Origin of the sequence: Marinobacterium nitratireducens, assembly GCF_014645375.1 — a bacterium.
In the GTDB taxonomy this organism is placed as follows: domain Bacteria; phylum Pseudomonadota; class Gammaproteobacteria; order Pseudomonadales; family Balneatricaceae; genus Marinobacterium_A; species Marinobacterium_A nitratireducens.
In genome coordinates, this window is record NZ_BMLT01000009.1 from 57672 (window position 1) to 115342 (window position 57671).

General features: G+C 61.5%; 45 protein-coding genes (2 of these 45 cut by a window edge). 23 read left to right on the top strand and 22 right to left on the bottom strand.

The window, feature by feature from the left end:
• From IEX85_RS16900 to IEX85_RS16910, 3 genes are all read left to right on the top strand, one after another.
• Positions 1–21: the 3' end of an NAD-dependent succinate-semialdehyde dehydrogenase gene (locus IEX85_RS16900; protein WP_188861797.1), read on the top strand. The gene continues 1440 nt to the left of window position 1, outside the view; the window shows 21 of its 1461 coding nt (coding positions 1441–1461); its start codon lies off the left edge, out of view; the stop codon is at positions 19–21.
• The gene (locus IEX85_RS16905; RefSeq protein ID WP_188861798.1) at positions 18–794 is read left to right on the top strand and encodes a 2-keto-4-pentenoate hydratase; all 777 of its coding nucleotides are present in this window, start codon (positions 18–20) and stop codon (positions 792–794) included. Before IEX85_RS16900 ends, IEX85_RS16905 begins: the two co-directional genes overlap by 4 nt.
• Positions 795–1026: 232 nt before the next feature.
• The gene (locus IEX85_RS16910) at positions 1027–1779 is read left to right on the top strand and encodes an IclR family transcriptional regulator (protein ID WP_188861799.1); all 753 of its coding nucleotides are present in this window, start codon (positions 1027–1029) and stop codon (positions 1777–1779) included.
• A gap of 116 nt (positions 1780–1895) precedes the next feature.
• On the opposite strand, the gene IEX85_RS16915 is transcribed toward IEX85_RS16910, so the two are convergent.
• The 4 genes from IEX85_RS16915 to IEX85_RS16930 form a co-directional block, all read right to left on the bottom strand.
• Complete coding sequence (locus tag IEX85_RS16915) at positions 1896–3461, bottom strand: tripartite tricarboxylate transporter permease (protein ID WP_188861800.1); 1566 nt, start codon at positions 3459–3461, stop codon at positions 1896–1898.
• 62 nt (positions 3462–3523) lie between these two features.
• Positions 3524–4018 (bottom strand): tripartite tricarboxylate transporter TctB family protein, encoded by a 495-nt coding sequence (locus IEX85_RS16920; RefSeq protein WP_188861801.1) that lies wholly within the window; start codon positions 4016–4018, stop codon positions 3524–3526.
• A 64-nt stretch (positions 4019–4082) separates the two neighbouring features.
• Positions 4083–5030, bottom strand: coding sequence for a Bug family tripartite tricarboxylate transporter substrate binding protein (locus tag IEX85_RS16925; protein WP_188861802.1), 948 nt, complete (start codon positions 5028–5030; stop codon positions 4083–4085).
• Positions 5031–5116: 86 nt separating this feature from the next.
• On the bottom strand, positions 5117–6499 hold the full coding sequence (locus tag IEX85_RS16930) for an aminotransferase (protein WP_188861803.1): 1383 nt from the start codon (positions 6497–6499) through the stop codon (positions 5117–5119).
• Positions 6500–7305: 806 nt separating this feature from the next.
• On the opposite strand from IEX85_RS16930, the gene IEX85_RS16935 reads away from it, so the two are divergent.
• Together IEX85_RS16935 and murB are read left to right on the top strand one after the other, a co-directional pair.
• Positions 7306–7791, top strand: a complete 486-nt coding sequence (locus tag IEX85_RS16935) for a low molecular weight protein-tyrosine-phosphatase (RefSeq protein WP_188861804.1) — start codon at positions 7306–7308, stop codon at positions 7789–7791.
• The gene (gene murB / locus IEX85_RS16940; RefSeq protein WP_188861805.1) at positions 7788–8846 is read left to right on the top strand and encodes a UDP-N-acetylmuramate dehydrogenase; all 1059 of its coding nucleotides are present in this window, start codon (positions 7788–7790) and stop codon (positions 8844–8846) included. Before IEX85_RS16935 ends, murB begins: the two co-directional genes overlap by 4 nt.
• 433 nt (positions 8847–9279) lie before the next feature.
• On the opposite strand, the gene rne is transcribed toward murB, so the two are convergent.
• A complete protein-coding gene (gene rne / locus IEX85_RS16945) occupies positions 9280–12456 on the bottom strand; it encodes a ribonuclease E (protein WP_188861806.1) in 3177 nt (1058 codons plus the stop codon).
• Between the two features lie 515 nt (positions 12457–12971).
• Here rne and rluC point away from each other — a divergent pair.
• From rluC to thrH, 4 genes are all read left to right on the top strand, one after another.
• Positions 12972–13973 (top strand): 23S rRNA pseudouridine(955/2504/2580) synthase RluC, encoded by a 1002-nt coding sequence (gene rluC, locus IEX85_RS16950; RefSeq protein WP_188861807.1) that lies wholly within the window; start codon positions 12972–12974, stop codon positions 13971–13973.
• On the top strand, positions 13966–15075 hold the full coding sequence (locus IEX85_RS16955) for a DNA-binding protein (RefSeq protein WP_188861808.1): 1110 nt from the start codon (positions 13966–13968) through the stop codon (positions 15073–15075). The genes rluC and IEX85_RS16955 overlap by 8 nt, the downstream gene beginning before the upstream one ends.
• A 100-nt stretch (positions 15076–15175) precedes the next feature.
• The gene (cysB, locus tag IEX85_RS16960; RefSeq protein WP_188861809.1) at positions 15176–16150 is read left to right on the top strand and encodes an HTH-type transcriptional regulator CysB; all 975 of its coding nucleotides are present in this window, start codon (positions 15176–15178) and stop codon (positions 16148–16150) included.
• Positions 16151–16260: 110 nt separating this feature from the next.
• Positions 16261–16878: a bifunctional phosphoserine phosphatase/homoserine phosphotransferase ThrH gene (gene thrH / locus IEX85_RS16965; RefSeq protein WP_188861810.1), complete on the top strand. Its 618-nt coding sequence runs from the start codon at positions 16261–16263 to the stop codon at positions 16876–16878.
• Between the two features lie 75 nt (positions 16879–16953).
• Here thrH and IEX85_RS16970 read toward each other — a convergent pair whose 3' ends face one another.
• Both IEX85_RS16970 and pabB read right to left on the bottom strand, forming a co-directional pair.
• On the bottom strand, positions 16954–17655 hold the full coding sequence (locus IEX85_RS16970) for a hypothetical protein (RefSeq protein WP_188861811.1): 702 nt from the start codon (positions 17653–17655) through the stop codon (positions 16954–16956).
• 258 nt (positions 17656–17913) lie between these two features.
• Positions 17914–19281: an aminodeoxychorismate synthase component I gene (gene pabB / locus IEX85_RS16975; protein ID WP_188861812.1), complete on the bottom strand. Its 1368-nt coding sequence runs from the start codon at positions 19279–19281 to the stop codon at positions 17914–17916.
• A 276-nt stretch (positions 19282–19557) separates the two neighbouring features.
• Here pabB and IEX85_RS16980 point away from each other — a divergent pair, with 276 nt between their 5' ends.
• The 7 genes from IEX85_RS16980 (at position 19558) to IEX85_RS17010 (ending at position 29381) form a co-directional block, all read left to right on the top strand.
• Complete coding sequence (locus IEX85_RS16980; protein ID WP_188861813.1) at positions 19558–20430, top strand: alpha/beta fold hydrolase; 873 nt, start codon at positions 19558–19560, stop codon at positions 20428–20430.
• Between the two features lie 210 nt (positions 20431–20640).
• On the top strand, positions 20641–21321 hold the full coding sequence (locus IEX85_RS16985; RefSeq protein WP_188861814.1) for a GntR family transcriptional regulator: 681 nt from the start codon (positions 20641–20643) through the stop codon (positions 21319–21321).
• Positions 21314–22207: a methylisocitrate lyase gene (gene prpB / locus IEX85_RS16990; RefSeq protein WP_188861815.1), complete on the top strand. Its 894-nt coding sequence runs from the start codon at positions 21314–21316 to the stop codon at positions 22205–22207. Before IEX85_RS16985 ends, prpB begins: the two co-directional genes overlap by 8 nt.
• Before the next feature lie 187 nt (positions 22208–22394).
• Entirely contained in the window at positions 22395–23528 is a 1134-nt protein-coding gene (prpC, locus tag IEX85_RS16995; RefSeq protein WP_188861816.1) for a bifunctional 2-methylcitrate synthase/citrate synthase, read from the top strand.
• Between the two features lie 183 nt (positions 23529–23711).
• Complete coding sequence (gene acnD / locus IEX85_RS17000; RefSeq protein WP_188861817.1) at positions 23712–26342, top strand: Fe/S-dependent 2-methylisocitrate dehydratase AcnD; 2631 nt, start codon at positions 23712–23714, stop codon at positions 26340–26342.
• A gap of 234 nt (positions 26343–26576) precedes the next feature.
• Positions 26577–27755: a 2-methylaconitate cis-trans isomerase PrpF gene (prpF, locus tag IEX85_RS17005; RefSeq protein WP_188861818.1), complete on the top strand. Its 1179-nt coding sequence runs from the start codon at positions 26577–26579 to the stop codon at positions 27753–27755.
• Positions 27756–27896: 141 nt separating this feature from the next.
• Positions 27897–29381 (top strand): bifunctional 2-methylcitrate dehydratase/aconitate hydratase, encoded by a 1485-nt coding sequence (locus tag IEX85_RS17010; protein WP_188861819.1) that lies wholly within the window; start codon positions 27897–27899, stop codon positions 29379–29381.
• Positions 29382–29634: 253 nt separating this feature from the next.
• Here the strand turns inward: IEX85_RS17010 and ppsR are convergent, their stop codons facing one another.
• Positions 29635–30450, bottom strand: a complete 816-nt coding sequence (gene ppsR / locus IEX85_RS17015; protein WP_188861820.1) for a posphoenolpyruvate synthetase regulatory kinase/phosphorylase PpsR — start codon at positions 30448–30450, stop codon at positions 29635–29637.
• A 215-nt stretch (positions 30451–30665) separates the two neighbouring features.
• Between ppsR and ppsA the strand changes: the two genes are divergently transcribed.
• Entirely contained in the window at positions 30666–33041 is a 2376-nt protein-coding gene (gene ppsA / locus IEX85_RS17020; RefSeq protein ID WP_188861821.1) for a phosphoenolpyruvate synthase, read from the top strand.
• A gap of 143 nt (positions 33042–33184) precedes the next feature.
• Here ppsA and IEX85_RS17025 read toward each other — a convergent pair whose 3' ends face one another.
• Both IEX85_RS17025 and IEX85_RS17030 read right to left on the bottom strand, forming a co-directional pair.
• Positions 33185–33712, bottom strand: coding sequence for a mechanosensitive ion channel domain-containing protein (locus tag IEX85_RS17025; RefSeq protein WP_188861822.1), 528 nt, complete (start codon positions 33710–33712; stop codon positions 33185–33187).
• Between the two features lie 105 nt (positions 33713–33817).
• Positions 33818–35518 carry a BCCT family transporter gene (locus IEX85_RS17030; RefSeq protein WP_188861823.1) on the bottom strand — a complete coding sequence of 567 codons (1701 nt, stop codon included), beginning with the start codon at positions 35516–35518 and terminating at the stop codon, positions 33818–33820.
• A 432-nt stretch (positions 35519–35950) separates the two neighbouring features.
• On the opposite strand from IEX85_RS17030, the gene IEX85_RS17035 reads away from it, so the two are divergent.
• From IEX85_RS17035 to IEX85_RS17060, 6 genes are all read left to right on the top strand, one after another.
• Entirely contained in the window at positions 35951–36673 is a 723-nt protein-coding gene (locus IEX85_RS17035; protein WP_188861824.1) for an AraC family transcriptional regulator, read from the top strand.
• Between the two features lie 112 nt (positions 36674–36785).
• Positions 36786–37697 carry an aromatic amino acid exporter YddG gene (gene yddG, locus IEX85_RS17040; RefSeq protein ID WP_188861825.1) on the top strand — a complete coding sequence of 304 codons (912 nt, stop codon included), beginning with the start codon at positions 36786–36788 and terminating at the stop codon, positions 37695–37697.
• 130 nt (positions 37698–37827) lie between these two features.
• Positions 37828–39348, top strand: coding sequence for an acetaldehyde dehydrogenase ExaC (gene exaC / locus IEX85_RS17045; protein WP_188861826.1), 1521 nt, complete (start codon positions 37828–37830; stop codon positions 39346–39348).
• 500 nt (positions 39349–39848) lie between these two features.
• Positions 39849–40328: a type VI secretion system tube protein Hcp gene (locus IEX85_RS17050; RefSeq protein WP_188861827.1), complete on the top strand. Its 480-nt coding sequence runs from the start codon at positions 39849–39851 to the stop codon at positions 40326–40328.
• Between the two features lie 45 nt (positions 40329–40373).
• Positions 40374–41225 carry a GNAT family N-acetyltransferase gene (locus IEX85_RS17055; RefSeq protein ID WP_229721978.1) on the top strand — a complete coding sequence of 284 codons (852 nt, stop codon included), beginning with the start codon at positions 40374–40376 and terminating at the stop codon, positions 41223–41225.
• A gap of 367 nt (positions 41226–41592) precedes the next feature.
• Positions 41593–43116 (top strand): arylsulfatase, encoded by a 1524-nt coding sequence (locus IEX85_RS17060; protein WP_188861828.1) that lies wholly within the window; start codon positions 41593–41595, stop codon positions 43114–43116.
• A gap of 396 nt (positions 43117–43512) precedes the next feature.
• Here the strand turns inward: IEX85_RS17060 and IEX85_RS17065 are convergent, their stop codons facing one another.
• The 12 genes from IEX85_RS17065 to IEX85_RS17120 all read right to left on the bottom strand — a co-directional run.
• Positions 43513–44328: an SDR family oxidoreductase gene (locus IEX85_RS17065; protein WP_229721979.1), complete on the bottom strand. Its 816-nt coding sequence runs from the start codon at positions 44326–44328 to the stop codon at positions 43513–43515.
• 88 nt (positions 44329–44416) lie between these two features.
• Positions 44417–46057 carry a glycoside hydrolase family 13 protein gene (locus IEX85_RS17070; RefSeq protein ID WP_188861830.1) on the bottom strand — a complete coding sequence of 547 codons (1641 nt, stop codon included), beginning with the start codon at positions 46055–46057 and terminating at the stop codon, positions 44417–44419.
• Between the two features lie 113 nt (positions 46058–46170).
• Entirely contained in the window at positions 46171–47760 is a 1590-nt protein-coding gene (locus tag IEX85_RS17075; RefSeq protein WP_188861831.1) for an alpha-amylase family glycosyl hydrolase, read from the bottom strand.
• Positions 47761–47863: 103 nt separating this feature from the next.
• Entirely contained in the window at positions 47864–48988 is a 1125-nt protein-coding gene (locus IEX85_RS17080; RefSeq protein ID WP_188861832.1) for a Gfo/Idh/MocA family protein, read from the bottom strand.
• Between the two features lie 261 nt (positions 48989–49249).
• Positions 49250–50350, bottom strand: coding sequence for an ABC transporter ATP-binding protein (locus IEX85_RS17085; RefSeq protein ID WP_188861833.1), 1101 nt, complete (start codon positions 50348–50350; stop codon positions 49250–49252).
• A gap of 29 nt (positions 50351–50379) precedes the next feature.
• Positions 50380–51213, bottom strand: coding sequence for a carbohydrate ABC transporter permease (locus IEX85_RS17090; RefSeq protein WP_188861834.1), 834 nt, complete (start codon positions 51211–51213; stop codon positions 50380–50382).
• Positions 51213–52220: a carbohydrate ABC transporter permease gene (locus tag IEX85_RS17095; protein WP_229721980.1), complete on the bottom strand. Its 1008-nt coding sequence runs from the start codon at positions 52218–52220 to the stop codon at positions 51213–51215. Before IEX85_RS17095 ends, IEX85_RS17090 begins: the two co-directional genes overlap by 1 nt.
• Before the next feature lie 76 nt (positions 52221–52296).
• Positions 52297–53565 carry an ABC transporter substrate-binding protein gene (locus IEX85_RS17100; RefSeq protein WP_188861835.1) on the bottom strand — a complete coding sequence of 423 codons (1269 nt, stop codon included), beginning with the start codon at positions 53563–53565 and terminating at the stop codon, positions 52297–52299.
• Positions 53566–53618: 53 nt separating this feature from the next.
• Positions 53619–54701: a Gfo/Idh/MocA family protein gene (locus IEX85_RS17105; RefSeq protein WP_188861836.1), complete on the bottom strand. Its 1083-nt coding sequence runs from the start codon at positions 54699–54701 to the stop codon at positions 53619–53621.
• Positions 54701–55480: a ThuA domain-containing protein gene (locus IEX85_RS17110; RefSeq protein ID WP_188861837.1), complete on the bottom strand. Its 780-nt coding sequence runs from the start codon at positions 55478–55480 to the stop codon at positions 54701–54703. Before IEX85_RS17110 ends, IEX85_RS17105 begins: the two co-directional genes overlap by 1 nt.
• Before the next feature lie 107 nt (positions 55481–55587).
• Positions 55588–56778 (bottom strand): MFS transporter, encoded by a 1191-nt coding sequence (locus IEX85_RS17115; protein WP_188861838.1) that lies wholly within the window; start codon positions 56776–56778, stop codon positions 55588–55590.
• A gap of 210 nt (positions 56779–56988) precedes the next feature.
• Positions 56989–57671: the 3' portion of a LacI family DNA-binding transcriptional regulator gene (locus tag IEX85_RS17120; RefSeq protein ID WP_229721981.1), read on the bottom strand. The gene runs 334 nt beyond the window's last position; the window shows 683 of its 1017 coding nt (coding positions 335–1017); the start codon falls outside the window, past its right edge; the stop codon is at positions 56989–56991.

The following is a 57671-nucleotide window of genomic DNA, read 5'->3' on the forward strand; positions in this document are numbered from 1 at the left end:
TGTCTTGGAGGTCTGGCATGAGTCAGAGTCGGGCGAGCGTTGCCAAAATCGCGGCAGCGCTGGATAGCGCACGCATCCTGGGCCATCCTGTGCCGTCGCTTCCAGACTTAGAAGAGGCGGGTATCGAGGATGGATACCGTGTTCAGCAGGAACTGATTGCAATCAATGCGCGGCGGGGCAACGCCATCACCGGCTGGAAAGTCGCGATGTCGAACCGTCCGGCGATGGCGCGTTTTGGTCTGGATGAACCGATCTACGCACCACTGTTTGCTGATATGCGTCTGAGCACAGATCGCTTGCCGCCCGAACGGACGATAGCCCCCAAACTTGAGGCTGAGGTTGCGTTTATCCTGAACCGCGACCTTGTCGATGAGAGCTGCAGCGATGAGACGATTCTCGCAGCGATCGGTTCGGTCGCACCGGCCTTCGAGGTTGCCGATTCCCGTTCGCCTGGCTGGGCGTTCGATATTGCGACTTTCGTGGCGGATAACGCTGTCGCAAGTTATTACCTTATGGGCGAACTGCAACCATTCACGCCTGAGTTCGCGTTCGACGAGTTGCAATGCGTGCTGATCTCTGACGGTGTGCGCCGAGAGGGCTCAAGCGCCAACCTGATTCGATGTCCGCGCCATTCGATGGTCGAGATGGTGCGCGCCCTCATCGAACGCTACGGTGCGGTGCGCGCCGGGCAGCATTTCCTGACCGGCTCGCTGACCAAACCACTGGATATGGTGCCGGATACCACCTACCGACTGGAAATGTTCGACCAGGCACTCAAACTGGAATTCAGATGATCGATTGCGAACCGGGATCCAGTCGGGCGCTCTGACCCCAATCTTTCCCGTTGACGACTAACACAAGTCTGCCTGAGGTCCCTGGCCTCAGGTTTTTTTATTTTAGGCCTGTATGAAATCACGTCGCTGGCGCACAAGTATCATCCAAACTATTGGATGATAGGTGAAAATGGCATAGAATAAAAAGTTAATTTTTTGTGTCTTTTCAACGCCCGTTTATATAGGTAAGACTATGACAAGTCTAAGTAAAATGCTTAGTGTTTTAAAGTTGTTTTCACCAGACTTGCTCGTAATAGAAGTCGACGCCATTTCAAATGTTTTAGGCCTGTCAAGAGCAACGGCATATCGTTATGTAAAAGCGCTCTGCGATGCCGGTCTTTTGGTAAAGCAGGATGGTGGTTACAGTTTGGGGCCCAGGATAATTGAGCTGGATTGGATGATGCGGCAGTACGATCCGTTGATCATCAATGGTCGGGAAGTTTTGTCTGAACTGTCTCATAAAACCGGGTTGGCAGTTTTTATCAGTGTTTTCTTCGATGGGCATATCATCAATACTCACATAGAGTCACCGCTTCAAGACTTTAATTTTATTTTCGGTCGTGGGCGCCCAATGCCACTTTTTCGGGGCGCGCAGTCGAAAGTGTTGGTGTCTTATCAAAAAGGGCGCAGGCTGAAAAAACTGTATGATGATTATATTGCTGATAGTGAAGAGTATCAGTATAGCTGGAAAGAGTTCTCTCGAATTACGAGAGCCATCAGAAAAGATGGCTACTGTGTTACACAGGATGAACTCAACTCCGGGCTTACCGGCCTGGCCGCGCCCATCATCAAGTCAGAGGGTGAGGAACTGGTCGGTAGCATCGCGGCAGTGGGACCGACGGAAAGCTTCGAGCTGCTCAGGCGGGAAACGGTTGTCGAATATGTAATCGAAGCGGGCCAGAAAATTGCGGCAAAGATGTCTGCCGGCAGCAAGGTGACGGAATAGCTGGCCTGTAGTATTGCGAATCAAGGGGACTAAGCGGGCATAGCCCCCTGCTTGTTTTTAGTCTTACACGAAGGCCGTTCCTTCAGCCTTGACGCGCAATTTCACTTTTCCCGATCCTATAGAGGCTTCATGATGCCTGCCTCGTCCTTTTTCCGTGCGCATTTCCTGCGTATTGCGGAGGATGCAATGAAGATCAAAATAAGTGCCATTATCGAAACGACCGCAAGCGAAATCGGCCTTTCCACAAAGATCCAAAGGGAACCGTCACTGATGGTCAGGCTCTGACGCAGCCGGGTCTCGATGATGGGGCCCAGCACCATGGCGAGTATCAGCGGAAAGACGGGGAGTCCCAGGCGGCGAGCCAGGTAGCCGAAGACGCCAAACCCCAGCGCCAGCCAGACGTCGACCAGGGACAGATTGACGGAATAGGCTCCGACAAAGGCAAGCGCCAGTATGGTGACGCCCAGTACCTTGGGATTGATTCTGGTGACCAGACTGCACCAGCGCGTCAGGCTCAGCAGAAGCACGAAAATGAAAATGTTCATCAGAAGCATCGAAACATAAATGCCGTTGACCAATTCGGGGCTTTGTTCGAACAGTCTGGGGCCGGGGAATACATTATGGACCATGAACACGCTCATCATCATGGCGGTAAGAGCCTCGCCAGGGATGCCCAACGCCAGCAGCGGTACCAGAGCGGCCCCGGTAACGGCGTTGTTGGCCGTTTCGGAGGCGATAAGACCTTCGGGATTGCCCTTGCCGAAGGTTTCCGGTGAACGACTGGCACGTTTGGCCGTGACATAGGACATAAACTGGGCCAGAAATTCTCCGACCCCGGGCAGGACACCAATCCCGACACCGAATCCGGCCGAGCGCAGCAGTGTTCGGGGGTATTCGAACACCGCCTTGATGCTCTGCCAGTTCACCCCCGCATCCTGATTTCCGATGGAGGGATCGTCCTTCTTCCGGGCGGCAGTGTCTTGGGTGGCGGCGCCTGTCAGGCTGGATTCGATGAGTATCAGGGCCTGCGCGATGGCAAAAATGCCCAGCACCACGGGTACCAGCGGAATACCGTTGAGCAGGGCCGTCGTACCGAACGTATAGCGGGGCATCCCGGTCGCGCCACCGAGACCGACGGTGCTGAGAAAGAGTCCTATGCCCAGCATAAAGCTGGTAGCCAAGACTTTGCCACGGCTGGAAATGATGACGAGCATGATCCCGAAGAGCGTGAGCATCGTGAACTCAGCGGCTCCAAAATTCTTCGCGAATCCGGCGAGAACGCCCGCCAGCAGAATAAGCACCAGCACGCTCAGCATGCCGCCTATAAATGACGAGGTGAATGCGATACCGAGCGCGCGCTTCGCAAGGCCCTGACGCGCCATCGGGTACCCGTCGTAGGTGCTGAGCACGGCGACCGGCGTACCTGGCGTGTTGATGAGAATGGCCGGAATGGAGCCGGAGTACCAGGCGCCACAGTAGATCCCCAACAGCAGGGACAGGCCGGCAAGGGGCGTCATGCTGAACGTGGCGGGCAGCAGGACCGCAATGGCCACCGCCGGACCCAGGCCGGGGATCGCTCCGATGACGACTCCCAAAGTGCTGCCGGCCAGCAGGCATAGGATGACGTTCAGGTGTGCGATCTCACTGATGCCGCTCATCAGGTTATTGAGTAATATGTCCATAATAAAGCCCGTAACGAAAAGTCGTTAAACCGTTGGATAGTTATTTGGCTGCTGGCAGGCAATCAATTCGAATTCGCGAGCAGGGATGCCAGCCAAGGCTTCGGGAACCAGATATCCAAAAGCCATACAAAAATCGCGTAAAGTGACAAAGAAATAAGTGCAGACAAGACAATATTGACCTTGCTCCTGATGCCTGACAGGAAAAATGCAGTCATAAGGAATAACAGCGTCGAGAACAGATATCCAATCCAGTTGCTGGAAAGCGAGTAAAATAAGAATAGAAAAAGTAGGCTGGCTGAAATAAATAACTTAGGTGAGGAGTCTTCGCAATCCATATCAAGCATGAACGGGACTTTTTTAAATGCCTGTATAACGAGGGCTATTCCAGTGACTGCAATGATGGCAAGAGCTAGCGTCGGGAAAAAAACAGGAGACCTGTATAGATCAGTCTCGGTCGATTGAAGAGACACGACCTTGTCGCTGTTAAACATGAGAAGACAGGCGACTAGGCTAATGAAGCCGGTAAATACCGCCCTGAGCGAATGGATCTGAACCATGGCAGTCTCCATAAATATGAGAATCCCGACTTTTGACTATGCAACAAAAGCCGGGAGGATAGTGTCAGTTGGTCAGCTTATCGATCATTCCCTTGAAGCGTTCGGCTTCGTTGTGAATGCGCTTTGAAGATCCTTCGCTGTCCAGGAAGTATGCATAGGCCCCGGTGCTTTTCGCATATTCCTGGATTTCGTCCTGTTCTAGCGCTTTCTGGAACGCTTTGCTCACGACATCGAACACCTCCTGGGGTACGTCCCGGGGAGTGAATAGGCCGGTCCAGAGTGAAGCTTCCTCGCCGTATACCTCTTTAAAGGTCGGTATGTCAGGCAAGGTCGAAATTCGCTCGTTGGTCAGCGTCAGGAGGCCTCTCGCGCTTTCGTCCTGAAGCAGTGCGCGGGCATCCGGCAACGTAACGATATCGGCATCGCCGGTTCCCAGGGAAAGTGTGCTCACAGGGTCGAGGCCGATGATACGGGTGTAACCGAAGCCTGTCTTTTCGGCTGCGATATTGGCCAGCAGCGAAGGCACCGCCAGCTGTGCGTAGCTGCCGAGCGTCACTGTGTTTCCTGCGTTGACATAGTCACCGAGCTCCTTCATCGAGGAAAAAGGCTCATCGCTGCGTACGGCCAATACAAAAGGAGAGTCCCAGAAAATCCCCACCGGCTTGAGGTCGTCCAGGCCATAGGTGGTATTGCCCATCACCACCTGGGTGACCGCCGGGCCGGGCGTAAGCAGGCCGAGTGTATAGCCGTCGGGTCTGGCGGTTGCGATCGCTGTCGCGCCGATAATACCGCCTCCACCTGTACGGTTGATCACTTTAACCGGCACGCCAAGGTCCTCTGACATGTATTCCGCGGCCTTGCGCATTACGATATCGGCGGAGTCTCCGGGTGCCCAGGGGTTGATAATCTGAATGGGGCGTTCGGGAAATTCGGCCATTGCAGCGGCCGAAAACCCGAAGCAGGTTGCGACGGTCATAACGGCCGCCTTGACGCCAAATTTGGGTAGCTTCATCAGTATTCTCCTCGCCTTTTTATTTTAGTTCGAATACCATGCCGATCGGCTCGTTCGATTGGCATGGGGTAGAATAGCGGTCGCGTTTAGCCTTGCTCTGAAACCCACTTTTCAGTTTTATCCAGAGCGGCAGCCGTGGCCCCGATAATCAGATCGATTTCGCTTCGGCTGATAATCAACGGCGGCGCAAAGGCCAGGGTATCGCCGGTAACCGGACGAATGATCACGCCGTCATCCTGAGCTGATTTGGACACAAAGCCAGCGACTTGCTGATTTATGTTGAACTGCTCGCGCGTTTCTTTATTACGCACTAATTCAATGGCCTGCATGAGTCCAACCCCTCTGATATCGCCGACCAGCGAATGATTGGCAAACTCTTCCAAACGTTCGCGCAAATAGGCACCGCTTTCCTGCACCTGGCCTAAGATGTTGCGTTCTTCGTAGATCTTGATCGTTTCAAGCGCGACCGCTGCGCAGACCGGGTGCCCACCATAGGTATACCCATGAGCAAACCCGCCGATTTTCTTGGTTTGCTCCTTCATCGACTCATAGACGGTTTCGGATATCAGCACGGCAGAGATCGGCAGATACGCGGCGGACATCGCCTTGGCGCAGGTAATCAGATCCGGCTGAATGCCCTGGCTCTGGCATCCCCACATGGTGCCGGTGCGGCCAAAGCCGCAGATGACCTCGTCTGCGATCAACAGAATATCGTGACGCTTAAGGACGGCCTGAATTTTTTCGAAGTAAGTTGCCGGTGGAACAACCACGCCACCGACACCCATGACCGGCTCCGCGAAGAAGGCCGCGATGTTTTCAGGCCCTTCGCGCAGAATCATGTCTTCGAGATTGCTGGCAAGGCGTGTCGCGAAGGCTTCCTCGGATTCACCGGCCTGGGCGAAGCGATAGTGGTTGGGGCAGTCCGTATGCAGCACCCACTCGAACGGGATATTGAAGTCGACGTGATAGTAGGGCAGACCGGTCACGCTGGCGGTTGCGGCGCCGGTACCGTGGTATCCCCGGTCGCGGCCAATGATTTTGACTTTCCTGTCGTGGCCACGGGCCCGGTGATGGTACCAGGCCAGTTTGATGGCGGTATCGTTGGCTTCCGAGCCCGAACATTGAAACAGTACCTTGGACATCGGGACCGGAGCGATCTCGATCAGCTTCTCGGCAAGCTCTATGGCGGGGCGGTTCGATCGGTGGGCGAAAGTCTGGCAAAACGGCAGCGTGCTCATCTGTTTGGTGGCTGCATCGACCAAGCGTTGTTCGCTGAAGCCGAGGGATGTACACCAGAGTCCCGAAACCCCTTCGATGTAGCGGTTGCCTTTGTCATCTATGACATACACACCCTCTCCTCGCTCGAGAATATGCGGGCCTATCTTTTCGTGAGTGTCGAAGTTGGTGTGTGGGTGAACCACATACGCGATGTCCCGTTCTTGATTGCTGCTGTGGTATTCGGTTGTCATCTGGCGCTCCAAAACATCACATTCCTGACGGCTTCATTCACTAAAGCTCAACGAATTTAACGAGGGCAGGCAATGATGTTGCCTTGCGCTCTGATACGAGGATGCGGTCAGCCTCGTTGGTGGTGTCGCAGTAGATTTCAAATCACAATAAGCGATAAGAGATGACCATACAACAAAAAAATACCAAAAAAATAACTAATATTCGCATATAGTGATACTGTGCTATCTTTAGGTGCGGATCCTGGTGGCTTGCACCAGATAGGAGCGAGCGGGCGATGAGGTCGCGGGGTGCTCGATTTTTGTGATGCAAGGGTTGGTCTTGGCGGGCTGTTGAGAATCCGGCTCGCACTCATTAGTGCCGGCTGATTTTTACTCAATATTGCCTGTAGTGTGTCGAGCGGCTGGACATGTTTTAGCCATTTTTTGATGCGCGCAGGCCATTCAGGTGTCCAGACCTGCTACGTCTGGAGGTTCCTCATGCGGAGCAGGTTCCAGCCCGGCGTCGTGGGCTGGAAAGGGGCGGGGGCGTGGCGCTTATCCCGACCGCGCACCACGACTTGCCGGATAGGCCCGATTTTTACCCCAGACAAACAGTTTTCGACGCGTTTGCGCTGGTGCATGCAGACAGTGTAACCGGAATGTCGGCTGGTCCGGCCACTGATGACCGAGCCTCCTGATCGGTTCTTAAGCAGTGGGTTGGGTGCCGTGTCTTGGTTTCGCCAGCCGCTCCAGCTGGCCGATTGGTCACATTCCCCGGCGCTATTGCTTTATAATGCCCCGAACTCTTCAGTCAGCCGTATCTGCCCATGAAAGCTCAATCCTCCGCCAGCGTACTGCTGGTCTGTCTTGGCAATATCTGCCGCTCGCCCACCGCTCACGGTGTGCTCGAGCACCGTCTGCGCGAAGCCGGTCTCGAGGTTGTCGTCGATTCGGCGGGCACCGCCGCCTACCATGTCGGCAATCCGCCGGACCGGCGGGCGAGCGCGGCGGCCTCGAAGCGTGGTATACGCCTCGATCACCTTCGCGCGCGCCAGGTGCAGCTCGATGACTTCGGCCGCTTCGATCTGGTGCTGGCGATGGACCGCGACAATCTGGAGGACCTGCTGGCTCTGTGCCCGGCCGAGCATCGCGAAAAGGTTCGCCTGTTCCTCGATTTTGCCGGCGAGCAGGTGAGCGTCCGGGAGGTGCCGGATCCCTACTATGGTGGCGATGACGGCTTCGAGCAGGTGCTGGATCTGGTCGAAGCGGCGACCGCTGGCCTGATCGAGCAGCTGCGACGGGAGGGAGCATGAGGTTGTCGGTGCAGCAGGATGTCGATCTGCGTGCGCTCAACACCTTCGGTTTCGCGGCGCGCGCAGAGCGTTTCGTGCGCGCGCAATCCCTCGATATGCTGCAGCAGGCCGTGGTGCTGGCGCGCACTGAAGGCTGGCCGCTGCTGTTGCTCGGCGGTGGCAGCAATCTGGTGCTGCGCGAGCGGATACCGGGGCTGGTGGTTCAGGTGGCCCTCAAGGGGCGGGCGGTCCGGGTTGAGGGCGACTCGGTGTTGGCCACCGTCGCCGCCGGCGAGAGCTGGCACGATACCGTGGCCTGGAGTCTGCAGCAGGGCTACTTCGGGCTGGAAAACCTGGCACTGATACCGGGTACGGTCGGTGCGGCACCGATGCAGAACATCGGCGCCTATGGCGTCGAGCTGGAGGAGCGGTTCCACGAACTGCGGGCGCTGGATATCGAAACCGGCGAAATATGCCGTTTCTCGCGGGCGGACTGCGCCTTCGGTTATCGCGACAGTCTTTTCAAGTCCCGCCAGCCGGGCCGCTACGTTATTCTCGATGTGACCTTCGCGCTTTCCTGTCGCCCCGAGCCGGTTCTGCGCTACCGGGCATTGGCCGAAGAGCTGCAGCGGCGAGGGATCGAGCAGCCGACGCCGCAGGATGTGTTCGATGCCGTCTGCTCGGTCAGGCGCAGCAAGCTGCCCGATCCGGCGCTGATCGGCAACGCCGGCAGCTTCTTCAAGAATCCGGTGGTCACGGCCGCGCAGTATCGGTCTTTGCGAACGGCTTTTCCGGACCTGGTGGCTTTCGAGGCCGGACAGGACTACAAGCTGGCGGCGGGCTGGCTGATCGACCGTTGCGGCTGGAAAGGGCACAGGCAGGGGGCTGTCGGGGTCTACCCTCATCAGGCACTGGTGCTGGTGAACGAGGGGGAGGGTTGTGCCAGCGAGTTGCTGCGCCTGGCCGATGCGATAACCGATTCGGTTCGCGAGCGGTTCGGGGTCGAGCTGGAAATGGAGCCGCGCGTCTATCCTGCCCGGCAGGGCCGTATCATAAAAAGGTTATTCGCAGATTAGCCTGAATCCAGGGGCCAGCCGTAGCATGGGTGGAGCCGCATTGGCACACAGTTCAACCCTTTCAGCGAGGTTGACGCGGCGCAACTACCAGGGACTGTGGGAATCCTGATACTGCAGGAGCAAATATCAGGGAACCCATCAATAAGTCGGCTGCATGCAGAGTACCGAGCCGACGCCCAAGATGGGTTGCACGACGCCCTGGCCGCATCAGTGACGGGTAACGCCGTACCGGGACGTCGCTCCACCCATCCTGCGATTTACGTTTTTCCCGCTAAAGCGCGATGAACCAAAAAAAAACCGGCTTCGCAGCCGGTTTTTTGTACAGGGATGTACTTATCCTGCGTGTGCATGGATGCACGAAAGCAGGGTTTGCCTGTCGCGATTCGTCAGGCGCCGCTGCGGCCCGCTGGATGGGGCTGCAGCGGCGGGCGGGTCAGGAGTGCTGTTCCTCGGCCCGCGGTTCCTTGGCCTGCTGCTGTCCGCGGCGCTTCTCGCGCGGATCGTTCGGCGCGCGACGGGAGCGCCGGCGGCCACGGGGGCGCGGCGCCTGTTCGCTGGCCTGCGCAGGCTCTGCCTCGGCTGCGTCCTTATCCGACGCATCGGCAGCAGCGCTACTTGCGGTTTCGTCCGTTACTTCAGCTTCCGCTTTGCTGGACTCAGCTTCAGTATCGGCTTGAGCCGCGCTCTCGGCGGTCTCGGCGGTCGCTTCGTCTGCTTCGCCGGCTTTGGCTTTGGTCTGGTCCTCAGCTTCAGCCTCGACCTTTTCCGCTTCGGTCTTCTGCGTGGCGTCAGCTTCGGACGCCGGCTTCGCTGCGTCTGCCTCGCTGCCAGCCTGGGCTGTCGCCTTGTCCGACTCCGACGGCTTTTCCCCGGCGCCTGCCTGAGCGGTCTTGGTGACTGCGGTCGACGGCTGCGATTCGGTCTCAGCCTCAGCGCTGGCGGCAGGCTTGGACTTGTCCTCGTCGGTCGAAACCTGTGAGGACGCGGTTACGACCGTCTCGTCGATTGTCGAAGTGTCGTTCGCAGCTTCGCTCGCAACAGGCGCGGCTTCCGGTGCGGGCTTTGGCGCCTCGGCATCGGATGCGGCCTGCTCACCGCCCAGGCGTTCACCCGATTCCGCCACAGCGGGAGTCGTCTCGGCCGAAGCGGCCCCGGCCTGCGGTGCAGCTTCGGCGGTCTCGGCTTCGGACTTCTCCCTGCGCGCTGCACGATCTTTCTTCTTCGGTTTCTCGGACTGTTCAGCCGCTTCGGCCTGGTCCTTGTCCGAAGTCTCCGTGCCGGTGGCTGCGATCGCAGTGCGCTCGGCAACACGCTCGCTACCACGGCGACGGCGTCCGCGACGGCGGGCGCGGGTATCGCTGTCGTCGCCCGCGTCGCGCGTCTGACGCTCTTCCGCCGGGCGTTCGCTTGCCTGCTCGCTGTCCTGTTCGCTGTCCTTGCGAAGCTCTTCGGTGGCGGTGTCGGTGCTGCGTGCTTCGCTGCGGTTCTCGCTACCGTCTTCACGGCGATTGCGACGGCGACGACGGGACTTTTTCGGCGCGTTCTGCTGCGACTCGTCACCCGTGGATTCCGGAGCCGTTTCGACGTTGCTCTTGGGCTCGATGGTGATGATTTCGTCAGAGTCCTGGCCGCGGCGTCGGCGATCGCTGTCGCGGCGTCGGCGTGGCGGTTTGCGCTCGCCGCCGTTGCTGCTGCTGCTGCTGCTGCTGCTGCGACGCGGTCGTTCGCTTTTGCTTTCGCTTCGGCTCTTGCGGTCTTCGCTGCCGGCAGGCTGAGCCTTGGGCGGTGCTACCGGTTCCGGCGCAGGTGCCGGTTCCGTATTGGCGAAGAGGCCCTTGATCATGCCGATCAGCCGCTCGATAAAGGATGCCGGTGCCGCCTGCGTGGTCAGCGGAGCGGGCTGGGGAGCGGCATGGGCAGGTTGAGGGGCCGGTGCAGCCGCCGCTGGGGCAGGTTCCTCTTCGGCCTGGGGCTCGGCCGCAGCCGCAGGCGCAGCCGACGGAGCCGGTGCGGCCGGTGAAATACCCTGAACCGCTGCGGATTCACGTTTCACCTGGGCGTTACTGGCGCTGGTGTACTCTTCCTGTTTCGGCGGCGGCTGCAGCGTGTAGCTGGCGTCGTTGGTGGTTGCCACGGTGTGGTCGTCGCGCAGGCGAACCACTTCGTAGTGCGGCGTTTCCATGTTCGGGTTCGGCACTATGACCACCCGCACGCGGTGACGCAACTCGATGGCGTGGACTTCGTGTCGCTTCTCGTTCAGCAGGTAGGTCGCGGCGGTTACCGGCAGAATGGCGCGAATCTGGGCCGTGCGGTCCTTGGCGGATTCCTCCTCGATCAGGCGCAGGATCGACAGCGCCAGAGACTCGGTATCGCGGATGGTGCCCTGGCCGTTACAGCGGGGGCAGACGGTGCCGCGTGATTCCGCCAGTGACGGACGCAGTCGTTGACGCGACATCTCCAGCAGACCGAAGCGGGAAATACGCCCCATCTGAACGCGGGCGCGGTCCAGTTTCAGCGCGTCGGCCAGCTTGTCCTCGACGGCGCGCTGGTTCTTGATCGGGGTCATGTCGATGAAGTCGATCACCACCAGACCGCCAATATCGCGCAGACGCAGCTGGCGGGCGATTTCTTCCGCGGCTTCCAGGTTGGTGTGAAGCGCGGTTTCCTCGATGTCGCCACCGCGGGTTGCGCGGGCCGAGTTGATGTCGATCGACACCAGCGCCTCGGTCGGGTCGATGACGATGGAGCCGCCGGACGGCAGATTGACCTCGCGCTCGAACGCGGTCTCGATCTGGGTCTCTATCTGGTAGCGGTTGAACAGCGGCGTCTGGTCCTTGTAGAGCTTGACCTTGCTCTCGTACGACGGCATCACGTGCCGTACGAACTGCTTCGCTTCCTCGTAGACGCTCTCGGAATCGATCAGCACCTCGCCGATATCATTGCGCAGGTAATCACGCACGGCGCGGATCACGACGTTGCTTTCCTGGTAGATCAGGAAGGGCGCGCTGCGCTTGCCGCTGGCCTCGGTGATGGCTTCCCACATCGTTACCAGGTAGTTCAGGTCCCACTGCAGCTCTTCGCTGCTGCGGCCAACGCCGGCGGTGCGGATGATGATGCCCATCTTGTCCGGCACTTCGACACCGGCCAGGGCTTCTTTGAGCTGGCTGCGCTCGTCACCTTCGATGCGGCGGGAAATGCCGCCTGCACGCGGGTTGTTGGGCATCAGCACCAGGTAGCGGCCGGCCAGGCTGATAAAGGTGGTGAGCGCGGCACCCTTGTTGCCGCGTTCTTCCTTCTCGACCTGAACGATAACCTCGGTGCCTTCCTTCAGCACGTCCTTGATGTTGGGACGGCCGCCTTTTTCGGGCTGCTTGTAGAAGTATTCGCGGGCGATTTCCTTCATCGGCAGGAAACCGTGGCGTTCGGCGCCGTAGTCGACGAAAGCGGCTTCGAGGCTGGGTTCTACGCGGGTGATCTTGCCCTTGTAGATATTGGCTTTTTTCTGTTCGCGGCTGGCGGATTCGATATCCAGATCATAAAGGCGCTGCCCGTCTACGAGCGCGACCCGCAACTCTTCTGGCTGAGTTGCGTTGATTAGCATTCTCTTCATTTGATTCGCATTCTGCAAAGGGAATGCGCTTCTGGCCGCTGATCGAGCAGTGGAATCTCGCGGTACGCGTGTCCGGTCTTCCGATGTCGTCGGGGGGACCGTGCAGGGTACCCGGCAGCGCTGGTGTTTGGCGCGCATGCCTGGGTGAATGCTCGTATCGTCGGTGAAGGAAACGCCAGCCAATGTTGTTCTACTTCTGTGCTTGTGGCTGCCGACTGGGGCAGGTTCTGGGCTGGTGTGCGTCTTCACCTGCAACCGGACCGTCTGGACCAGTGGCTGGAAGGTATTCCCGAAAAAACGGTTGTCAATCACGTGTGATTGCTGATTGCCGGCATCGAGGGCTCTGGCCCCGCCACATCGCCTCGACCTATCGCAAGAGGTAGCTGAACGCGATACCTGGGGAGGGTGGGGGCGGTTCGATAATTTTGATTTCGCTAGAGCCAACCGCACACGGCAGCGGTAGAATATAGCAGCTAACCATATAGGCATCAATCAGAGCTCAGTATCCTATTAATATGTCGAACAAAACTGCTGCAGCGCCGGTCGGCGTCCAGATGGTGGAAGTCACCGTCGACCAGGACGGTCAGCGCATCGATAACTTCCTCCGCACGGCCCTCAAGGGGGTTCCAAAAAGTCTGATCTATCGGGTGGTGCGAAAGGGCGAGTTGCGGGTCAACAAAAAGCGGGTGAAGCCCGATTACCGGGTACAGGCAGGGGATCAGGTGCGAATCCCCCCGATTCGCGTCGCCGCGCCGCGGGAGCAGGTACCGGTGGGGCAGGGGCTGACCGACGCGCTCGAGGCGGCGGTTCTGTACGAAGACAAGGACCTGATCATCGTCAACAAGCCCTCCGGTCTTGCGGTACACGGCGGCAGCGGCGTCAGCCTCGGTCTGATCGAGGCGCTGCGGCAGATGCGCCCGGAGCAGCGTTTCATGGAACTTGTCCATCGCCTCGACCGGGACACCTCGGGCTGCATCATGGTGGCGAAGAAGCGCTCGATGCTGCGTTATCTGCACGAGGCATTGCGCCAGAAGGGGCGCATCAGCAAAATCTACCATGCACTGGTGGTCGGGCGCTGGCCGACACGCAAACACCAGGTCGATGCGCCGCTGAGCAAGAATGAGCTCAAATCCGGCGAGCGTATCGTCAGGGTGCACCCGATGGGCAAGCCTTCCCTGACCCAGTTTCGGGTATTGCGTCGCTTCGGTTCCGTTGCGACACTCGTCGAGGCCCAGCCGATCACCGGGCGCACCCATCAGATTCGCGTGCATGCGCAATTCGCCGGACACCCGATTATCGGGGATGACAAATACGGCGTTGACGAGCAGAATCGCGAAATGAAGGCGCTTGGCTTTCGCCGCCTTTTTCTACATGCGGCGGAACTGCGCCTCACCCTGCCCAACGGCGAACGGCTGCGCGTCGAAGCGCCGCTCGAGTCGCAACTCAACGACGGGCTGGCTAAGCTGGATGCATCGGGGCAGGACAGAACGGAACTCCAGGTAGGAAGCAATGATTGATGAAGTACTGAAAGACCAGGTGTTCGCAGCGTCGGATATGCTGCTGATGAGCGGACAGTCACCCTCGGCCGCTCTGCTTGCGGCGCGACTGGAAGTTGGCGTCGACAAGGTCGAGCCCTGTCTGACGCTCTGGTGGCAGTCGCTGTCAGGAAGGATCAGTTTTGCGCCGATGAGCGAGGCGCCGCTCGAGGTGCCGATGCCGGATACGCTGACCGGTGCCTTTCAGCGCATCTGGCAGCAGGCGGTCCAGGAGGCGACCTCTGCGCTGGTGCTGGAAAAACGCCACGCCGAATACGGCGCCGAAGCCGAGCGGCGGGTCTCGGAAGATGCCCTCAAGCAATCGCACGATCATTACCTGGAGCTGGAGGCCCGCTACCGCGAGCAGGGGCTTAAGCTCGAGAAAGCCATCAACGCCACCCGTACCGCGGAGGCCGAAATCGCGCTACTGAAGAACAATCTCAGCACGGAAGCGGCCAGGTTGGCGAAGGAAGAGGCGCGGCGCTCACAGGTGGAGCAGGAGCTGGAGCAGCTGCGCAAAACCCACGAGGACACCAAACGCGGCTTCGATCAGCGGGTCAAGGAAGAGCAGCGCCAGAATCTCGAGGCGCTCAGCAAGGCCGATGCCGATGTGCGCTTTCATCGCAGCTCCCTCGAGAAACTGCGTGACGAATTCGGCAAGAAGGAGGCGATGTTGTCGCGGGATATCAGCGAACTGCATTCCCAGCTGGCCAAGCGTGACGCGCGGCTGGAATCCCAGAAGCTGCATGCCCAGGGGTTCGAGGAAGAGATCAAGCAGTTGCAGCAGGACGCGACGGCTCAGGCGCGGGAGCTTGCGAAGGTGAACGCCTCGCTGTTGTCGGAGCAGAACCGCGCCAAGCGTCTTGATGATCAGGTCAAGAAACTCGAGGGTGACCTCAAGCAGCAATCCCAGCGCCAGCTTGCCATGGCTGCCGAGGCAACGCGCCGCGAGAATGCGCTGCGGGTACAGTTGCAGGCGAAAGAAGAAGAGCTGTTGCGGGCCAATGCCAAGATCACCGGGCTCGAGAAGCGTCTGATTACGCAGGACGACGAAATCAAGAGGGTCAGCGCGCGACAGATGTAGCGCTTGGGCGCTGCCCGAATCTTATTCTATACTGTTATAAGCGCATGCTTTTTTATTGTATCGTGCGCGTTACAGCCAGGATCGGGAGCCGGAGCGGCCAATGAAACTCCAGCAATTGCGTTATATCTGTGAAGTCGCCAAGCACGACCTCAATGTATCGGCGACGGCGCAGAGTCTTTACACCTCACAGCCGGGCATCAGCAAACAGATCCGGCTGCTCGAGGATGAGCTCGGCGTCGAGGTGTTTGCCCGCAGTGGCAAGCACCTGACCCGGGTGACGACGGCGGGCGAGGCGATTCTCGATGTCGCCAACGAAATCCTGAAAAAAGTCGAGAGCATCAAGCAGGTGGCCCAGGAGTTCAGTGACGAGCGAAAGGGCAGTCTGTCGGTGGCCACCACCCATACCCAGGCGCGTTACGCGCTGCCCTGGACCATTTCCCAGTTCATCAAGAGCTATCCGGATGTCTCCCTGCACATGCATCAGGGAACGCCGATGCAAATCTCGGAAATGGCCGCGGACGGTACCGTGGACTTCGCCATCGCCACCGAGGCCATGGCCCACTTCAGCGATCTGATCATGATGCCGTGCTATCGCTGGAACCGCTCGGTGGTGGTGCCCAGGGATCATCCGCTGTGCCAGGTATCGAAGCTCAGCCTCAAGGATGTCGCCGCCTATCCGATCGTGACCTACGTATTCGGCTTTACCGGACGCTCCAAGCTCGACGACGCCTTCCGTCGCGAAGGGCTTGACCCCAAGGTGATCTTCACCGCGGTCGACTCCGACGTGATCAAGACCTACGTGCGGCTCAAGCTCGGTGTCGGCATCATCGCCACCATGGCCTACGAGCCAGACATCGACACCGACCTGGTGGCACTCGACGCCAGCCATCTGTTCGAAGCCAGTACCACCCGCATCGGCTTTCGCAAGGGCACCTTTCTGCGCGGCTACATGTACTACTTCATTCAGAAGTTCGCGCCCCATCTCACCGAAGATGTGGTGAAGCGGGTGCAGGCGTGCAGCAATCGCGCCGAGGTCGACGAAATTTTCGCCGATCAGGTGCTGCCGGTCATGTAGGGAGTCTACAGTCGGACGTTTACAGTGGACGGAAGGTCGGATCGCTCAGCCTCATCAGTTCACTGTTCACTGTTCATCATATCACTCATCACTCACCCAAGGAGTTCTCGATGGAGCTGGCCTGTCTGGACCTGGAAGGCGTTCTGATACCCGAAATCTGGATCGCGTTCGCCGAAGAAACCGGCATAGACGCGCTGAAGGCGACGACGCGCGATATTCCCGATTACGACGTGCTGATGAAACAGCGGTTGCGCATCCTCGACGAACACGGACTGACGCTGCCGCAGATTCAGGACACCATCAGCCGGCTGAGTCCGCTCGAGGGCGCCGCCGAGTTTCTCGACTGGCTGCGCGAACGTTTTCAGGTGGTGATCCTGTCCGACACCTTTTACGAATTCGCGGCGCCGCTGATGAAGCAGCTCGGGCATCCGACGCTGCTCTGCCATCGCCTCGAAAGTGACGCCAAGGGCCGGATCACCGATTACCGGTTGCGCCAGACCGATCCCAAGCGCCAGTCCGTGCGGGCCTTTCAGCTTCTCAACTACCGCGTGATTGCCGCCGGCGACTCCTACAACGACACCACCATGCTGGCGCAGGCCGAAGCGGGCATTCTGTTCCATGCGCCGCAGAACGTGATCGAGGAATTCCCGCAGTTTCCTGCGGTGCACAACTTCCATGACCTCAAACGCGCCTTCGTCGACGCCAGCGTACGGGAGTTGAGTCTCTGACTCGCGCGAATGATACAAACAAAAAATGCCCGGTTTTTACAAAGCCGGGCATTTTTTTGAAATGACTTATCGCATTTACGGGTATTGGCAGACCGGGAAGCTGGGGTCCGGATCGGTATAGATCACGATAATATTATCTCTCAGGTAGGTCGCGCAGGCCTCATGCGTGGCCTGAGAAAAAAATCTTAGCTGCGGGGTATCGAGATAGGCTTCACAGTAACCCTCGTTAATTATCTCGAGCCATTCGGTACGCAATATCCAGCCAAGGTTGTTGGCAAGGTCCTCAAAATACACGTAGGTGTAGTCAGGATCGTCGATATAGCAATTGAGCGCCACGCCCTGAAAACCATTTGGCGCAGGCGACGTTCTGAAGTTTTCCCAATCTTCATAGCAGGGGCATGGCTCGCTTGGCGGCGGAGGGGGGATCAGCGGCGAGGGTATATAAACCGAAAGAGACAGGTCACCGCTGTCGGTCGTTATTTTCAGTACATGGGAGCCGATGCCGACGTTATCCGTGACGTCGGTTCCGAAAGAAAACACCGCCGAGGCACTGCTCGGCGTTCCTTCCAGCGTCAGCCCTATGCCAGCAAGTGTGCCTGCTGACACAGAATTCAGGTTGCTTCCGCTGACCAGTATCAGGCTTTGGCTGGCATTGACGACCACCGAAAAAATCTCGGATGACGGTGCCGCCGGCGGTTTGACGGGTTTTGCGGCAAACGTCTGTGGAGCCGTTAGGATAAAGAACGTGATAATTATGTAGAGCCATTTGCCTGACATAACGTATCCCTCTTTTCTGGATTAATCTCGGAGAGATTTTCCAGCTAAGTATAGGCGCAATTATGGAAGTGCCGATTCCGGTTGGCTAAAGGCTATTGTCGCAGGATTCAATTGTCCTGGAAGCGGGGTGGGCAAACCTGTCGTGCGCCTGATTTGCCCGGCGTTTAGGAACCTGCGAATTAGTCCCATTTGGTCTCTGCGGGGCCTGACGCGTGCAGCTGCAAGCCAGAGCCTCATTGGGACTTGTTCGCAGGTTCCTTAAGGGCAGGTCGCCTCGAGCGTCTTCAGCAGATTGTTGACCTTGCTGTAGGTCTCCTCGTACTCCTGCTCGGTGACCGAGTCGGCAACGATGCCGCCGCCGGCCCAGCAGAAGATCCGATCCTGCTCGCACAGCAGGGTGCGGATGGTGATGCTGGTGTCCATGCGACCACACAGGCTGATGTAGCCGATGGAGCCGCAGTAGATGTTGCGGCGCTGGGGTTCGAGTTCGTCGATGATTTCCATGGCGCGGATTTTCGGCGCGCCGGTGATGGAGCCGCCGGGGAAACAGTGGGCCAGCAGGTCCAGCGGCTGCCGGTCGCCGGCGAGGGTTCCGGTGACGGTGGTCACCAGGTGGTGCACGTTGGCGTAGCTTTCCACCGCAAACAGTCGGGGGACCCGGACGCTGCCGAAGCTGCAGACCTTGCCGAGGTCGTTGCGCAGCAGGTCCACGATCATCAGGTTCTCCGCGCGGTCCTTGAGCGACTTCTTCAGCTCCTGTTTCAGACGTTTGTCCTGCGCGGGGTCGGCGCTGCGCGGCCGTGTGCCCTTGATCGGCTTGGTGGTGACCTGGCCGTCATTGCAGCCGAGAAACTGTTCCGGTGACAATGACAACACCGTGCCGTCATCGTTTTCCAGGTACGCCGAGTAGGGGGTCGGCGCGGCAGCGCGCAGACGGCGATAGGCCTGCCAGGGATCGCCGTCGAAGCGCGAACTGAAGCGCTGGGTGAAGTTGACCTGGTAGCAGTCGCCGGCGTGGATGTAGTCGTCGATGCGCGCCAGCGCATCATTGTACTGTTCCCGGCTCAGATCGTTGGCGAAAGGCGCCTGCAGCCTGAACGGCTGCGCCGGCTCGGGGGAGGCGGTCGTCAGGCGTTCGTCGAGCTGTGCCAGCAATTGCGCCGAGGTGCCCGGCAGTGCGACAAGCTCCGCCCGGCGCTGCTGGTGGTCGACTATGATGGCCCAGGCGTAAAAGCCCACCCGCATTTCCGGGAAGTCGATATCGTCCGCCGCCCGGGCCGGCAGCTGCTCGAGCGCGCGACCGAGATCGTAGCCGAAGTGGCCGATCAGGCCACCGCTGAAGGGGAGGTCCGGCCGGGGAGGCTGTGCAGGATACTCTGCCAGCAGCCGCTTGAGCGCATCGAACGGTGACTCTTCGAGAAGTGTTCGGCTGCCGTCGCGCTCGAGGCTGAGCGTGCCGCGATCATAGCGGACAATGAATTCGGGGGCAGCGGCGAGGATGTCGTAGCGGCCGTAGCGGCTGAGCGGCCGGCCGCTGTCGAGCCAGACGGCATTGCCCAGCGAGCGGATGCGCTCGAAGTAGTGGCTGTTGTCTTCGCGATAGTCGAGGGCTGTGCGGCTTATCAAGGGTAGGGGCCTGCCATCGTTGAAAAGGCGCAATTCTAACCGCCAGCGTTGGCTAATGCACGCAAAGAGGATCGTCCAGCCAGGTCGATAACGACAGCACCGGCAGCCGGTGGCGTTGCGGCTCCGGCCATCCTGCGGTACACCCCGGCTTGCGCTGAAAGCCAGAGACTCATTGGGATTTATTCATAGGTTCCCTAATATATTGCCTTCAATTGTCGACAGTTGTCGGATTGTCGACAATATTGATGTCTTTACCCAATTCCTGCAGGAAGGATCATGCACCACCCGTTCAAGGTCGAAACCCGCCGGCTCGATCTGCCGGATCAACACCTGGTTTATCGTCTCTATCGCAACCCCGATATTGCCGGCGGCCGCCGGCTGGTATTGCTGCACGGTGCCGGCGTCGCCGGTGTCGACACCTGGCATGCCCTGATCGCGAGTCTCGATCAGTGGAGTGAAATCCTGGTCCCGGATCAGCGCGGCATGGGCGATACCCGCTCTCCCGACGCGGCCGAGCATCCCTTCGATATCGCGGAGCTGGTCGCCGATTTCGCCGCCTTGCTGAACCATCTGGGCTGGCGGCAGTTCGACCTTGGCGGTTATTCCCTGGGCGGGCTGGTGGCGATGCGGTTCAAGGAGCAGCAGCCCGAGCGGGTCGGCAAGCAGTTCCTGCTGGAGTCGGCGGTGCTGGACCGGCCTGACTGGCTCGGCACGGTGGAGCAGCGCCAGCGCTACTCGCATGCCGCAGAGCACCTGAGGGGAGAGGATGCAGAGCGCGGAATCTACCAGTTCCTCGATGCCATATCGCCGGGGCGCAATATCAAGCCCGAATCGGAGCGGCTGATGGTCGCACGGCTGGCGCAGCGGGCGCAGGGCTTTGCCAATGCGCTGGATGCGGTTACGCGGGCGATCGACGGGCTCGATCGCGAAGCCCTGGTTGCGGCGCAGGGAGATGTCAGCAGCTTTATCGGCGGTCGCAGCGTGGAGCCGATGCATCAGTATCATCGCGCCCTGGCCGAGCGTCTGCCCAACTGGCACTACTTCCTGGTAGCGGGCACCGATCACTCGCTGCCGTTTCAAAAGCCGCGTCAGATCGGCCGGATTATGAACGCCGAGCTGCAGCGTTATCTCGACGCCGCGGGCAGCTAGCCTTTTTATACCGTTATCACAATGCCGCTGATACGGTAACCTGGAGTGCCATCCGATCTTCGACATTTGTCGAGTGTAGACACTTTTTCAACTAATCTCTGTTGACGGCCGTTTTTTGCAGAGTTAAGGTGTCGATAATTAAAGATTGTCGACAGTCTGCAATCGGCCGAGTCCAAAATGAACGATAAAACCATAGTCAGAGCTTTGCAGATGGAAACCCGAACCCTGGCGGATCGTGTGTGCGAGGAAATCGTCACCGCGATCGTGAAAGGCGAACTGCCGCCGGGGCACAAAATCAGCGAACCGGAGCTGGCGCGAACCTACGGCATCAGCCGGGGGCCTCTGCGTGAGGCGATCCGCCGTCTGGAAGCGCTGCGTCTGATCGAGCGCAAGCCCCACATCGGCGCCCGGGTGGTCAAGCTGACGGCGGCGGAGCTGGTCGAGATCTATCGCGTTCGCGAAGCGCTCGAAGGCATGGCCTGCCGGCTGGCGGCCGAGTCCATGACCGACGAGGAGATCGCTCAGCTGAGGGCTCTGCTCGACGAGCACGAGCAGAGTGTCGAGGAGCTCGAGGGACGCGCCTATTTTCAGAAGGAGGGCGATCTGGACTTTCATTTCCGGATTGTCCAGGGCAGCAAGAATGCCAAGCTGCTGGAAATTCTCGGCAGCGACCTCTATCACCTGGTACGGATGTACCGCTATCAGTTCAGCGTTTCCAGTTCGAGACCGAAGCGGGCGCTGAAGGAGCACCGCCAGATTATCGACGCCATCGATGCCCGGGATCCGGAGCTGGCGGAGATGCTTATGCGCCGGCATATCAGTGCCGCGCGTCGCAATATAGAAGGCAAACTGGAAAACCTGAACCAGACCCTGGGAGAAAAACATGGCTGAGAAACTGACCGCCGGCGGGCGTTTTCGCAAGGCGCTGGCTGAAAACAACCCGCTGCAGATCGTGGGTACCGTGAACGCCTATCACGCGATGATGGCGACCCGGGTCGGCCATCAGGCCATCTACCTGTCTGGCGGCGGTGTCGCCAACGCTTCCTACGGGCTGCCCGATCTCGGCATGACCTCGATGAACGATGTGCTCGAGGACGTGCGCCGCATTTCCAGCGCGGTCGACACGCCGTTGCTGGTCGATATCGACACCGGCTGGGGCGGCGCCTTCAATATCGCCCGCACCGTCAAGGAGATGATCAAGGGCGGCGCTGCGGCGGTGCACCTGGAGGATCAGGTTGCGCAGAAGCGCTGCGGGCACCGTCCGAACAAGGAAATCGTCTCTCTGGAAGAGATGGTCGACCGCGTCAAGGCGGCCGCGGACGCCAAGACCGATGACGACTTCTTCATCATCGCCCGCACCGATGCCTTCCAGCAGGAAGGCCTGAACGCTGCTGTCGAGCGGGCCCAGGCCTGCCTGGAGGCCGGTGCCGACGGTATCTTCGCCGAAGCGGTGCATACCCTGGATGACTACCGCGCCTTCTCCGACGGTATCGGCGGCGCCCACCTGCTCGCCAATATCACCGAGTTCGGCGCCACGCCGCTGTTCAACAGGCAGGAGCTGGCCGAGCACGGCGCCACCATGGTGCTCTACCCGCTGTCGGCGTTCCGCGCCGCCAACAAGGCCGCGCTCAACGTGTTCGAGCACATTCTGGCCGACGGCGACCAGAAGGCCGTTGTCGACAGCATGCAGACCCGGATGGAACTGTACGATTTTCTCAACTATCACGACTTCGAGCAGAAGCTCGATGCACTGTTCGCGCAGGGCAAGAATAAATAACAGCCAGTAAAAGCGTGAAGTTAACAGTGATAAGCGCAAAGCCCGACAGGGTGTTGAAAAACGTTTTTGACGCAGCATTCGCCAACGCAGATAGATTTTCAACAGCCTGCTAAGGCTGGACGCTTCCAATAAAAGAACGGCAAACGGCTGGCCGAAAGGCCGGCCCCGAATAAAAAGGAGAGACAGGATGGCTGAAGCTAAGCAACTCGGCGGCGCGGGTCTCCGCGGCCAGTCTGCCGGCGAAACCGCACTCTGCACCGTGGGCAAGTCCGGTGCCGGCCTCACCTATCGCGGCTATGACATTGCGGAACTGGCCGACAAGGCTCAGTTCGAGGAGGTCGCCTACCTGCTGCTGTACGGCAAGCTGCCCAACCGCGGCGAGCTGGATACCTACATTGCCCGCCTCAAATCCATGCGCAGCCTGCCGCAGGCGCTGAAAACCGTTCTCGAGCAGATCCCGGCCGATGCTCACCCGATGGATGTGATGCGCACCGGGTGCTCGATGCTCGGCAACCTCGAAACCGAACACGATTTTTCCGAGCAGCATGACAAGATCGACCGCATGCTGGCGGTGTTCCCGTCGATCATCTGCTACTGGTACCGCTATAGCCACGACGGCGTGCGCATCGATACCGAAGCTCAGGACGTCGATTCGATCGGCGGCCACTTCCTGGCGCTGCTGCACGGCAAGAAGCCGAGCGAGCTGCACGAGCGCGTGATGAACGTCTCGCTGATCCTCTACGCCGAGCACGAATTCAACGCCTCGACCTTTGCCGCCCGCGTCTGTGCGTCGACGCTGTCCGACATCCACTCGGCGGTCACGGGTGCCATCGGCACCCTGCGGGGCCCGTTGCACGGCGGCGCCAACGAGGCGGCGATGGAAATGATCGAGAACTGGAAGAGCGCCGACGAGGCCGAGCGGGAAATCCTCGGCATGCTCGAGCGCAAGGAAAAGATCATGGGCTTCGGGCACGCGATCTACCGCGAATCGGACCCGCGCAACGCCCTGATCAAGAAATGGTCGAAGCAGCTGGCCGAAGAGGTCGGCGACAAGGTGCTGTACCCGGTATCGGAGCGCGTCGAAGCGGTGATGTGGCGCGAGAAGAAGCTGTTCTGCAACGCCGACTTCTTCCACGCCTCGGCCTACCATTTCATGGGCATTCCGACCAAGCTGTTCACGCCGATCTTCGTCTGTTCCCGTGTCAGCGGCTGGACCGCGCATATCATGGAGCAGCGGGCCAACAACCGCATCATCCGCCCGAGCGCCGACTACACCGGTCCCGAGCATGCGCAGTGGATCCCGATCGAGCAGCGTCCGTAATGCCAGGAGCCTCCCGGGCTTAACCCGTCGTCTTGCTCTCACGACGATCGGGTAAGCCCGACAGACTCCCCACGGCGACCGCTCGAAGTCGCCGCTATTGACGCGATCACCGAAGGGGAATGCGAGTGCAAGATACCCGGCCTGCGTCCCCGTAACTGAACCCAATCGATGGATTCCGGCACTATGAATACCGAATACCGCAAATCCCTGCCGGGTACCGACCTGGATTATTTCGACACCCGCGCCGCCGTCGATGCGATCCAGCCCGGCGCGTATGACAAGCTTCCCTACACCTCCCGCGTGCTGGCCGAGAACCTGGTGCGCCGCTGCGAGCCGCAGGACCTGAGCGCTGCGCTCGGGCAGATCATCGGGCGCAAGCGCGATCTCGACTTTCCCTGGTACCCGGCGCGGGTGGTCTGTCACGATATCCTCGGCCAGACCGCGCTGGTGGATCTGGCGGGCCTGCGCGACGCCATCGCCGAGAAGGGCGGTGATCCGGCCCAGGTCAACCCGGTGGTGCCGACCCAGCTGATCGTCGACCACTCGCTGGCGGTGGAAGCGCCGGGCTTCGACCCGGATGCCTTCGAGAAGAACCGCGCCATCGAGGATCGTCGCAACGAAGACCGTTTCCACTTTATCGAGTGGACCAAGACCGCATTCAAGAACGTCGATGTGATCCCGGCCGGCAACGGCATCATGCACCAGATCAACCTGGAGAAGATGTCGCCGGTGATTCAGGCCCGCCCTGATGAGAATGGAAAGCGTATTGCCTTCCCGGATACCTGCGTCGGCACCGACTCCCACACCCCGCACGTCGATGCGCTGGGCGTGATCGCCATCGGCGTCGGCGGTCTCGAAGCCGAGACCGTGATGCTGGGACACCCGTCGATGATGCGCCTGCCGGATATCGTCGGCGTCCGGCTCACCGGCAAGCGTCAGCCGGGCATCACCGCCACCGATATCGTGCTGGCGCTGACCGAGTTTCTGCGTCAGGAGCGTGTGGTGGGCGCCTATGTCGAGTTCTTCGGCGAGGGCGCAGACAGCCTGACGATCGGCGACCGCGCCACCATCTCCAACATGTGCCCGGAGTACGGCGCCACCGCCTCGATGTTCTACATCGACGATCAGACCATCGACTACCTCAAGCTGACCGGGCGCGAGCCGGAGCAGGTCGCGCTGGTCGAGCAGTACGCCAGGGAAACCGGCCTCTGGGCCAGTGCGCTGGAAAGCGCGGAATACGAGCGTGTGCTGGAGTTCGACCTGTCGACGGTGGTACGCAACATGGCGGGTCCGTCCAACCCGCACCGTCGCCTGCCGACCTCGGCGCTGCACGAGCGTGGCATCGCCGACGAGTCCAAGCTGGCGGCCGCCCGCGCCGAGGAGTCCGAAGGTCTGCTGCCGGACGGTGCCGTGATCATCGCCGCCATCACCAGCTGCACCAACACCTCCAACCCGCGCAACGTGGTCGCGGCAGGTCTGCTGGCCAAGAAGGCCAACGAGCTGGGCCTGGTGCGCAAGCCCTGGGTCAAGAGCTCCTTCGCACCGGGTTCCAAGGTCGCCAGGCTCTATCTGGAGGAGGCCGGTCTGCTGCCGGAGCTGGAGAAGCTGGGCTTCGGTATCGTCGCCTACGCCTGCACCACCTGCAACGGCATGTCCGGGGCGCTGGATCCGAAGATCCAGCAGGAGATCATCGACCGCGACCTCTATGCCACCGCGGTGCTGTCCGGCAACCGCAACTTCGACGGCCGCATCCATCCCTACGCCAAGCAGGCGTTCCTGGCGTCGCCGCCGCTGGTCGTGGCCTACGCCATCGCCGGTACCGTGCGTTTCGACATCGAGCAGGACGTGCTGGGAACCGACAGGAACGGCAACCCGGTCACCCTGAAGGATCTGTGGCCGTCGGACGAGGAGATCGATGCCATCGTCGCGTCCTCGGTGAAGCCGGAACAGTTCAAGCAGGTCTATATCCCGATGTTCGATCTGGGCGAGGTCGAGGAGGCCGAAAGCCCGCTGTACGACTGGCGTCCGATGTCGACCTACATCCGTCGTCCGCCATACTGGGAAGGCGCGCTCGCCGGTGAGCGTACGTTGAAGGACATGCGTCCGCTGGCGGTGCTGGGTGACAACATCACCACCGACCATCTGTCGCCGTCCAATGCCATTCTGGGCAGCTCCGCGGCGGGCGAGTACCTGGCCAAGATGGGCCTGCCGGAGGAGGACTTCAACTCCTACGCGACCCACCGCGGCGACCACCTGACCGCGCAGCGTGCAACCTTCGCCAACCCCAAGCTGCTCAACGAAATGTGCCGCGACGGCAACGGCGAGGTCATTCAGGGCTCGCTGGCCCGGGTCGAGCCGGAAGGTCAGCAGATGCGCATGTGGGAAGCCATCGAAACCTACATGAATCGCAAGCAGAACCTCATTATCGTTGCCGGCGCCGATTACGGTCAGGGCTCCTCCCGTGACTGGGCGGCGAAGGGCGTGCGCCTGGCCGGTGTCGAGGTGATCGTCGCCGAAGGCTTCGAGCGTATCCACCGCACCAACCTGGTGGGCATGGGCGTGCTGCCGGTCGAGTTCAAGCCGGGTACCACCCGGCTGACGCTGGAGCTGGACGGTACCGAGACCTATACCGTCAAGGGCGATATCGCCCCGCGCTGCGACCTGACGCTGGAAATCACCCGCCGTAACGGCGAGGTGGTCGAAGTGCCGGTGACCTGCCGTCTCGACACCGCGGCCGATGTGAGCGTCTACAAGGCCGGTGGCGTGCTGCAGCGCTTTGCCAAGGACTTCCTCGAGGCGGATACCGCAGCCTGAGGTCGCGGCAGAACCATTTTTCGGCACGTTTCGTCGTTATTTGCTCCTGCAATAACGAGCTTCTCGCCATCCATGGCGGTTGCTGCGCTCAAGGTGCCCTACGGGCTTTAATACCGTGTAGGGTGCCCTGAGTGAAACGAAGCGCACCGGTGGAGTGGTGCGCTCAGCTTGCCGGCATCCGATATCATCTTGAAGCGGGCGCTCCGGCGCCCGCTTGTTTCGGGAGTTAATCAAATGTCCCAGGTACCCCAAATCAAGGTGCCCGCCACCTATATCCGTGGCGGCACCAGCAAAGGTGTGTTCTTTCGTCTGCAGGACCTGCCCGAGGCCTGCCAGGTGCCCGGCGAGGCACGTGACAGGCTGCTGATGCGGGTAATCGGAAGCCCCGATCCCTACGGTCAGCAGATCGACGGCATGGGCGGAGCAACGTCGTCCACCTCCAAGACCGTGATCCTGGCGAAAAGCGAGCAGCCGGATCATGATGTCGACTACCTGTTCGGCCAGGTCGCCATCAACAGGGCCTTCGTCGACTGGTCCGGCAACTGTGGCAACCTGACCGCCGCGGTCGGGGCTTTCGCCATCTCGTCGGGTCTGATCGATCCGCAGCAGGTACCCGAGAACGGAATCTGCACCGTGCGCATCTGGCAGAAGAACATCGGCAAGACCATCATCGCTCATGTCCCGATCAGCAACGGCGAGGTGCAGGAAACCGGCGACTTCGAACTGGACGGCGTGACCTTTCCGGCGGCCGAAGTGGTGATCGAGTTCATGGATCCGGCCGACGGCGAAGGCTCCATGTTCCCCACCGGCAATCTGGTGGACGATCTCGAAGTGCCGGGCATCGGCACCTTCAAGGCCACCATGATCAACGCCGGCATCCCGACCATCTTCGTCAACGCGGCCGATATCGGTTACAGCGGCACCGAGCTGCAGAAGGACATCAACTCCGATGCCGACGCCCTGGCGCGCTTCGAGACCATGCGCGCCTATGGTGCCGTCAAGATGGGCCTGATCGCCGATATCGCCGAAGCCGCCGCCCGTCAGCACACGCCGAAGATCGCCTTCGTTGCGCCGGCGACCGCCTATACCGCATCGAGCGGCAAGGAGGTCGCTGCCGGCGATATCGATGTCTGCGTGCGGGCGCTGTCCATGGGCAAGCTGCACCACGCCATGATGGGTACCGCCTCGGTGGCCATCGCCACCGCGGCCGCCGTGCCGGGCACCCTGGTCAACCTGGCGGCCGGCGGCGGTCAGCGCGATGCCGTGACCTTTGGCCACCCGTCCGGCACGTTGCGCGTCGGCGCCGCCGCCGAAGTCGTCGATGGCCGGTGGACCGCGACCAAGGCGGTGATGAGCCGCAGCGCCCGCGTGCTGATGGAAGGCTGGGTGCGCGTACCCGGGGACGCTTTTTAACGGCTATCCTGCAGTGGCACTTTGTTGAATCCCACGTGATCGGTGCGGTGCGCTCCGCTTACCGGCACCCTACGGGACGATCGGCCGCCTAGGGTGCCGGTGACCTTGCGAACCGCACCTCTCCTGCAGGGAGGTGCCGCTATGGCTTCGACCGCCGATTCCAATATCCGCCCGGACTACGACCAGGTGATCCAGGATATCGCCGACTATGTGCTGGATTACCGTATCGAGAGCGAGGAGGCATTTCGTACCGCGCGTCACTGTCTGATGGACAGTCTGGGCTGCGCGCTGCTGGCGCTGCGCTTTCCCGAGTGCTGCAAACATCTGGGGCCACTGGTCGAAGGCACGGTGGTGCCGCACGGCGCCCGGGTCCCGGGGACCCGCTTCTGCCTTGATCCGGTCAAGGCCGCCTGGGATATCGGCTGCCTGATTCGCTGGCTCGACTACAACGATACCTGGCTCGCCGCCGAGTGGGGCCATCCCTCCGACAATCTAGGCGCTATCCTCGCCGTCGCCGACCATCTGTCCCGGCGTAACCTCGCCCTGGGCAAACCCGCCCTCTGCATGCGCGTTGTGCTCGACGCCATGATCCGGGCGCACGAAATTCAGGGCGTGCTGGCGTTGGAGAACTCGTTCAACCGTGTCGGTCTCGACCATGTGCTGCTGGTACGCGTCGCTTCCACCGCCGCAGTCACACGGCTGATGGGGGGCAATCGCGAGACCCTGATGGCGGCCTTGTCCCATGCCTGGGTCGACGGCTCGGCGCTTAGAACCTACCGCCAGGCGCCGAATACCGGGTCGCGCAAGTCCTGGGCGGCGGGAGACGCCACGTCCCGCGCGGTGCGACTGGCCGATATTGCGATGCGTGGCGAAATGGGGATCCCGGGCGCCCTCACCGCGAAGCAATGGGGTTTCTACGAGGTGGCCTTCAGCAAGACCAACGGGGATCAGCAGGTCAAGCCGCAGGCCGAGCGCCATTTCCGTCTGTTGCAGCCTTTCGGCAGCTATGTGATGGAAAACGTGCTGTTCAAGATCGCCTTTCCCGCTGAATTCCATGCCCAGACCGCGGCGGAAGCGGCATTGCAGCTGCACCCCGAGGTGAAGAACCGCCTCGACGCGATCGACAGGATTCGTATCCGCACCCAGGAGTCCGCGATCCGTATCATTTCCAAAACCGGACCGCTGGCCAATCCCGCCGATCGTGACCACTGCCTGCAGTACATGACCGCGGTACCGCTGGCATTCGGCGCTCTGGATGCCGAACACTATGAGGATGGGTTCCATGCCGACCATCCGGTCATCGACCTGCTGCGCGACAAGATGGACGTCGTCGAAGAGCCAGGCTTCAGCAGTGACTACCTGGATCCGGGGAAACGCTCGATTGCCAATGCCATCCAGGTGTTTTTCAACGACGGCAGCTGTACCAGGGAAGTCAGGGTCGAGTATCCGCTCGGGCACCGCCGTCGTCGCAACGAGGGGATCCCGCTACTGGAGCAGAAGTTCCGGCGCAATCTTGCGACCCGTTTTCCGGCCGCGCGCGTCGCGGCGATCTTCGAGCTGTGCAGTGACCAGGCCCGTCTCGAGCGGACACCGGTGCAGGCGTTTATGGATCTGTGGGTGATTTGAAGGCGACGAGTGGCGAGTGACGAGTGGTGAGTGACGAGTGACGAGTGACGAGTGACGAGTGACGAGTGACAAGTGACAAGTGACGGGAGGCAAGTGACAATGAACCCCGTAACCCGTAACCCGTAACCCGTAACCCGTAACCCGTAACCCGTAACCCGTAACCCGTAACCCGTAAGTTTATGTAAGTAAACTACAAAACAGGCGCCGGGATCGGTGCCTCACGCCTCACGCCTCACGCTAAACGCATACCCCATCACTGGCGCCGGTTGAGCTTGCGCTCGGATATGATGCGCGTGGCGATCTCTTCCACCGAGAAGGTGGTGGTATTGATGAACGGCAGACTCTCGTCGCGGAACAGCCGTTCGATGGTGCGCACTTCGAAGCTGCACTGATCCAGCGACGCGTAGCGGCTGTTGGGCCGGCGTTCGTGACGGATGGCGGCGAGCTGGAAGGGATCGATCGTCAGCCCGTACAGCTTGCTGCGGTGCGCGAGCAGGCACTCCGGCAGCCCGGGGTTGGCCATGTCTTCCTCGGTCAGCGGGTAGTTGGCGGCGCGGATTCCGTACTGCAGCGCCATGTAGAGGCAGCTTGGCGTCTTGCCGGAGCGCGATACCCCCACCAGAATGATCTCGGCCTTGTCGTACTGCTGGATACGGGCGCCGTCGTCGTTGTCCAGTGCGAAGTTGACCGCGTCGATCCGGCTCTTGTAGCGGTTCATCTCGACGATGGCGTGGGACTTGCCGACCGAGTAGGACGAGCGCACCCCCAGCTCTTTCTCCAGCGGATTGAGAAAGGTGGAGAAGACGTCGATCATCATGCCCTTGCACTTGGCGATGTACTCGCGAATTTCGAGATTGACGATGGTGTCGAGAATGATGGGCCGCTCCTGATCCTTCTCGATCGCGTCATTGATTTGCTCGACGACGGCATGGGCCTTTTCCAGCGAGTCGATATAGGGCAGCGTGATCCTCTCGAACTGAATCCCGTCGAACTGTGCCAGCAGGCTGTTGCCCAGGGTCTCGGCGGTGATGCCGGTTCCGTCGGATATAAAGAATGCTGTTCGCTTCATGCCGCAAAGGGCTCCTGGCAGGGGAACGGAAGGGCGCTGGAGGCCCCGTGTTGCGGGCATCATAGCAGAATTTCTTGTAGTGAAATTACATGCCGGCGGCAGGCGATTTTATGGTACAACTTCAGTATTATCGGCGCTGAACTTCGGCGGGGGCTCTCCCTGAGGCTGACGGACAGCCGGATTTTCAGCGAAAGGCATATCAAGGAGTACGGGTTTTGCAGCACTACGTTTTACGCCTCGATCAGGTGGGCATGGGCGATGTCGACAAGGTGGGCGGCAAGAATGCTTCGCTGGGTGAAATGATCAGCCAGCTCAGCGATGCCGGCGTGCAGGTTCCGACCGGGTTCGCGACCACGGCCGAGGCCTACCGGGATTTCCTCGCCCACGAGGGGCTTGCCGGCCGTATCCAGGCCGAGCTCGAAGCGCTGGATCCGGAGGATGTCATCGCGCTCGCCGAAAGCGGCCGCAAGATTCGCCAGTGGATCATGGAAGCCCCGCTGCAGCCGGAACTGGAAGCGGCCATTGACGCGTCCTTTGCCGAAATGGCCGAGGGCAATGATCTGCTGCCGGTGGCGGTGCGTTCGTCCGCCACTGCGGAGGATCTTCCGGACGCTTCCTTCGCCGGTCAGCAGGAAACATTCCTGAACATCCGCGGCCTCGACAATATCAAGCACGCGATTCGCGAAGTCTTCGCCTCGCTGTACAACGATCGCGCCATCTCCTACCGCGTGCATCAGGGCTTCGAGCATCACGAGGTGGCACTGTCCGCCGGCATCCAGCGCATGGTGCGCAGCGAAACCGGCGCTGCAGGCGTCATGTTTTCCCTCGATACCGAATCCGGCTTCCAGCACGCGGTGTTCATCACCTCGGCCTACGGTCTTGGCGAAACTGTGGTGCAGGGCGCCGTGAACCCGGACGAGTTCTACGTCTTCAAGCCGACCCTGAATCAGGGCGTGCCGGCGATCCTGCGCCGCACCCTGGGCTCCAAGGCGATCAAGATGGTCTATACCGAGCACGGCGAAGCCGGTCGCGCGGTGGAAACGGTCAACGTCCCGGCCGAGGACCGTGCCCGTTTCTCCATCAACGATGCCGAGGTCGAGGAACTGGCCCGTCTGGCGGTGATCATCGAGAACCACTACGGCCGTCCGATGGATGTGGAATGGGCGAAGGACGGTGACGACGGCAAGCTGTACGTCGTGCAGGCACGTCCGGAAACGGTCAAGAGCCGCGACGAGGCCAACGTGGTCGAACGTTACCTGCTCAAGGAAAAAGGCACGGTGCTGGTGGAAGGCCGCTCGATCGGCCACCGTATCGGCGCAGGTCCCGTGCGCCTGGTCAGTGGCATCGACGCCATGCACGAGGTGAAGCAGGGCGACGTCCTGGTCACCGACATGACCGACCCGGACTGGGAGCCGGTCATGAAGCGGGCTTCGGCGATTATCACCAACCGCGGCGGCCGCACCTGTCACGCGGCGATTATCGCCCGTGAGTTGGGTATTCCGGCGATCGTCGGTTGCGGCGACGCCACCGAGCGGCTGGAGGCCGGCCAGCAGGTCACCGTATCCTGCGCCGAAGGCGATACCGGCCGCGTCTACGAAGGCGCTCTGGCGTTCGAGCACCAGACCAACCGTATCGAGTCCATGCCGCCGCTGCCGTTCGACATCATGATGAACGTCGGCAACCCGGATCGCGCCTTCGGCTTCCAGTCGCTGCCGAACGCCGGTGTCGGCCTGGCTCGCCTGGAATTCATCATCAACCGCATGATCGGCGTGCACCCCAAGGCGCTGCTGAACCTGGACGAGCAGTCGGCCGACCTGCAGCAGACCATCCGCCGTCGCATCGCCGGTTACGCGGGCCCGGTCGAGTTCTATGTCGACAAGCTGGTGGAGGGCATTTCGACGCTGGCCGCGGCGTTCTATCCGAAAAAGGTCATCGTGCGCATGTCGGACTTCAAGTCCAACGAGTACGGTCACCTGATCGGCGGCAGCGAGTTCGAGCCGAGCGAGGAAAACCCGATGCTGGGCTTCCGCGGCGCCGCGCGTTACATTTCCGAGGATTTTCGCGACTGCTTCGAACTCGAGTGCCGGGCGCTCAAGTACGTACGCGACAAGATGCGCCTGACCAACGTCGAGATCATGGTGCCCTTCGTGCGTACCGTCGGCGAAGCGCGCCAGGTGTCCGAACTGCTGGCCGAGAACGGTCTGCGTCGTGGCGAGAACGGTCTGCGACTGATCATGATGTGCGAGATCCCGTCCAACGCACTGCTGGCCGACGAGTTCCTCGAATACTTCGACGGTTTCTCGATCGGTTCCAACGACCTGACCCAGCTGACCCTGGGCCTGGACCGCGACTCCGGCATCATCGCGCACCTGTTCGACGAGCGAAACGAGGCGGTCAAGAAGCTGCTGTCGATGGCCATCGAGGCCTGCCGCGCCAAGGGCAAGTACGTTGGTATCTGCGGCCAGGGCCCGTCCGACCACCCGGAGCTGGCGCGCTGGCTGATGGAGCAGGGCATCAACAGCGTCTCGCTGAACCCCGACTCGGTGCTCGATACCTGGTTCTTCCTTGCCAACGACCGCAAGGACAGCTGATTCCCCCCCTGTTGAAATGATTCAGCAAATTATCGGCGGCTCCAGGGCCGCCTTTTTTTGGCTTTATCGCGCAGTGTCGGGGCGTTCATGCAGGGTGCGGCTGAGTGCAACGAAGCGCAGCGATGCGAGTTCCACTCGCCGCATTATCCCGGTGGCTCGGACGCGGCGGCAGGGGCGGTGTCCGTCCCGTCACCGAGAATGATGACCGGCTTCTGCAGCAGCAGGTTGTTGGGATAGGAAATGGTGTCGCCGTTGGCACCCCTGAGCAGCACCTGGAACAGCGTGATCTCGACGATTTCGCCGACGATGGTCTCATCGTCGTCGAGAATGCGGATGCGGTGGCCGATGCGGGCGGGGAAACTGAAGAAGATGATCACGCTGGAGGTGACGTTGCTCAGGATCGACCACTGGGCGAAAAGCGCGACACCGACGATGGCGAAGATCGACGAGGCGAACAGCATCAGGTTGCCGTAATCCAGGCTCCAGATCAGCGATACGATGACCACGGCGGCGACCAGGCAAAGCCCGCTGAAGTACTTGCTGATGTAGGCCATGCGCTGGGGCGGCACCTTCTTGATCTGCCCAAGCGAGACGACCAGCTTGCGAATCAGGTGGGACACCACGAAATAGCCGATGGCCACTCCGGTGGTGGCCAGAATCTGAGTGTACACAGGCACCTCTGCAATGCGACGGGATGGCAACAGGGGACGTTGTAGCACGCCCCGGGCGTAAAAACGAGGATATCCGATCCGGCGGGTCAATGCCGGTGGATGCCTTTACAGTCGTGACGGATGGCTGTCCGGATCGCCTTCTTCATGGGGCTTGTCGTCATGGGTGACGCCATGGTGCTGGTCCGGCTCCGGCGTTTCCCAGGTGCCGTCCTCGGTCCAGGGATCGTCTTCCGGGAAGGCATCGATATAGATTTCCTTTTCCTCATAGTCGGGCTGGTAGCGCAGATCGTAATGCGCCGCGCGTACCATCGAAATGCATAGCATCAGCGCCACCAGCAGCAACGGCACGCCGCCGATCACGCTTGCGGTCTGCAGCGTCTGCAGGCCGCCGAGAAACATCAGCACGATCGGCATGATCGACAGTGCGAAGGCCCAGAACAGACGGTTCCAGCGCACCGGCTCCTCGTCGACCTCTTTTTGTACTACCGCGGCGAGAATGTAGGAGATGGAGTCGAAGGTGGTGGCGGTGAAGATCAACGCCAGCAGCGTGAATACGAACACCACCAGATCGCTCATCGGCAGCGTCTTGAGCATGGCGAAGATGGCGGCGGTCGGGCTCTGTTCGTTGAGAATGCTGATCACGTCCAGCTCGCCCGAGAGCTGCAGATACATGCCGTAATTGCCCAGCACCATGAAGAAGGCGAAGCAGCCCATGGTGCCGTAGAAGATCGAGCCGGCGACCATCGTCTTGATGGTGCGGCCGCGGGATATGCGGGCGATGAACAGGCCGACACTGGGGGCGAACACCAGCCACCAGGCCCAGTAGAAGATGGTCCAGTCCTGCGGGAAGTGTGTGTCCTCGAAGTTGGCGAACTGGGCGAACGGCTCGGTCCAGCTGGCCATGTGGATCAGGTTCGAAAGCACGCGCCCCAGGGCATCGAGTCCGGTATTGGCCAGGAACAGCGTCGGGCCGGCCAGGAACACGAACAGCAGCAGCGCCAGCGCCAGCCAGAAATTGATATCCGACAGCAGCCGTATGCCTTTTTTCAGGCCGACGAAGGCGCTATAGCCGAAAATGGCCGTGCACACCAGCAACACGATGATACGGGTGCTGAGGTTGATCGGTACCCCGAACAGTTCGTGGACACCCTCGTTGATCAGAGGCGCCGCCAGGCCGAGCGAGGTGGCGCCGCCGCCGAGCATGCCGAAAATGAACAGCACGTCGATGAGTTTGCCGGGACCGCCGCGGGCGTGCTTCTCGCCCAGCACCGGCATCAGCGCCTCGCTGATCTTGAGCACGCTGTGGTTGCGCACATAGTAGAAGTAGGCGATCGGCAATGCCGGAATCAGATAGATTGACCAGGCCAGGGGGCCCCAGTGAAAAATGCCGTAGGCGGCGGCCCAACGTGCCGCCTCGGGTGTGCCGCCCTCGAGCTGAAACGGCGGCGCCTGGTAATAGTAGACCCACTCGATCATGGACCAGTACAGGATGGAGGCGCCGATTCCCGAACAGAACAGCATCGCCGCCCAGGACAGCGTCGAAAACTCCGGATGTTCCTCGGCCTCGCCAAGCTTGATCTGGCCGATGTCACTGAAAATGATATACACCATGAAGCCGCCGGCGCCGAGCCCGAGCATCAGATAGAGGATGCCCAGCTTGTCGGTGACGAAATTCTTGGCGGCGAGGACCCAGCTTTCGCCGGTTTCCGGAAACAGCACCAGCGGTACCGTAACGGCGAATAGCAAAAACAGCGACCCGAAAAAGGTCGGCTTGTCTATGACCTGCCAGCCGTGATGTTTGCTCATGGCGCGGCTCCCGTGTTTGTTGTTCGGTTTATCGCGGACGCGGACGATACAAGGCACGAGACGGCAGGATGGGGCCGCGATGGCACCGGGTAGCGGTGTTCGGCGATGCTTCGGCGGCGCCACTCATCGGGAGACTGCAGACTTAACGGGTATTCCGACGGCTGACGCCCGTGAGCCAAAACCACGGACCGGCGACACCTTTGATGGCTACGGAAGCTGCGCAGGTTCCGTCAGGCCGCCCCGGTCTTCCGGCTGCGCGGCAAGACAGTATGGATGGCGGCTTCTCCCATCCTACGCACTGCAATGAGACGAACCTTGGTTTTTTGTCCCTGGTGCGTGGGGAGAAGTATAAGAACGATTTATGGATACCGCGAATGACAACGGGCTCAATACCTTGCGACAGCATCCGGCGCCGGTGCTATGATCCGGGTTATGTCCTACGCCAACCTTACCCTCGATCTGCGCAGCTACGACCGCGAAACCCGGCGCCATCACCACGACTATCATCAGCTGGTACTGCCGGTGGCTGGAGAGCTGGAAATGAGTATTGCCGGGCGTGAAGGGCAGGTCGCGTCCACCCGCGCAGCCATTGTCGCGGCGGGCGAGGATCATGCGTTTGCGTCCAGTTCGGACAATCGCTTTATCGTTGCCGATATTCCGCAGGCTTTAGCCCCCGAACTCGAACGGCTGCCGGCCTTTATCCCGCTGGATGCGGCGTTGAGCCAGTATGTCGCTTTTCTGCAGACGGAACTCGAACGTGCCCCGGCTGCCAGTCACGGTCGCCGGCAGATGCTGTTGTTGCTGATTCAGCTGCTGACCGAACGCTATGGCGCGGACCTCAGGATCGACCGCCGGGTGCAGGCGGCGAGGGCCTGGATCGACGGTCATCTGGATGTGTCGCTGACGCTGGAGCAGCTTGCCGGCATCGCCCACCTCAGTGCCCGTCGCCTGTCGGCGCTGTTCAAGGACTGTTTTGGCATGACGCCCCAGCAGTATCAGCTCGAGCGTCGCATGCAGGAAGCCTGGGCGCTGCTGGAGACCAGCGATCTCAGCGTGCAGCGTATCGCCGAGCGGGTCGGTTATGGCAACCTCGCCGCCTTCAGCGACCGCTTTCGGCGACATTTCGGCAAATCCCCCCGCCAGGTGCGTCACTGAATCCCGTGACGAAGATAGCCACAGCGCCAAAATAGTCTTACCTCTCCGGCAAAGCCGCGCACAAACAACCGCGGTATGGTTGTAGGCATTCGACTGTCAAGGAGACAACCTCATGACCCGGGGACGCGCCACCGCGATCGGCTCTATTTCAATCGTGCTTTGGGGCACGCTGGCATTGCTGACCCAGCTCAGCGGTAACCTCATCGCACCGTTTCAGATGCTGGCGATGACATTCGGTATCGCCTGGCTGCTGATGATGGGCAAGGGCCTCCTGTTCGGACCGCAACCGCTGCGCATGCTGCGTCAGCCGCCGCTGGCCTGGATCCTCGGCGTCGCGGGCCTGTTCGGCTATCACGCCTGCTACTTTGCCGCGATGGCCCGTGCGCCCGCGGTCGAGGTCAGCCTGCTGGCTTACCTGTGGCCGCTGCTGATCGTCCTGTTATCCGCGTTGTTGCCGGGGCATCGCCTGCATCCGGCCCATATTGCCGGGGCGCTGCTGGCGCTGGTCGGCTGCTGGCTGCTGATTGGCGGTGGGGCGGACGGTTTCGACGCCCGCTACTGGCCCGGATATGCGCTGGCGCTTGGCTGTGCGCTGATCTGGTCGGGCTACTCGGTCAGCAGCCGGCTGGTGTCGTCGGTACCCACCGATGCGGTTGGCTGGTTCTGCGGCGCGACGTCGCTGCTGGGGCTTGTCTGCAGCCTGCTGTGGGAAACCTGGATCTGGCCGCAGGGGATTCAGTGGCTTGGCGTCGTCGGGCTCGGGCTCGGGCCAGTTGGCGTCGCGTTCTTCACCTGGGACCTGGGTACCAAACGCGGAGACCTGCGCCTGCTGGGTGTGCTGGCCTACGGAGCGCCGCTGGTCTCGACCTTGCTGCTGGTGCTGTTCGGATTTACTCCCGCCAGCTGGGGGCTGGCGCTGTCCAGCCTGCTGATCGTTGGCGGGGCGCTGCTGGCGGCGCTGGGGCCGCGTCTGCTGCGCCGCCGGCTGCCGGGGAACGGCGACGGGATGGTTCCAAAGTACTAGTCGGTGCGCGTTTTTTCTGTGCCAAGGGAGCATAGCTGCTACTTTTACCGCTGGCTAAGATGCCGATGTATTCGACAGGAAACGGCACCGGCGCGGTGCCGGCTCGATAACAACAAGAGGCACGAAAACGATGATCTACGCTCAGCCGGGAACCGAAGGTTCCGTCATTTCATTCAAACCGCGTTACGGCAACTTTATCGGTGGTGACTGGGTTGCGCCGGTGAAGGGCGAGTACTTCCAGAATGTCTCGCCTGTCACCGGTCAGCCGTTCTGCGAGATCCCCCGTTCCTCTGCCGACGATATCGAGCTGGCGCTGGACGCCGCTCACAAGGCCAAGGCCGCCTGGGCCAAAACCTCGGTCACCGAAAGGTCCAACATCCTGCTGAAGATTGCCGACCGTATCGAGGCCAACCTCGAGAAACTGGCCGTCGCCGAGACCTGGGACAACGGCAAGGCGGTGCGTGAGACCCTGGCGGCCGACGTGCCGCTGTCGGCCGATCACTTCCGTTACTTCGCCGGCTGTGTCCGTGCCCAGGAAGGCTCCATCGGCGAAATCGACGAGAACACCGTTGCCTATCACTTCCATGAGCCTCTGGGTGTGGTCGGGCAGATTATCCCGTGGAACTTCCCGTTGCTGATGGCGGCCTGGAAGCTGGCGCCTGCGCTGGCGGCCGGCAACTGCATCGTGCTCAAGCCCGCCGAACAGACCCCGGCGTCGATTCTGGTGCTGGCCGAGGTGATCGGCGACCTGCTGCCCGCCGGCGTGCTCAACATCGTCAACGGTTTCGGCGCCGAGGCGGGCCAGGCGCTGGCGACCAGCAAGCGCATCGCCAAAATCGCCTTCACCGGTTCCACCCCGGTCGGTTCGCACATTCTCAAGTGCGCCGCCGAGAACATCATCCCGTCCACCGTCGAGCTGGGCGGCAAGTCGCCGAACATCTACTTCGAGGACGTGACCCAGTTCGAGGACAACTACCTCAGCAAGTGCGTCGAGGGGACTGTGCTGGCGTTCTTCAACCAGGGCGAGGTCTGCACCTGCCCGTCGCGTCTGCTGGTGCAGGAAGGCATCTACGACGACTTCATCGGCCGCGTGATCGAACGCACCCGCCAGATCAAGCGCGGCAACCCGCTGGACACCGACACCATGGTCGGCGCCCAGGCCTCGCAGGAGCAGTTCGACAAGATCATGGGCTATTTCGACATCGGCCGCAGTGAAGGTGCCGAGGTGCTGATCGGCGGCAACTCCGAAGCGCTGGAAGGGCCGTTCAACAGCGGCTATTACATCCAGCCGACGCTGCTGCGCGGCAACAACCAGATGCGCGTATTCCAGGAGGAGATCTTCGGGCCGGTCGTGGCCGTCACCACCTTCAAGGACGAGGCGGAAGCGCTGGCCATCGCCAACGATACCGAATTCGGCCTGGGTGCCGGCGTCTGGACCCGCGACATGAATCGCGCCTACCGCATGGGTCGCGGCATCGAGGCCGGCCGTGTCTGGACCAACTGCTACCACGCCTATCCGGCGCACGCTGCCTTCGGCGGTTACAAGAAATCCGGTGTGGGTCGCGAAACCCACAAGATGATGCTCGACCATTATCAGCAGACCAAGAATCTGCTGGTCAGCTACGACGTCAATCCGCTGGGCTTCTTCTAAGTCCGCAAAAAGGGGTGTCCCGAAGTCGCATTCGGGGCGCCCTGAACTACACTTTGATTCTGGCCGGAGAGGCCAGCCAACCCCTGTACAGAGTTTTGCACTCTCAGGATTGAGCGCGGCATTGCCGCGCTTTTTTTCGCAGGGTGCTATCCCGAACCGCCGCCGCTCATCCATCCGCCGGTGCCGTATTGGCCGGTCTCTCGCTGCGACCCGCCACTGAAGTTTGCATCCCGGGCCTGGACCCGTTCATTTCCATGTTTGCCGGCTATACTGATTCAGCGCTGAGACGATGCGCGCTTTCCGGTCCCCGCTGCGTGTCAATCGCAAGTCCATCGGGGAGCCCCCGGGCGCGAATCCCCAAGCTGCGATAACGCAAACGCACGCGATTACGCCCCGGTAATCAGTGGTTTTTCAGAGTCCTCTTGTTCCGGTCGAGCTTCGATCGCCCTGGCGTCGGTTCGCGTGCATGACCGATTAACTGAACCTGTCGAGGTTGAGTAATGAAAGCAAATGCCATCAAGAAGGCCTTGCTGCCGATGCTGCTGTTGGGGGCCGTCGGCCTGAGCTCCACGGCCAATGCGCTGCAACTGATGAGTGTCCCCGGCATCAAGGGAGATGCCACTATCGAGGGATATCTGGACTGGATCGTGATCGAAAACGTGCAGGCTGGCGTCGAGGAAGGGCTCTGCTCGGATGTAACGGTAACCAAACACCAGGACTCCGCGAGCCTGATGCTGATTCGTGCGGCCAGTACCGGGGAAACCTTCGACAAGATCGAGATCGTGCAGCTCAGCACCGGTGCCGACAAGGCCGAGGAAACGCTTCGCGTGACGCTGTCTCCCGTGCGGATCTCGAGCCTGAGTCTGAGCAGTGGCGGTGGGCCCCTGTCCGAAAGCCTGTCGCTGGATAGCGCAAGCCTGATCTTCAACGATGGTTCTCCCGGGGAGGTCATCATACCCTGCGGCCGGCTCCGGAAGTGATATGACCGCTTTGGTTTCCATCAGGTGTAGTGAAGGGGTGCTCAGGTGAGTCATGGAACGTACGTCATTCGGACCATGAGCCGGCCCGACGTCGATATGGCGATCGACTGGGCCGCGCGGGAAGGGTGGAACCCGGGCCTGCAGGATGCGGACTGCTATCTGCAGGCCGACCCCCGCGGTTTCCTGCTGGGCTTGCTCGATGGCGAACCGGTGGCTAGCATTTCTGTCATGCGCTATAGCGACGGATTCGGTTTTCTGGGGTTCTATATCGTCAGGCCCGAATACCGGGGGCGGGGTTACGGCATTCGGATATGGGATGCCGGTCTGCGATATCTGAAGGGCTGCAACGTTGGCCTCGACGGGGTCGTGGCGCAGCAGGACAATTACAGAAAGTCCGGATTCGCATTGGCCTACCGGAACATTCGTTACCAGGGTGTTGGCGGCTGCCCCGCACCGGCTGATCCCGGGATAACGGACCTTTCGGCGCTGCCGTTCGCGCGACTGGCAAAATACGACCGTCCCTTTTTCGCGGCACAACGTTCAGCTTTCCTGCGTTGCTGGATACGGCAGCCAGGCTGTCATGCTCTGGGATTGATCGATCGCGGGGAGCTGGCCGGGTACGGCGTGATACGCCCCTGCCGTTCAGGTTACAAGATAGGGCCGCTTTTTGCCGACAGCCCGGCGCAGGCGCAGTTGCTGTTTCAGGCACTGGCATCCCGCGTCGGCCCGACCGACAGCATTTATCTGGATACCCCCGAGGTGAATCGCGAGGCCGTGGCGCTGGCCGGGCGCCATGGCATGCAGGTTTCGTTCGAAACCGCGCGCATGTATACCGGCGATAGCCCCGAACTGCCGCTCGAACGAACCTTCGGCGTGACCTCCTTCGAGGTCGGCTGACCAGCCCTCGGCACGGTTCGATACCCGCTCTTCCCGTTGGCGGCTTTTCGGAGAAGTCCGAGCCTGACTATCCGGGCTGTTGCTCTTCGCAGACACAATTTTTTAGGCACGTTACTGGCGTGCTAAAAATCATTGGCGTCAAGTGCCATCCTGTACCACACTGATGACTCCGTTAACTGGCGCGGACGAGGCCGTGCTCGTCGTTCCCCGGCGACACTTTCGCATGGAGCGAAATGGCCTTCGTATCGCGTTTAACTGTACGTGCAGGTTGTCTTGTAACGTTCGGGATAATCCGTGGTTCGCTGTATGAACTGTTTTACGGGGACCGGCGTAGACATGTTCGACGGGACGCAATGGAGAAGCAGCTATGAAACGGTTTCTGGCTTTACTTGTACTCGGCATCCTGGCCGCCCCCGTGGTCAGTGCGCAGGATAAACCCAATATCCTCGTTATCTGGGGCGACGATGTCGGCATGTGGAATATCAGCGCCTACCATCGGGGCATGATGGGAGGCTCCACGCCCAATATCGACCGTATTGCCAACGAGGGCATGATCTTCATGGATCATTACGCCCAGGCTTCCTGTACTGCGGGCCGTGCGGCCTTTATTACCGGCCAGTATCCGATTCGAGTCGGTCTGGGTACCGTCGGTCTTCCCGGCTCGCCGCTCGGGCTCAGCAAGGAAGACCCGACGCTGGCGGAAATGCTCAAACCCCTGGGCTACGCCACCGGCCAGTTCGGCAAGAATCACCTCGGCGACCTGGACGAGCACCTGCCGACGGCGCACGGGTTCGACGAGTTCTACGGTATCCTGTACCACCTCAACGCCGGCGAGTATCCGGAACAGTACGACTTCCCCAAAGATCCGGAGGAGCAGAAGCGATTCGGACTGGCGCAGCGCGGCATCATTCATTCCAAGGCACTGCCGGACGGCGGTCAGGAAATCAAGGATCTGGGGCCCTTCGGTCGCGAGCGTCAGCGCACCCTCGACCAGGACGTTCTGGTCGAGTCCAAGCGCTTTATCAGCGATGCGGTCAAGAGCGAAAAGCCCTTCTTCGTCTGGCATAACACCACCCGTACGCACTATCGCACCAATCTCAGCGAGGAATACCAGGGCAAGAGCGGCTACGGCCTTTATGCCGACGGCATGATGGAGCTGGACGATGACGTCGGCGAGCTGCTGAATCTGCTCGATGAGCTCGGCGTGGCCGATAACACCATCGTGATGTTCTCGACCGACAACGGTGCGGCATCGAACAGCTGGCCGGACGGCGGCAACCAGCCGTTCCGCGGTCAGAAGGGCGTGGGCGGCTACGAAGGTGCGTTCCGCGTTCCGATGGTGGTCAAGTGGCCCGGCAAGATCCCGGCCGGCAGTACCACCGGCGAGTTCATGACCATGGAGGACTGGATTCCGACCATCATGTCGGCGCTGGGGCAGCCGGACCTCAAGGAAAAGTTGCTGGAAGGCGAGAAGATCGGCGACAAGACCTACAAGGTTCATCTGGACGGATATGACCAGACCGACCTGCTCAGCGGCAAGGGACCGAGCAAGCGCATGGACTTCTACTACTTTACCGAGGCGACCCTGCATGGCGTGCGCTACGGCGACTGGAAGTTCCTGTTCAAGAGCCAGGACAAATGGTTCAACGGTGTGCGCAACGACCTGACCACCCCGCTGATCACCAACCTGAAGCTCGATCCGTTCGAGCGCTTCCATGAAGCACGCGGCTTCGACGAGTGGCAGGAAAACCGCTCCTGGACACTGGGCCCCGCCACCGAAATGGTCACCCGGTTCATGAAGTCGCTGCAGGACTATCCACCGCGCGCGGCGAGCTTCGAGATCAATGTTGACGAGCTGATGCGCTCGGCGCAGCAGGCCAGCGGACGTTAGCGCGTCGCGCTTTCACAAGATAGAGTCCACGAAGAAGAGAGCGCCCGGCGGCAACCATGTCCGTCGGGCGCTTTTTTTGCAGATTAGCGTGAGCTTTGGGGGCAAAAGTAGGATGGGTGGAGCCGCTCTGGCACAGGGTTTAACGCCTTCAGCGAGCTCGACCCGGCGCAACTACCAGGGACTGTGGGAATCCTGATATTGCAGGAGCAAATATCAGGGAACCCGTCAATGAGTCGAGTGCCGAACCGACGCCCAAGATGGGTTGCACGACGCCCTGGCCTTAGCAGTGACGAATACGCCGTACCGAGGCGTCGCTCCACCCATCTGCGATTTACGTTTTTCCCGCTAAAGCGCGAAGAGCCTGCTGTATTCGGCAATAACCGCAGCGGGTGCGGATCAGGGGTTCGGATGCCAGCCGGCGTCGGCCCAGAGCTCGCCGCTGATGGCAGAGTTGGACACCATGAAGCAGATGGCGTCGGCGATCTCGGCCGGTCGGATCAGACGACCGAGCTGGGTGTCCGGCAGCACGTGCTTCTCGATATAGTCATCGCCCATTGCCCGCACCATCGGGGTATCGGTGAAGCCCGGGTGGATCACGCAGCAGCGCACACCGTAGAAGATCGCCTCTTTCATCAGTGTCGATGCGGCCCCCTCCAGCCCGGCCTTGGTGGCGGCGTATGACACCTGGCCCTTATTCCCCTGCGACGACACCGAGCCGATAAAGACCACCGCGCCCTGTACGCCTTCGCTGGCATTCCATTTTTTCAGATCGCGGTTGAAACGGTCTTCGGCGATACGGCCGATCATCTCCAGCGCCCAGTAAACCGGCGCCGTCAGGTTGACGTCGAGTACCAGCTGGAACTTCTCTTGCTCGTAGATCCGTGCCTTGCCCGTTTCCTTGTCGATACGCACCGCCAGCGAGTCGCGGGTGATCCCGGCGGCCGGGATGCAGATCGACACCAGGCCGAACTTCGCCTGGGCGTCGTCGAATACCGAGCGGCGGAAGTCGGCATCGGTGACGTTCCCCTGATAGGGAAAGGCAATCTCGCGACCGACTTCCGCATTTACCTCGGCGGCGTTGATCTTGACCTGGTCGGTGAGATCGACCATCAGTACCGCCTTGATGCCGCGGTTGGCGAGCTCTATTGCGACTGCGTTACCAATGCCGCTGCCGGCACCGGTGATCACGGCCACTTTGTCTTTTATTTCCACGGTGATGCCTCCTGGAGAAGGGTAGTTGGGCATCTTTGAGAATAGATTGTTTTTTGTGCAATGCAAAAACGGATGCCCTTTGAGGTGCTCAACTGAGGATGGCAAATGCTTCGTATGGCTGCAGCGACAGCCTGGCACCGATAACGTTACGGTCCTCATAATTGGCGATGAGTCCCCGGCCCTCGGCACGCATCGCCTCGGGCACCTCCAGTTGCAGTTCTCTGTCTCCGAAGTTGGCGACCACGGTCAGTGTCTGATCGTCCAGGTGGCGGCTGTAGGCGAATACCTGCGGGTGTTCCTCGAGCCAGGGCTGGTAGTCGCCGTGGACGATCACCGGCAGTTCGCGGCGCAGTTTGGCCAGGCAGCGGTAGTGGGTGAAGATCGATTGCGGGTCCTGGAGCGCCTCGGCGGCATTGATCTCGCTGTGGTTGGGGTTGATGTCGATCCAGGGCGTACCGGTGGTGAAGCCGGCCTGGCGGGCGCTCGACCACTGCACCGGGGTGCGGGCGTTGTCGCGGCTGTTTTCGTTGGCGCCGGCGATGAAGTCTTCCGGCGCCACGCCTGCGGCGGTCTGCAGGTCGTAGAAGTTCAGTGTTTCCAGGTCCTTGAACTGATCGATGCGGCTGAAGGCGGCATTGGTCATGCCGAACTCTTCACCCTGGTAGATGTAGGGCGTGCCCTTCATCAGGTGCAGCACGGTGGCGAGCATCTTGGCCGACTCGACGCGCCACCGCTTGTCGTCGCCGTACTTGGACACCGCGCGCGGCAGGTCGTGGTTGCCCCAGAACAGCGAGTTCCAGCCATCGTCCGCCAGCGCCAGCTGCCACTTGTTCATGACCCGCTTGAGGGCGGCCAGGTCGAACGGCCTGGGCTTCCACTTGCCGAGTTTCCCGTCCCACTGCTGGGTGACGTGCTCGAACTGGAACACCATCGACAGCTCGTTACGCGCCTGTCCGGAATAGAGCAGGGCGTTCTCGGTATTGGCGCTCCAGGCCTCGCCGACGGTGACGATATCGCGCCCGGCGAGGGTTTCGCGGTGCATCTCCTGCAGGTATTCATGCAGGCGCGGGCCGTCGGCGATGATGCCGCGGTCGATCTCTTTGGCGATGAGGTCGATCACGTCCATGCGGAAGCCGGCGACGCCGCGGTCCAGCCACCAGTTAATCATTTTCCAGATTTCCCGGCGCATTGCCGGGTTTTCCCAGTTCAGGTCCGGCTGTTTGCGGTCGAACAGGTGCAGGTAGTACTGGCCCGTGTTCTCGTCCAGGGTCCAGGCCGGGCCGCCGAAGAAGGACTGCAGATCGTTGGGCGGGCCGCCATCGTCCGCGGGGTCGCGCCAGACGTAGAAGTCGCGTTTACCGGCGTCGCGGGAGGAGCGGGACTCGATGAACCAGGGGTGTTCGTCGGAGCTGTGGTTGACCACCAGATCCATGACGATACCGATGCCGCGCTCGCGGGCGCCGGCCAGCAGGCGGTCGAAGTCCTCCCGGGTGCCGAACTCCGGCGCGATGTCCTGGTAGTCGGAAATGTCGTAGCCGTTGTCGGCCATCGGCGAACGGTACACCGGCGACAGCCAGATGAAACCGATGCCGAGTTCGGCGAGGTAGTCCAGTTTCGAGATGATACCGGGAATATCGCCGATACCGTCGCCGTTGCTGTCGCAGAAGCTGCGCGGGTAGATCTGGTAGGCGGTGGCGGATTTCCACCAGCTGTCTTGAGGCGTCGACATGGCGTTGTCCTTGTTGATTGCCGGCGGCCATCCGGCCTGCCGTGGTGAAGAAAAGCGGCGGGCCGGGCCCGCCGAATGTGCCCTGACGGCTGTCAGGGCACCGGGAGGTCGGGTCAGACCCTGAACAGGGCGAAGCCGTTGCCGCCGAGGTTCAGCGCATCGCCATCGACCGAAGCGCTTTCGCCGAGAACCAGGGTGCCGCCCTTGTGCTCGACACGCTGTTGCGCCGGCGACAGGTTGAACACACAGCGGAACTCGCCGCCGCGGACGAACGACAGGATCGGCTCGGCGGTCTCGTCGAAAACGGTATCGCCGGTCTGCAGGCTGGTGTGTTCGCCGCGCAGGCGCAGCATGCGGCGGTAGAACTCGAGCACCGAGCCTGCCACGCCGCGCTGGGTGTCGGCGCTGCGGGAAGCCTGCGGCGCTTTCACTGGCAGCCAGGGCTGAACGTCGCTGAACCCGGCGTTCTCGGCGTCCTGGCTCCACACCATCGGCGTGCGGCAGCCGTCGCGGCCCTTGTCTTCGGGCCAGAAGGTCAGGCCCTGGGGATCGGTCAGCTCGGCGTATTCCAGCGCGGATTCGGTCTGCCCCAGTTCCTCGCCCTGGTACAGGCAGATGGAGCCCTGCTGGCTGAGCAGCAGCGCGCAGGCCTGCTTGGCGATGGCATCCTGGCTCACCGCGTGTGGCATCCAGCGGCTGACGTGACGGACCACGTCGTGGTTGGAGAACGCCCAGCAGGGCCAGCCGTTCGGCGCGCCGGTATAGAAGTCCTCGATCTGCTTGCGAAAGTGCGCGGCGCTGAAGTTGAAGCCGAGCATTTCGAACGAATAGGCCATGTGCAGGCGGTTGTCGGTGGTGTACTCACCCATGATCTCGATCGGGTGGTGCGACTCGCCAACTTCGCCGACCAGGGTGCGGGCGTCGTACTCGTCGAGCAGGGCGCGCATCTTCTGCAGGAACGCCAGGTTCTCCGGCTGGTTCTTGGAGAACAGGTGGTACTGCATGTTGTACGGGTTCCACTCCGGCTTCGATTTCTTGCGGAAATCCGACGGGTCGCTGCGCAGCAGGGCATCGTGGAAGTAGAAGTTCACGGTGTCGAGACGGAAACCGTCGACGCCGCGCTCCAGCCAGAAGCGCATGGTGCCGAGCAGCCACTCCTGCACGTCCGGGTTATGGAAGTTGAGGTCCGGCTGCTGCTTGAGGAAGTTGTGCAGGTAGTACTGGCCGCGGCGCGGTTCCCACTGCCAGGCGCAGCCGCCGAAGATCGACTGCCAGTTGTTCGGCGGGCTGCCGTCGTGCTGCGGATCGGCCCAGACGTACCAGTCCGCCTTCGGGTTGTCACAGCTCTGTCGGCTTTCCTGGAAGAACGGGTGCTGGTCGCTGGAATGGTTCAGCACCTGGTCGACCATCACCTTGAGACCGAGCTCGTGGGCGCGGGCCACCATGGCATCGAAGTCGTCCAGGGTACCGAAGGTGGGGTCGATATCGGTGTAGTCGCTGACGTCGTAGCCCATGTCGGCCATCGGCGAAGTGAAGATCGGCGACAGCCAGATGGCGTCGACGCCAAGGTCCGCGATATGGGGCAGGCGTTCGGTGATGCCGTTCAGATCGCCGATGCCGTCATGGTTGCTGTCCTGGTAGGAGCGCGGGTAAATCTGGTAGATGACAGAGCCTTTCCACCAATCGGCGTGAGCTTTTGACATTGTCAGGTCTCCAAAATTCTGGGGTTGTAGAAGACAAAACCGGTTTAACGGGGCGCAATGGCACGTCCCCGGGCATTGCAAAATCGGGCCAGGGTGCCTGGCGTCAGCGCATCAGCGGCTGCCAGCGGTTGTCGTTGTCGTTCGACGCCAGGCAGGCTTCGATAAAGGCCATGTCATCGACGGCATCGGCGACGTCGGTGAAGTCGCCCTGTCCTGTCAGCAGGCCGCGCCGGATCTCGCCGTAAAGGTTGGCGAAGGCTTCGAGGTAGCCTTCCGGATGGCCTGCCGGCACCCGGCAAAACCGTTGCAGCGACGGCGGGAAGCCGGCGCCGTTGCGGCTCAGGGTGCGGGGCGCTTCGCCATATTCGGCGTATCGCAGCTGGTTGGGGTGCTCCTGCTCCCAGGCGATGCTGGCGCGGGACCCGACCAGCCGCAGGCGCAGCGCGTTCTCCGAACCGACCGCGACCTGGGAGGCCCAGAGCGCGCCGCGGGTGCCGTTGCCGAAATCCAGCGTCACCTGGACGTTATCGTCGACGCGCCGCCCGGGGACGAAGGTGGCGAGGTCCGCGCTGACGCGCCGGGCCGGCAGGCCGGTGACGAAGTGGGCCAGGTTGTAGGCATGGACGCCGATGTCGCCGAGGCAGCCGGCGCGGCCGGCCTGCTGCGGGTCGGTGCGCCAGCTGGCCTGTTTCTGGCCTTCCTGTTCGATATTGCGCGCCAGCCAGTCCTGCAGGTATTCGACCTGCACCAGCCGCAAATCACCCAGTGCGCCTTCGGCGACCAGGCTGCGCGCCAGCCGGATCATGGCGTTGCCGGTGTAGTTGTACGTCACCGCGAGGATGCGGCCCTGTTCACGCGCCAGGGATTCCAGCTCCAGCGCTTCCTCGAGCGTCGTGGTCAGTGGCTTGTCGCAGATGACGTCGATACCGGCTTCGAGGAAGGCGCGGGCGGCCGGGAAGTGCAGGTGGTTCGGCGTGACGATCGACACGGCACGGATGCCGTCCGGTCGCTCTGCCTCGCTGCGGGCCATCTGCGCGAAATCGTCGTAGACGCGATCCGGGGCTACGCCGACTTGTCCGGCGGACTCGCGGTTGCGTGCGGCATCGGACGAAAAGCAACCGGCGACGAGCGCGAAGCCGCCATCGAGGCGCGCGGCGAGCCGGTGGACCTCGCCGATAAAGCCGTTCAGGCCGCCACCGACCATGCCCCAGCGAATGGTGTCTGTCATTTTTCGATCACCTCACTTGCCCTGTTCATCCGAATTCATAGGCAGGGTGGAAATATGTAGGTTGGGTGGAGCGCCGCAGGCGCGTAACCCAACGCTGCGCGGCACCCAAGGCTGCGCAAAACCCCGCACGCTGCTGCGTCTGCCACTGATGTTGGGTTACGCGATGCGCCTATCTCCCGTTGGCTCGGAGATAAAGTGCTGATGCATCGCTCACCCAACCTACGATGGAGTGGGGGCGCCGCGGGGAGCGCGGTTCCCGCGTCAATTCGCCTTCGGCGCATCCAGCCGCTCCAGCGCGTCGCCGTTGGCGTCGAACAGGTGGCAGCGCGAAGGCGGCACGTAGACGGTCAGGCTGCTGCCGATCTCCGGCGACTGTTCGCCCTGCACCGATACCACCAGCGGCAGTTCGCACTGGTCGGTACTCAGGTACAGCAGGGTCTCGTTGCCCAGGTGCTCGACCACGGCGATCTCGGTGTTGATGGCCAGGGCGCCCGGCTGCGGCGTCAGTTCGATATGCTCCGGACGGATGCCGAGGGTGGCATCGCCGCGGTGCTGGAAGGGGGCTTCGAACACCTGGCGGTCGGTGCCATTGAACGGCGTCAGGTGGTTGTCGTCGGCATGCACCTTGATGAAGTTCATGGTCGGGGAGCCCATGAATCCGGCGACGAAGGTGTTGGCCGGGGTGTTGTAGATCTCCAGCGGGGTGCCGACCTGCATGATGCGGCCCTGGTTCAGTACCACGATCTTGTCGGCCATGGTCATCGCCTCGACCTGGTCGTGGGTGACGTAGATCGAGGTGGTTTTCAGCTTCTGGTGCAGCTTGCTGATCTCGATGCGCATCTGCACGCGCAACGCGGCATCGAGGTTCGACAGCGGCTCGTCGAACAGGAACACGTTGGGCTGGCGCACGATGGCGCGGCCGATGGCAACACGCTGGCGCTGGCCGCCGGAGAGCTCCTTGGGCTTGCGCTCGAGCAGGTGGTCGATTTGCAGGATGGCGGCGACTTCGCGCACTTTCTGATCGATGGTCTGCTTCTCGGCCTTCTCCAGGGTCAGGCCGAAGGCCATGTTTTCGTAGACGCTCATGTGCGGGTACAGGGCGTAGGACTGGAACACCATGCCGATGCCGCGCTCTTTCGGCGTCAGGTCATTGACCCGCTTGGCGCCGAAGTAGAGGTCGCCGCCGGAGATGTCCTCGAGGCCGGCGATCATCCGCAGCAGCGTGGACTTGCCGCAGCCGGAGGGGCCGACGAAGACCACGAACTCGCCGTCACGGATGCTGAGGTCGACGCCCTTGACCGCGTGGAAATTGGCCAGTCCCTTGTAAACCTTGTCGATTTTTACGAATTCAATGCTGGACATGATGCTGTTCTCTTATTGTGTAAACGGAATCAACCCTTGACGGCACCGGCCGTCAGACCTTCGACGATCTTGCGCTGAAAGATCAGCACCAGCGCAATCAGCGGAACCGTGACGATTACCGAGGCGGCCATGATCGGGCCCCAGGGCATTTCGTACTGGGAGCCGCCGGAGATCATCGAGATCGCCACCGGCACGGTACGGTTGTCGTTGCTGAGGATGAAGGTGATGGCGAACATGAACTCGTTCCAGGCACCGATGAACGCCAGCAGGCCTGTGGTCACCATCGCCGGCCAGAGCACCGGCATGAAGATACGGGTGATGATCTGCCACGGTGTGGCGCCGTCGACGATGGCCGCTTCCTCGAGATCCTTCGGAATGCCGCGCATGAAGGTGGTCAGGATCCACACCGAGAACGGCAGCGAGAAAACAGTGTAGGAGAGCACCAGGCTGCCGAGGTTGTTGTACAGGCCGAGCATGCGGATCAGTTCGAACATTCCGGACAGCACCGCAACCTGCGGGAACATCGAGACGCCGAGTACCGTCAGCAGCAGCGTGGTGCGGCCGCGAAAATGCACCCGGGCCAGGGCGTAGGAGGCGGTGACGGCGATCAGCAGCGAGATCGCGACGGTGGCAAAGGACACCAGCGCCGAGTTGAGGATATTGTGGAAGAATGGTTGTTCCTTGAATACCGACACGTAGTTGCCGAAATCGAAGGTCTCCGGCAGGTAGAGGCTGCCGTCGCCGCTGCCGGCCCCGAACGAGGTCGCGATGGCGATGTAGAACGGGAAGATGGTGTAGATCAGCAGGGCCAGGACCGCCAGGGCGAACAGTACCTTGCCGGTGTGCAGTTTGAAGGTTCTCATCAGTGGTCTCCCGATCCGTCCAGTTTCAGTCGTGTCGCGAAGATGTAGGCCAGCGTCAGGCCGAACACCAGCAGGAACAGCAGCGTCGAGGCGGCCGAGCCGTAGCCGATCTGCTGGAAGTCGATCAGCGCCTGACGGGCGTAAACCGACATCACGATGGTGTCTTCGCTGTTGGAGGTGAGGATGTACACCAGGTCGAAGATGCGCAGGGCGTCGAGCATGCGGAACACCACCGCTACCACCAGTGCCGGCTTGATCAGCGGCAGCGTCACCTTGAAGAACACCTTGACCGGATGGATGCCGTCGACGCGGGCCGCCTCGTAGCAGTCCTTCGGCAGCATCTGCAGTGCCGCCAGGGTCAGCAGCGCCATGAAGGGTGTGGTCTTCCAGACATCGACCGCGATGATGGTGCCGAGCACGGTGTCGGGATTGACGGTCCAGGCGATGGGCTCGGATATCAGGTGCAGCTTGAGGAAGAGGTCGTTGATGATGCCGAACTGGTCATGCAGCATCCAGCCCCACATCTTGGCGGAAACCACGGTCGGGATCGCCCATGGAATCAGGATGGCGGCGCGCACCAGACCGCGGCCCGGGAACTTGGCGTGCAGTATCAGCGCAATCAGTACCCCGAGTACGGTTTCGATCGATACCGACAGCACCGTGAGATAGAGGGTGTTCCAGACCGCCTGCCACCACAGGCCATCGGCCAGCAGGCCGTACCATTCGCCGTTGTCGTAGACCAGGTAGTTCTCGAAGCCGACGAAGGCGTAACTGTCGATGCTCGACAGCGTGGCATCGGTAAAGCCCAGGTAGATGGTGCGCAGCAGCGGCCAGCCGGCAACGAAGCCCAGGCCTGCGATCATCGGCAGCAGGAAAAGCCAGGCGGTACGGATGCGCTGGCGGCTCAAGCCGCTGAGCTGCGCCCGGCCTCCCTTTCTGGCAGATCTGAGTGATCGCTTTGTGGCCGCGCTGGTGGCGCCCTGGGTAGTGGTTGAAGTGATGTCCATAAAGCCTCCCGTTGTTCTTATCTAGAGGGGCGGCGGGCGCCCGTCGCTGGCGTCGTCTGCCGGCCACAGACGACGCTTACCAGCGGCGGCCGCGAATGCGCTTGAGTTTGCTTTCGAGCTGGCTCAGAGAGTCGGCGCCGCTGGACTTGCCGGAAAGTACCCGGTGGGCCGCGTTCCAGAACTCGTTGGAGACCTGGTTGTATTTCTCGCCGGTGACGCTGGAGGGGCGGGCGACGCTGTTTTCGAGCACTGCGCGCATATTGGCAAAGTAGGGGTTGGCTTCGAGGACCTCGGGATCCTCGTACAGTGCAGGGATGGTGGGCAACCGGCCGTCGACGATGGCGCCGCGCTTCTGCGCGTCCTTGCTGCTCACGTAAAGCACATAGTCGGCCGCGACCTCGATATTCTCGGAATACTTCGATACCGCCATCTGCCAGCCGCCCAGGGTGGCGCTGTGCTTGCCGTCCGGACCCATCGGCAGCGGCGTGATGCCGATCTTGCCCTTGACCGGGCTGTCCTCGCCGTTACCCAGCGCCCAGGCGTAGGGCCAGTTGCGCATGAAGACGGCATCGCCGCCCTGGAAAACGCGGCGGGCGCCTTCCTCATCGTAGTTCAGCACGCCCTGCGGGGTGATGTTGCCGACCCAGCTGCCTGCCAGGTCGAGCGCCGCGGCGCTTTGCGGGTTGTTGACGGTGATCTTGCCGTCGGCGTCGATGATGGTGCCGCCGCCGAAGGAATCGATCCATTCCAGGGCATCGCAGGTCAGCCCTTCGTAGGCCTTGGCCTGGAACACGAAGCCCCACATCCGGTCATGGCCGGCGTCGCGTTCGGCTTTCTGAATGCGCTCGGCGGTTTCGGTCATCTGCTGCCAGGTGGTCGGTACCGGTTCGTTGTACTTCTCCAGCAGATCCTTGCGATAGTAGAGCACCGGTGCGTCGGTGTACTGGGGAATGGCGACCAGCTTACCGTTGTACTGGTTGTTGGCGATCACCGACGCGAAGTGGTCGTTTTCGGCGCCGTTGGTATAGGGGCCCAGGTCGGCCAGGTGGGCGCCGAGGATGCCGGGCCAGACGACGTCGACGTCGAGCACGTCGAGGTCCGCGGACTGGCTGCCCAGAATCTGCTGGTACAACGCCAGTTTTTCGCTGGAGGAGAAAGGGACGGTGACGATATTGACACTGTGGCCGCGGGACTCGGCCCACTCCTGAGCGGTTTGTTCGCAGGAGGCGAAACCGGACCCGGTGGAGCAGGGGATGTTGAGGGTGGCGGCCTGGGCCAGTCCGGCGGCGCCAAGGGCGGCACTCAGGGCGGTGGTGGCGAAAAGTGTCTTGGCAGTCTTGTTCATCGTTTTTGTCTCATTGTTGTTATGTGAATTTCTTATAGGTGTTGCTCGCGCGCTCAGGCCGATGCGGCCAGCGCCGGCGCGGGTGTATCCAGCGACAGGGTGCGGTCCTCCCGGTCGGACACGAAACAGCAGTCGAGCACCCGTTGCAGCCGGGCGCCGTGATGAAAGTCGGGCTGGTCGTTCACGCCGGTCTCTATGCTGCGTATGAAGCGCTGGTATATCGTTGGCGTGGACGCGGCCTCGACCTTCACCCACCGGGCCGGGTCGACGTTGTCGCCCTCGCAGAGGCTCAGTGTCTCCCAGCCGTCGTGCAGGTCGATGTCGATTGTTACAGCGCCACGGTCGCCAAAGATACGCAGCCGCAGCGAGTTGCGGTGGCCGGTCGCCCAGCGGCTGGTATGCACGGAGCCGAGTGCGCCGTTGGCGAACTCCATCCGAATCAGCGCGCTGTCGTTGGCGTCCAGCGGATAGTCGCCGATGCGGTTGCCCTCGGCCTTGTCGAAGCACTTCAGGCGGCAGTTGATCGCGCTGATTTCGCCGACCGGGTAGCTGGCGAAATCGAGGATATGGATGCCGACATCGCCGAGCACGCCCTTGCTGCCGTGCTCGCTGGACAGGCGCCAGAGCCACTGCGGATCGGTTCGCCAGTCGCCCCAGAGGTTGCTGGTGAGCCAGCTCTGCAGGTAGCTGGCCTCGACGTGCATCACGCGGCCGATGCGGCCCGCTGCGATCAGTTCGCGGGCATGCTGCAGGGCCGAGCAGTCGCGGTAGCTCAGGTTGATCATGTTGATGACGCCGGCCCGGTTGGCGGCGGCCGCCATTTCGCTGGCGTCGGCTTCGTTGGTGGCCAGCGGCTTTTCACAGAGGATGTGCTTGCCGGCGGCGATGGCCGCCAGCGATGCATCCTTGTGAAACTTGTCCGGCGTGACCACGGTTACCGCGTCGATATCGGCCCCGGCCAGCATGCGGCCGATGTCGGAGTAGACGCCTTCGATGTCATGCTCGGCAGCGAAAGCAGCGGCGCGTCCGGCGTCGATGTCGCAGACCGCAACCAGTTCGCAGCCGGCAATCGCCTGGAACTGCTTTGCATGATGGGCGCCCATCGCGCCGGCGCCAATGAGTCCGAGACGGATCATCACTTGAACCCCTCTTCGCCGGGCTTGTGCAGGCTTTCGCCCTTGATCTCGACCGGGTCGGGTGCCTGGTCGGCGGGTACGTTGGGGCAGCTGTCGATCCAGCGGGAGCCTTCGGGCTGCGCCCACTGGACGGCGTTCTTCAGCACACGGCGGACCTTTTCATCGTAGTAGATGGGATAGGTCTCGTGGCCCGGGCGGAAGTAGAAAATCTTGCCGTTGCCGCGGCGGTAGACGAGGCCGGAGCGAAATACCTCGCCGCCCTCGAAGGCGCTGATGAAGATGACTTCGTCGGGGTTCGGTACCGCGAAGGGCTCGCCGTACATCTCGGTATGGGGCAGTTCGATGTAGTCGCCGACGCCCTGCACGATCGGATGGCCCGGGTTGACGACCCAGAGGCGCTCGCGCTCGCCGGCTTCGCGCCATTTCAGCGAACAGGTGGTGCCCATCAGGCGTTTGAAGATCTTGGAGTAGTGGCCGGAGTGCAGTACCAGCAGGCCCATGCCCTCGAGCACGCGCTGTTGCACACGGTCGACGATCTCGTCGCTGACCTGGCCGTGGGCGGCATGCCCCCACCAAAGCAGCACATCGGTATTCTCGAGCACCTCTTCGGTCAGACCATGCTCCGGGTCCTGCAGGGTGACGGAGATCGCCTCGATCGACGGATCCTCGTTGAGGGCGGCGGCGATGCAGTTGTGCATGCCGTCGGGATAGATCCGGGCGACGATTTCGTTGCTCTGCTCATGAACGTTTTCACCCCAGACAGTGGCGCGAATGGTCATTTGAAAACTCCTTGTTGTTATTGGTTGCGTAGCCGCGTCAGCAATTACCATCGAACTCGATGTTAAGCGTTTACGTAAAAAGAGTAAACGTTTACGTATGAAATATTTTAATGCAGATCCGGCACCTCGCCGCAGCCTGCGTCAGCGCGCGCGGAACGGTGCTGCGGGCGGAACAGCCAGGCGCCGGCGAGGGCCAGCAACGACGCGGCGACGAAGGTTCCGACGGGTCCTGCGAGGGGCCACAGCAGTCCGCTGTAGAGTGCGCCGACGGAGGTCCCGATACCGACGCAGACGCAGTAATAGAGCGCCTGGCCCTGGCCGGCGAGACTGGGCTGGAAGTGCCGGCGAATGGACTCGATGGCGGCGGCATGGAAGCAGCCGAAGGTTGCGGCGTGCAGGCACTGGGCGAAGATCAGCACCGCCAACTGGTCGGCAAAAGCGCCGATCAGGCTCCAGCGCATCGCGGCGGCCAGCAGGCTGAACAGCAGCAGCCTGCGCAGCTCGAAACGGGCGAGGCAGCGGTGCATCAGCAGGAAGATGCCGACTTCGGCAGCGGTGCCCAGCGACCAGAGCAGGCCGATGCTAAGGCCGCTGTAATCGTGTTCGCGCAGGTACAGGCTGTAGAAGGTGTTGTAGGGACCGTGCGAGGCGTGCATCAGCAGGCCGGTGACGAAGAAGGTCAGTACCGGCGGTCGCTTCAGTACCGTCATCAGTGGAAGTCTCTGTGCGGGGGGCACATCGGTGGCCGGGTCGTTGACGCTGTAGCTGGCCAGCAGGGTCAGGCCCAGCCCGACAAGGATATAGGCGGGCAGTATCGCAGGCCCGGTGTGGTCGAGCAGACCGCCCAGCAGCAGAACGCTGGCGATGAAACCGATCGAGCCCCAGAGCCGGATCAGGCTGTAGCGGTCGGGCTGGTGCCTTAGGTGTCCCAGGGTCAGGGCCTCGAGCTGGGGCGCCATGGCGTTCCAGAAGCTGCCGAATCCGAACAGTACCAGTGCCAGCCAGGCGCCGCCGCCCTCGAAGTAGACCCCGCCGAAGCAGAACAGGGCCAGCCACAGCCCTGCCCGGATCAGGCTGGCCCGGCGACCGCAGCGATCCGCCAGGTAACCCCAGAGAAAGGGCGCGACCACCTGGGTCGCGGCGAGGGTCGCGGACAGCAGGCCAATGGCGCGTTCGTCGTAGCCGAGATGCTTGAGGTACAGCGACCAGTAGGGGAGCAGGGCGCCGATCACCACGGCCCAGACGAAGTAAAATCCAGAGAGCCGCCAGTAGGGCAGCGAATGCTGTGAGCCGGACATGGAGCGGGTCCTCGCGATAGGCGTTGGAGAGCAATTGGAGCGATGCGGACCTCGCCGCGGGGAGGTCGTATTGGGATGATAGTAAACGTTTACGGACGTGTGCGGGAAGGGGGTGTTGTTACGCTTGGGACTGGTGCAGGTATCGAGTTGCGGCGAAGAGAAGGCCAGGGCCCTTGCATCGATCGAGGAGGCTGGGGCCCCGGCGCGGTGTCAGGCCGTATCGCGAAGGATCAGCTCGACCGGCATCAGTACCTGTCGCGGTGGCGCGCCGGCAATGGCCTCGCCCAGCAGTTTCACGGCCTCGGCCGCCAGTTGCGGAATATCCTGGCGTACCGTGGTCAGGTGCGCGGCCAGCAAGGGCAGGTCATCGAAGCCGGTAACGGCGACCTGATCCGGGACCTTGATGCCCGCGTCCTCGAAGGCGGCGATGCAGCCGAGGGCATGCTCGTCGGTCTCGCAGATCAGGGCATCGAACTGCAGACCATCGGTTTGCAGCATCCGGCGCATATGGCGGTAGGCATTCAGCGTCGGGTTGTAGGAGAACGGCACCGGGATCTCGCAAACCGTGGCGAGCCCTGCCTCCTTCAGCGCGCGGCGGAAGCCGTTGACGCGGAAGATGGGTTCCAGCGGGTGGCTCAATTCCTCGCCGGCGTAGGCAAAATGCTGGCGGCCCTGGGCGATGAGATGGCGAGTGGCCTGGTAGACGCCGTCGACGCCGTCGGTGCCGATGCTGAAGCCCGGGTCGGGCTGGTCGATGCGGATGTAGGGGATGCCCTGTTCCGAGAGCCGCTGCGGGCGGTAGTCACCGGGCTCCCGCCCGAGCAGTATGGCGCTACCGGCCTGCAGATAGAGGTTCGACGTATCCTCGTAGCTGATCGTCACCGGCACCATGC

Coding starts and splice junctions, on each gene's coding strand:
- murB (WP_188861805.1), top strand. CDS start 7,788: ATGAGGTTGTCGGTGCAGCAGGATGTCGATCTGCGTGCGCTCAACACC.
- rne (WP_188861806.1), bottom strand. CDS start 12,456: ATGAAGAGAATGCTAATCAACGCAACTCAGCCAGAAGAGTTGCGGGTC.
- prpB (WP_188861815.1), top strand. CDS start 21,314: ATGGCTGAGAAACTGACCGCCGGCGGGCGTTTTCGCAAGGCGCTGGCT.
- exaC (WP_188861826.1), top strand. CDS start 37,828: ATGATCTACGCTCAGCCGGGAACCGAAGGTTCCGTCATTTCATTCAAA.
- IEX85_RS17100 (WP_188861835.1), bottom strand. CDS start 53,565: ATGAACAAGACTGCCAAGACACTTTTCGCCACCACCGCCCTGAGTGCC.
- IEX85_RS17075 (WP_188861831.1), bottom strand. CDS start 47,760: ATGTCAAAAGCTCACGCCGATTGGTGGAAAGGCTCTGTCATCTACCAG.
- cysB (WP_188861809.1), top strand. CDS start 15,176: ATGAAACTCCAGCAATTGCGTTATATCTGTGAAGTCGCCAAGCACGAC.
- IEX85_RS17070 (WP_188861830.1), bottom strand. CDS start 46,057: ATGTCGACGCCTCAAGACAGCTGGTGGAAATCCGCCACCGCCTACCAG.
- yddG (WP_188861825.1), top strand. CDS start 36,786: ATGACCCGGGGACGCGCCACCGCGATCGGCTCTATTTCAATCGTGCTT.
- IEX85_RS16970 (WP_188861811.1), bottom strand. CDS start 17,655: ATGTCAGGCAAATGGCTCTACATAATTATCACGTTCTTTATCCTAACG.
- IEX85_RS17060 (WP_188861828.1), top strand. CDS start 41,593: ATGAAACGGTTTCTGGCTTTACTTGTACTCGGCATCCTGGCCGCCCCC.
- IEX85_RS17050 (WP_188861827.1), top strand. CDS start 39,849: ATGAAAGCAAATGCCATCAAGAAGGCCTTGCTGCCGATGCTGCTGTTG.
- thrH (WP_188861810.1), top strand. CDS start 16,261: ATGGAGCTGGCCTGTCTGGACCTGGAAGGCGTTCTGATACCCGAAATC.
- IEX85_RS16935 (WP_188861804.1), top strand. CDS start 7,306: ATGAAAGCTCAATCCTCCGCCAGCGTACTGCTGGTCTGTCTTGGCAAT.
- IEX85_RS17010 (WP_188861819.1), top strand. CDS start 27,897: ATGGCTTCGACCGCCGATTCCAATATCCGCCCGGACTACGACCAGGTG.
- IEX85_RS16985 (WP_188861814.1), top strand. CDS start 20,641: ATGGAAACCCGAACCCTGGCGGATCGTGTGTGCGAGGAAATCGTCACC.
- IEX85_RS16915 (WP_188861800.1), bottom strand. CDS start 3,461: ATGGACATATTACTCAATAACCTGATGAGCGGCATCAGTGAGATCGCA.
- IEX85_RS16980 (WP_188861813.1), top strand. CDS start 19,558: ATGCACCACCCGTTCAAGGTCGAAACCCGCCGGCTCGATCTGCCGGAT.
- IEX85_RS17110 (WP_188861837.1), bottom strand. CDS start 55,480: ATGACCATTCGCGCCACTGTCTGGGGTGAAAACGTTCATGAGCAGAGC.
- IEX85_RS17085 (WP_188861833.1), bottom strand. CDS start 50,350: ATGTCCAGCATTGAATTCGTAAAAATCGACAAGGTTTACAAGGGACTG.
- IEX85_RS17095 (WP_229721980.1), bottom strand. CDS start 52,220: ATGGACATCACTTCAACCACTACCCAGGGCGCCACCAGCGCGGCCACA.
- IEX85_RS17035 (WP_188861824.1), top strand. CDS start 35,951: ATGTCCTACGCCAACCTTACCCTCGATCTGCGCAGCTACGACCGCGAA.
- IEX85_RS17030 (WP_188861823.1), bottom strand. CDS start 35,518: ATGAGCAAACATCACGGCTGGCAGGTCATAGACAAGCCGACCTTTTTC.
- acnD (WP_188861817.1), top strand. CDS start 23,712: ATGAATACCGAATACCGCAAATCCCTGCCGGGTACCGACCTGGATTAT.
- prpC (WP_188861816.1), top strand. CDS start 22,395: ATGGCTGAAGCTAAGCAACTCGGCGGCGCGGGTCTCCGCGGCCAGTCT.
- IEX85_RS16920 (WP_188861801.1), bottom strand. CDS start 4,018: ATGGTTCAGATCCATTCGCTCAGGGCGGTATTTACCGGCTTCATTAGC.
- rluC (WP_188861807.1), top strand. CDS start 12,972: ATGTCGAACAAAACTGCTGCAGCGCCGGTCGGCGTCCAGATGGTGGAA.
- prpF (WP_188861818.1), top strand. CDS start 26,577: ATGTCCCAGGTACCCCAAATCAAGGTGCCCGCCACCTATATCCGTGGC.
- IEX85_RS16910 (WP_188861799.1), top strand. CDS start 1,027: ATGACAAGTCTAAGTAAAATGCTTAGTGTTTTAAAGTTGTTTTCACCA.
- IEX85_RS16905 (WP_188861798.1), top strand. CDS start 18: ATGAGTCAGAGTCGGGCGAGCGTTGCCAAAATCGCGGCAGCGCTGGAT.
- IEX85_RS16925 (WP_188861802.1), bottom strand. CDS start 5,030: ATGAAGCTACCCAAATTTGGCGTCAAGGCGGCCGTTATGACCGTCGCA.
- IEX85_RS17080 (WP_188861832.1), bottom strand. CDS start 48,988: ATGACAGACACCATTCGCTGGGGCATGGTCGGTGGCGGCCTGAACGGC.
- IEX85_RS17090 (WP_188861834.1), bottom strand. CDS start 51,213: ATGAGAACCTTCAAACTGCACACCGGCAAGGTACTGTTCGCCCTGGCG.
- IEX85_RS17115 (WP_188861838.1), bottom strand. CDS start 56,778: ATGTCCGGCTCACAGCATTCGCTGCCCTACTGGCGGCTCTCTGGATTT.
- IEX85_RS16930 (WP_188861803.1), bottom strand. CDS start 6,499: ATGACAACCGAATACCACAGCAGCAATCAAGAACGGGACATCGCGTAT.
- IEX85_RS17105 (WP_188861836.1), bottom strand. CDS start 54,701: ATGATCCGTCTCGGACTCATTGGCGCCGGCGCGATGGGCGCCCATCAT.
- ppsR (WP_188861820.1), bottom strand. CDS start 30,450: ATGAAGCGAACAGCATTCTTTATATCCGACGGAACCGGCATCACCGCC.
- IEX85_RS16955 (WP_188861808.1), top strand. CDS start 13,966: ATGATTGATGAAGTACTGAAAGACCAGGTGTTCGCAGCGTCGGATATG.